Source organism: Haemophilus parainfluenzae T3T1 (genome assembly GCF_000210895.1).
Classification (GTDB): Bacteria; Pseudomonadota; Gammaproteobacteria; order Enterobacterales; family Pasteurellaceae; genus Haemophilus_D; species Haemophilus_D parainfluenzae_A.
Map to the genome: position 1 here is coordinate 1,576,038 of NC_015964.1, position 57,671 is coordinate 1,633,708.

A 57,671-nucleotide genomic window follows, 5' to 3' on the forward strand; every position below is an offset into this window, starting at 1 on the left:
AATTGGATTGCCAGAAGGGATGTTCCATGTTGATGGTTTAGAGTTATTTGGCCAAATTTCATATTTGAAAGCAGGTCTCTATTATTCTGATATGGTCACAGCAGTGAGTCCAACTTATGCGAAAGAAATCACTACACCAGACTTTGCTTATGGCTTGCAAGGCTTATTAACAGGCCTACGTGAAGCGGGTAAGTTGACAGGTATTTTAAATGGGGTGGATCAAGGAATTTGGCACCCAAGCTGTGATCCTTATATTAAGCATCACTATAAATTAAAATCCATCGCAGGTAAGAAGAAAAATAAAGCCGATTTACAAGCTTATTTCAATCTACCGCAACAGCCAGATGCACCAATATTTGTGATGGTAACACGCTTAACGGAACAAAAAGGCGTGGATTTATTGATTGCGACAGCAGATGAAATTGTGAAACAAGGCGGACAATTAGCGATTCTTGGTTCCGGTGCTAAACATTTGGAAGAGGGAATTTGCCAATTAGCACAACGTTACCCAGAAAATATTTCAGTAAAAATTGGCTATGACGAAGCACTTTCACATTTAATGGTTGCAGGTGGTGATGTCATTTTAGTACCAAGCCGTTTTGAACCTTGTGGATTAACTCAATTGTATGGCTTGCAATATGGTACTTTACCGCTTGTTCGTGCAACAGGAGGATTAGCCGATACTGTCACGAACAGTACAAGTGAAACCATTAAAGAGCGTACCGCAACAGGCTTTGTATTCCAAAAAGCCGAAGCAGATGATTTACGAAACGCTATCCAACATGCTTTTGCATTATGGCAAAAACAACGTGTTTGGGCGATGGTTCGTAATAACGCCATGGCACAGGACTTTAGTTGGAAAAATGCCGCCGCTCAATATGAGCAGCTTTATTTAAGCATTTTAAACCAATAATTCAATAGATTGACTCTCCCTTCAAAAATAATCGCCTTTGAAGGGGGATTTTTGTTGTTTTTTTTCTAAAAAAGCTTAAAATTTGCGCGGTTTTTTTATTGAGGTTTTACATTCTATGATCATGGACAATTTTGATTCGCCATTTCTCTACAATCGACCAAGTCTTGATGTTGAAGGCGTGAAAAAAGCAATTGTTTATAAATTAATTTTCTTAATTGGTCGTTCACCAAAAGAGGCGAGTCAACGCGACTGGTTAAATGCGACACTTCATGCAGTGCGTGATTTAGTGACTGAAGGCTGGATTACCACCGCTCGTCAATCTCGTGCAGAAGAAACTCGCCGTGTTTATTATCTTTCTATGGAATTCTTAATCGGCCGTACACTTTCTAATGCGATGATCGCAGAAGGTATTTATGATGTGGCACAAAAAGCCTTGGCTGAATTAAATGTTGATTTAGAAGAGATTATTGAAAAAGAAGTAGATCCTGGTTTAGGTAATGGTGGTTTAGGTCGTCTTGCTGCTTGTTTTATGGACTCACTTGCAACGTTAGCGATTCCAGCAATGGGTTACGGTATTCGTTATGAATACGGTATGTTCCGTCAAAAAATTGAAAATGGCCAACAAGTTGAGCGCCCTGATGATTGGTTAGAAAAAGGGGCACCTTGGGAATTTATGCGTCCATCAAAACGTTTCAGTATTGATTTTGGTGGTCATATTTATTTTGAAGGCAAAAAATGTATTTGGAATCCGGCTGAAAAAGTGACCGCACTTGCATACGACCAAATGATCCCTGGCTATAAAAATGATTCAGCATCAACTTTACGTTTATGGTCTGCTCATGGCGGAGAGTCGTTCAATTTAGAAGAGTTTAACCGTGGTGATCACTTAGCGGCGGTAGCAACCCGTTCAGCTAACCAAAATCTTTCTCGCGTACTTTATCCGGATGATTCTACCTGGAATGGTCGTGAATTACGTTTACGTCAAGAGTACTTCTTAGTATCAGCGTCTTTACAAGATATTCTTCGTCGTCATTTTAGAACACATGGCACGTTAGATAACTTAGCAGATAAAGTAGCGATCCACTTAAACGATACCCATCCAACATTAGCAATTCCTGAGTTAATGCGTATCTTAATCGATTTACATGGCTATTCATGGCAAAAGGCTTGGGATGTGACTCGTCGTATTTTCTCTTATACTTGCCATACTTTGATGTCTGAAGCATTAGAAACCTGGCCGGTAGAAATGATGGCGAAAATCTTACCGCGTCACTTACAAATGATTTTTGAAATCAATGATCATTTCCTTGAATATGTGAAAACGTATGTCACGACTGATATGGACTTTATCCGTCGTGTTTCACTTATCGAAGAAGGGTATCAACGTAAAGTGCGTATGGGATGGTTGTCCGTTGTTGGTTCTCATAAAGTGAACGGTGTTGCGGCAATTCACTCAGATCTTATGGTGACATCAACCTTTGCTGATTTTGCTCGTATCTATCCAGAACGTTTCACCAATGTAACAAACGGTGTGACACCGCGTCGTTGGCTTGCAGTAGCGAACCCGAAATTAGCGGCTTTATTTGATCAATATATTGGTTCTGAATGGCGTTGCGATCTAAGTCAAATTGAAAAACTTAAAGCGTTTGCAGATAAAGGTGAATTTAAGCGTGCTGTCGCAGATATCAAATACGATAACAAAGTGAAATTAGCACAATATGTGAAGAAAACACTTAACATCGATTTAGATCCACACGCATTATTTGACGTTCAAGTAAAACGTATTCACGAATACAAACGTCAAATGCTTAATGTGTTACACATTATCGCTCGTTACAACGAAATGTTGGCGCACCCAGAAAAAGATTGGCAGCCACGCGTATTTATTTTAGCGGGTAAAGCGGCTTCGGCTTACTATGCGGCAAAACAAACCATTCGTTTAATTAACGATGTCGCGAATGTCATCAATAACGATGAGCGCTTAAAAGGTCGTTTAAAAGTCGTATTTATCCCGAACTACAGCGTAAGTCTTGCACAATTAATCATTCCAGCAGCAGATATTTCTGAGCAAATCTCTCTTGCAGGAACAGAAGCATCAGGTACCAGTAACATGAAGTTTGCCTTAAATGGTGCGTTAACATTGGGTACGCTTGATGGTGCGAACGTTGAGATTTTAGATAACGTTGGTAAGGAGCATATCTTTATCTTTGGTAATACGGTTGAACAGGTTGAAGCATTACGTCGCGAAGGTTATCGTCCGTTTGATTATTATCAAAATGACGAGCAGTTACGTGAAGTCATTGACCAAATCATTCGTGGTGATTTCTCACCGGAAGAACCGAATCGTTATCACTCTCTCATTCAAGGTTTACAATACCACGATTATTATCAATCCTTTGCTGATTTCCGCAGTTATGTGGAAGCGCAAAAAGCGGTAGATAAAAAATATCAAGATCGTGATGCATGGATAGCAAGTACCATTCAAAATATGGTGAACATGGGCTTCTTCTCATCAGACCGTACGATTCTTGAATATGCGAAAAATATTTGGAAAATTGAACCGTTAAAACTCGAGAAGTAAGTTCTTTTCCACTCATAGAAAACCCTGTCGGATTATTTCCACAGGGTTTCTTTTTATGCTAAAATCCACCGTCAAATTTATTGTTCATTCAGATTAGGAAAAAGTATGAAAGTTTTAGAAGGTGCGGTAGCTGCGCCAAATGCTAAAATCGCAGTGGTGATTGCTCGTTTTAACAGTTTTATTAATGAAAGTTTATTAGAAGGCGCGGTAGATGCATTAAAACGTATCGGCCAAGTGAAAGATGAGAATATCACAATCGTTCGAGCACCAGGTGCGTATGAACTTCCATTAGTAGCACGTCGTTTAGCTGAAAGCAAAAAATTTGATGCAATCGTGGCATTGGGTACGGTAATCCGTGGTGGTACAGCTCACTTTGAATATGTAGCGGGTGAAGCAAGTAGCGGTTTAGGTCAAGTAGCAATGCAAGCTGAAATTCCAGTAGCATTCGGTGTTTTAACAACTGAAAACATTGAACAAGCTATCGAGCGCGCAGGTACTAAAGCGGGTAATAAAGGTGCAGAAGCAGCATTAACTGCACTTGAAATGGTGAACCTTTTACAACAAATTGATGCGGCATAATTCCAATGACAGAGAAAAAAGAACCTGTAAAAAAAGTATCGCCACGTCGTAGAGCGAGAGAATGTGCAGTCCAAGCTTTATATTCTTGGGCGCTCTCTGGTAACGCACCAGAACAAGTGGAACTCACTTTTGTGGTGGATCAAGATTTAAAAGGTGTGGATAAACCTTATTTTAGCCGCCTTTTCCGTCAAACTGTCGCGAATGTGGACTCTGTTGATTTTTCAATGAGCCATTATTTAGATCGCACATTGGATGAATTAGATCCGATTGAAAAAGCGATTTTACGTTTAGCGGTTTATGAACTTCAATTTGAGCCAGATGTACCGTATAAAGTGGCGATTAATGAGGCAATTGAAGTGGCGAAAGTGTTTGGTGCAGATGAAAGCCATAAATACATTAATGGTGTATTGGATAAAGTCGCTCCTGCATTAGGTCGCAAATAATTATTCAAATGTAGGGTAGACAAATGTCTGCCCTTTGTTTTTTGGTGCGTAGATAAAATGAGTACGGGTGAATTTGATCTTATAGGGCGATATTTCTCAATACAAAAAGGCACTCAACACTTTGTTGATTTTAGTATTGGGGATGATTGTGCGATCACTCATATTCCTGAAGGCTATCAGCTTGCCATTACCACCGATACAATGGTCGAGGGCACGCATTTTTTATCTTCCATTTCTCCCCAAGATTTAGCGTATAAAGCTATCGCGACAAATCTAAGTGATTTAGCTGCTATGGGCGCGAAACCCGCTTGGATTTCTCTTGCACTCACATTACCTAAAGTTAATGAAAACTGGCTAAGCCAATTTAGTCAAAGCTTGTTTGATACATTAAATCAATATGATGTGACTTTAATTGGTGGTGATACAACAAAAGGCCCACTTTCTGTAACTATTACGGCACAAGGTTTCGTACCAAAAGGAAAGGCTTTATTCCGACATAACGCGAAGGTTGGTGATTTAATTTATGTATCGGGCACGTTAGGTGATAGTGCGGCGGGTTTAAATTGGATCTTACAAGGTAAAAGTGCGGTCGATTTTGATACTGAATTTTTAGTAAAACGCCATTTTCATCCAACGCCACGCGTTGAATTAGGTCAAGCCTTAGTGGATGTCGCGCATTCATGCATTGATATTTCAGATGGTCTTGTTGCCGATTTAGGACATATTTTAACGAGAAGCCAATGTTCAGCAGAGATTGAGTTATCTACCTTGCCTTTATCCACACCACTCAAAAAAACATATCGCTTAGAAAAGGCTGAAGCGTTTGCATTAAGTGGCGGGGAAGATTATGAGCTTTGCTTTACGGTACCTGCAAATAAAAAGGCCGAGATTGAAAAGTTGTCCCAATTATTAAATGTACCTTGCACTTGTATCGGGAAAATCGTTCCGCAAAATAACAATCCGATTACTTTTTTTAAAGATGGACGTGTCATCAATTATCAAGCGCCCTCTGGTTTCGATCATTTTAAGGATAAATAATGAATAGTTCACCTCTTGATAGAATTAGCTTAAAAAATCCAGTTCATTTACTTGCATTAGGTTTCGGTTCAGGACTCATTCGTCCTGCACCGGGTACATGGGGAAGTTTAGCCGGAACGATTTTAGGTTCGGCATTATTAGCTTGTCTTGGACTAAAAATCTTCCTAATTTTGACCGCACTTTGCTTTGCGCTTGGTTGTTATCTATGTCAAAAAACCGCAGATGATATGGGAGTTCATGATCACGGTTCCATTGTTTGGGATGAATTTGTTGGGGTATTTATCGTGTTAGCTGCGATTCCAACTTTATCCTTGCCTTGGATTGTCATTGCCTTTGTATTGTTTCGTTTCTTCGATATTTTAAAACCTTATCCCATCCGTTATTTTGACCAAAAACTGGAAAGCGGTTTTGGGATTATGGTGGATGATGTTTTAGCGGCAGTCTATGCTGTTATCGTGATTGCGATATTACGTATCGTAGGCTTGCCATGCTAAATTTGATGATTATTCATCTTGTTGGCTTGCTTTCGCCTGGCCCTGATTTTTTCTATGTCAGTCGCGTTTCAGCGATGAGTTCTCGTCGAGAAGCCATTGGTGGCGTGATTGGGATTACCATTGGGGTATTAATCTGGGCGACGGCTGCTGTTTTAGGGCTCGCCATTATTTTTGCCACCATGCCAATTATTCAAGGCATTGTGATGATGCTTGGTGGAGCCTATTTAGTTTATCTCGGCATTAAAATGGCAAAAGTAAAAAACAATGCGGTTTTTGATGAAAAGCAGAATGCAAATGTGCCAAATCAATCAACCTTAACGAGCATTATGAAAGGCTTATTAGTCAATTTGTCTAATGCTAAAGTTGTGATTTATTTTAGCAGTGTGATGTCATTGGTTTTAGTGAATATTACCGAAACATCACAAATTTTGACCGCACTTGCCGTGATTACCGTAGAAACCTTTTTATATTTCTACATCATTTCAGTGCTTTTTTCACGTTCTGTTGCAAAACAGTTTTATAGCCAATATAGTCGTTATATTGATAATGCAGCAGGGCTGATTTTTATTTTCTTCGGAATATATTTAATTTATAGTGGCGTTCAACACGCTTTAATTTGATTAAAAAAGGACAAAACATGACATTAAAAATTGCGATCGCCGGTGCAGGCGGAAGAATGGGGCGTCAATTAATTCAAGCTGTACATAATGCAGAAGGAGCAGAATTAGGTGCAGCTTTTGAACGTAAAGGTTCCTCTTTAGTCGGTGCAGATGCTGGCGAGCTTGCGGGTATTGGTGCATTAGGTATCAAAGTCTCAGATGATTTAAATGCAGAAAAAGACAACTTTAATTTGCTGATTGATTTCACCCGTCCAGAAGGCACTCTTGAGCATATCGCATTTTGTGTCGCTAATAATAAAAAGATGGTAATTGGTACTACAGGTTTTGATGATGCAGGCAAAGCCGCAATTCAAGCTGCATCAGAAAAAATTGCCATTGTATTTGCATCCAACTTCAGCGTAGGGGTGAATTTGGTGTTTAAACTATTAGAAAAAGCTGCCAAAGTGATGGGCGATTATTGCGACATCGAAATCATTGAAGCACACCACCGCCACAAAGTGGATGCACCATCGGGTACGGCTCTTTCTATGGGCGAACATATTGCGAAAACCCTTGGTCGTGATTTGAAAACGCATGGCGTATTTTGTCGTGAAGGCATTACAGGCGAGCGCAAACGTGATGAAATTGGTTTCTCTACTATTCGAGCCTCAGATGTAGTGGGTGAACATAGTGTCTGGTTTGCAGATATTGGTGAGCGTGTTGAAATTGCTCATAAAGCATCAAGCCGTATGACTTTTGCCAATGGCGCAGTGCGCGCAGGTAAATGGTTAGAAAAACAATCTCACGGATTGTTTGATATGACTGATGTATTGGATTTGAATAATTTATAACGGTTGTCTTTGTTTTTTTAATACACTTACCATATAAAGGCACGCGCTTCTCAGCGGGTGCCTATTTTTTAAGTAACTAGCAGTAATACCAAATAGAGGATAAATAATGGCTTATCATGTTTCTTTAGTGAATACGGAAGATAATTCTCATAAATTAATCTTTAATAAAAATGATTTTAGAGATTTCCTCTTAAAAGAATTCAACATGCAGGAATCCTTAGATGAACATGGTCAGCTTGAATTCTATTATGATAAGGAAGATGAATCTTTTACTATTTTTTATACGGAAGGGATTGAGGGCGAATATTACATTAATACTACGGATGATGAACATATCGAGAAATTGATCGCCATTGCCAACAAACTAAATGATGGTACAAGAGTAAGAGGTGATGAAGGTGAAACATATCTCTCTTTAGAAGAGGTATATATTCACCCGGATGACATCCAAGTAACACATTTATCTTTGATGGATCGATTTAAACGATGGGTTCGGCGTAATACATGTCTCATTATATGGACGTGTATTAGCATTAGCCTATTGATGTATAAAATCATTACGCGTGGATAAGCAAGATAGTTTTAAGTAGCTTATATAAAACACAATGAGATCAAGGTAGTTAGGGGAAAGTATCTTAATAAATATGCTTATCACAGTTCCAATTCAATATCCGTTTCCACCCGACAACAACACAGCAAAATCTCATCGGGTTGAATAAAGGCAAGGGGCTCTTCAGCGTAGGAAACCTTGCCTTTTTTGATCTTCACGCGGCAAGAACCACAATAACCTGAACGACATTGATATTCATGGTGAATTTGATGTTGTTCTAAAAAGTTAAGCAGAGAAGTTTGGTTATCGAAATCTAAGGTGATTTGGCGCTGAATAAGATGGATTTTCATGAAACAAAATAAAACAAAATTTTACTCATTATAGAAGAAAGAGAAGTAAAACTCACGGCTCTTTTGTTGTAATATAGCGAGCTAATATTCATCATAAGGGAAGAGCATGAGAACCTTTCTAAAATTAACGTGGATTTCAACCGTACTTTTATTAACGGCTTGTAGCACCATTTCAAAAGAGCCGGTTAAGCATATTGATATGTATGTAAAGCCTTATTACGATGCCAGAGATGGGCGACTTGAACAGATTAATGTGAACAAAGATATTGATGCGTTATTACTGAAAAATACACAAAAAGATTTTGAAAGTGCGGTCAATATTATTGAGAAAAAAGTGGATTTTGTTTCTCCGATGACAATGTTTGCACTTTCTGCTCGTGCTTATGATTTTGGCCTACGAGATGAAGCGGTAAAATGGTTCTATCGTGGGCAGAACCGCTTAATCACCGCGTTATATGTGTTGGATTTAGATAAATTAACAGTATCGAATAATACGGCATTTGGGCAATTAGTGGGACAGCATGTTAATCCGTATGCGTTCTGTGATTTGAATAAGCAACACAAGGCGGCGCAAGATGCGATTGACTGGGCTAAAAATCATCCGTACCAGACGGTGTTTTTACCTCAATTACCAAGCAAACATCCAGATAGAAAACAGGCATTAAAAGAAGCAGAGGCAAAACTTGATGCGCGTTTACTTGAGCAAGACCGCTATTTTGCTAATCCTGAAAATAAAGTGAAATGGGAAAAAGAACGCCAAGATAACTGGGTGAATGAGCGATTTTGTTGGTGATTTTAAAAAAATTTAAAAATCTTAAGGTTGCTTAAGATTTCATTAAGATTTGTTGTGTTTAATAAGCATCAACAAGGCGGCAATGAGGATAATCCTTCGCTTTGAAACATGACTATTTATGCTTAATTTTATTTAGGAGAACATGATGAAAAAATTAGCTTTAGCAACCCTTTTAGCTTTATCTACTTCAGCAGCATTTGCTGGTTTTAATGGCAACACTGCACAAGGTGGTTTCCATGGTGGTGACCAAGGTCAACAACTTACTGTTCAACAAGCATTATCTGCGAAAGATAATTCTATGATTACCTTAGTCGGTAATATCACTCAACAAATTAAAGGTGATAAATATCTTTTTACCGATGGTACAGACCAAATCAAATTGGAAATTAAAAACCGCGTTTGGAATGGATTAAATGTGGGACCTCAGGATAAAATCCGCGTTTACGGTAAACTAGACAATGAAATGTTTGAAAAACCAGAGCTTGAAGTAATTAGCGTTGAAAAAGCGCAATAATCATATAATTTGAAGTGGTGGGCAAAGCCCGCCATTTTGTTTTGAGAAAAGTAAAAGTGCGGTCAATATTATGCGAGTTTTATTAGTAGAAGACGATCCTCTCATCGGCAATGGTCTGCAAATTGGTTTAACAAAATCAGGCTTTATTGTAGATTGGTTTACCGATGGGCAAAGTGGATTAAACGCCTTAATCGGCGCGCCTTATGATGCGGTGGTATTGGATTTAACCCTGCCTAAACTAGATGGTTTGGATGTGTTAAAACAATGGCGTTCAAATAATCAAGATGTGCCAGTGTTGATCTTAACTGCGCGTGATACATTGGATGAACGGATTAAAGGCATTCAACAAGGTGCGGATGATTATCTTTGTAAACCCTTTGCCTTGGCTGAAGTGGTGGTGCGATTACAAGCATTAATTCGTCGTCGTTATGGGCAAGTCAAACCGCAGATTGAGCATGGCAATGTCAAACTCGATCCTGCACAGCGTAAGGCTTGGTTGAATGAGGATGAAATTACATTAACTGGACGTGAATATAAATTACTCGAGCTTTTTATGCTGAATAAAGAACGGGTGCTTTCACGTGCGACCATTGAAGAAAAACTGTCAAATTGGGATGAAGAATTAAGTAGCGGTGCATTGGATGTACACATTTATAATTTACGTCAAAAATTAGGTAAACAATTTATTCGTACGGTACATGGCGTAGGCTATGCTTTAGGACAAGTTAATGAAAAATAAACGACTGAGTTTTCGTCTCTTAATCGGTTTAAGTGTGACCGCACTTTGCGTATGGTGCATTGCCACGGCTGTTGCCTGGACGGTTGTCAAAAAAGAAGTAAAAGATGTGTTTAATGCACAGCAGGTGCTTTTTGCCGAGCGTTTGGCAGCCTCTGATTTGAAAAATGTATTATTAGATGAAAATGCGAATTTTCCACGTGGTGGATTTAAACCGCAGAAACGTCATTACGATAATGATGCTTTAGCTTTCGCTATATTTTCTAACAAAGGCGAAAGATTATTAACCGATGGTGATAATGGCGACAAATTTATTTTCCAAAATAAGATTGGTTTTAGTAAAGAACATATTTTAGATGAAGACGATGAATGGTTGATTTATTGGCAACCTGTTGGTAATGGTGAATTGGTGATCGCCGTAGGTCAAGAGTTAGAATATCGCGAAGAGTTGGTCAATCAAATGGTCTTCAGCCAAACAGGGATTTGGTTTACTGGATTACCAATACTATTATTGGTCGCTTTTATTGTGATTTATCGTGCATTAAAACCAATTAATCGATTGAGTCGAAACGTACAAGCTCGCCGACCAGGTGATGTGTCGTTATTAGAAACTGATGATGTGCCAACAGAGATTCTACCGTTAGTCCAAAACTTAAATCAATTTTTCACACGTACCAGTGAGCAGTTGGAACGGGAGAGCCGTTTTGTTTCTGATGCAGCACATGAATTACGTAGTCCATTGGCGGCACTACGTATTCAAACGGAAGTTGCACAGCTGGCTGGCGATGATGCACAAACACGTGAAACGGCTTTAGCGCATTTAACCCAAGGTATCGACCGAGCAACTCAATTAATCGAACAGCTTCTTACGCTTTCCCGATTAGATAATCTTAAAGAATTAAATCGTCAGGAACCGATTCGTTGGTCAGAAATGATAACTTCACTTATCGGTGAGTTATATTTCAGTGCGCAGCAACGCCAAATCGAATTGCAGTTTGATCATCAAGGAGAACCCGCCGTTAAGCAAGGACAGCCATTATTACTTGCACAAATGCTACGAAATTTATTGGATAATGCCATTAAATACTGTCCGCAAGGTACTCAGGTACGTTTGATTTTGCAGCCGCGTAAGATTCTTATTGAAGATAATGGAGGTGGTGTTGCGCCAGAAGAATTAGCAAAATTAGGGCAGCGTTTTTATCGTCCTGCAGGACAAAATGAAAAGGGAAGTGGGCTTGGATTGTCTATTGTGGCAAGAATAGCGGAATTGCATCACTATCGTTTCCGATTAGAAAACATTGAATCTAACGGGCAAATTCAAGGTTTACGAGCTATCATTGAGTTATAAAAAAGGGCGTTTAATACGCCCTTATTTTTAAAACATTCCACCAATTAATTCTAATCGACCTTTTTCAACTTTAATTTCTTTGGCAAATTTCTTAATCAGCATTTGTTTCATATCACTTTCATCCAAGGTATAAACTGGCATACGACTTAATAGTGCTGCCACACCATCGCTTAATAGCGGCATGACATCTTGGAGTTGATCCATCACACTATTAGGTTCACCAGACCAGCGTAAAATCCGCAGATTTTTTAAATAAAGTGCCCCCTCTTCTGCGTTATATTCAGGAACAGCATCAAAGGTTAAATGCAATTTAGCTGGGTAAGTCTTACCGGATAAACGAATAAGCGTATCAGCCAAACCACTCATTTCAACACGATTACTTTCAGTTTGCCCGATTTGAGTCATTAAATCTTTCAGTGCGTAATCGACAGAAAATAATCCTGGAATACCGAGTTTGTCATTAATCGTCCCTTTTTCACTTAAATACCGGTTAATTTGTTGCTCGCTGATGCTAAAAGGGGATGCTTGTACAGATAGCGTGAAGAAACCTAATGTCAGAATGGTGAGCAATTTTTTCAAACACTGCATATTTTTCTCCTTGATTGAAAAAGAATGAAAATTTTGTAGAATGTATCGCTTATCTTTTCACGACACAATAAAAACTTTAATAAAAGAAAATATTCTTGCTATTAATTAAAACAGTCTAGTCCTATTAATTATTAGACAAATGTGTTAGCGTATGTGAAAAAATTAAGTCGTTTTATTATCTTTTACTTCCGTTCAAACCGATTGCATGAACGGACTTATTGGCCGTTTATCGGTTATTTGAACCTTTAACAAAGGAAAATCTATGAAAAAATTATTTTTAGTGGCTGTATTAAGTGCTTTGGTGAGTGCTTGTTCTGTTGGCGTTGGCGCCGGTGGAGGAAGTAATGGGGTTGGCGTAGGTGTCGGGCTAAGTACTGGTTTGGGATTCTAATTTTTAGATGGAAGCAAAGTGCGGTCAAAAAATCTTACGTTTTCCAGAAAATTAGCAGAAATCGCTTGATCTTTTGATTTAGAACACTATAATACACCGCATATTTCGGACGCGGGGTGGAGCAGCTTGGTAGCTCGTCGGGCTCATAACCCGAAGGCCGTCGGTTCAAATCCGGCCCCCGCAACCAATAACAAGTTCAGTAATAAGAACCCCAAATTTGGGGTTTTTTTGTACGAGAAATTTAGAAACTGGGCTTAGGTTCATTGATGAACCTAACCCTTTTTTTATGTCTGAATTTTAAGATTAGGAGCAAAAATTGGCAACATTAGAACAAAAATTGCAAGAAATGCTTCAAGGTGCAGTAGAAGACTTAGGCTGCGAACTTTGGGGGATTGAATGCCAACGTGCAGGTCGTTTCATGACCGTGCGTTTATTCATTGATAAAGAAGGTGGAGTAGGCGTTGATGATTGTGCTGATGTAAGTCGTCAAGTGAGCGCGATTTTAGATGTGGAAGATCCGATTGCGGATAAATATAACCTAGAAGTATCATCACCAGGTCTCGATCGTCCATTATTTACGCTTGAACAATTCCAACGTTATGTGGGTGAGGATATCGCCGTGCATTTACGTATTCCTGTTTTAGATCGTCGTAAATGGCAAGGTAAGTTGGAAAAAATTGAAAATGACATGTTGACACTTATTGTTGATGGTCAGGAGCAAGTTCTTATTTTTGGCAACATTCAAAAAGCCAATGTAATCGCAAAATTTTAAAGGAGAAAAAGGAAAATGAGTAAAGAGATTTTGTTAGCTGCTGAAGCAGTATCTAACGAGAAGTTATTACCACGTGAAAAGATTTTTGAAGCGTTAGAGAGTGCGATTGCACTTTCAACGAAGAAGAAATATGACTATGAAACCGATATTCGCGTGTCTATCAACCCTAAAACGGGTGAATTTGATACATTCCGTCGTTGGTTAGTGGTTGATGAAGTTAAAGTGCCAACAAAAGAAATGACATTAGAAGCGGCACAATTTGAAGATCCGAATGTTCAACTTGGTGATTATGTTGAAGACCAAATTGAGTCTATCGCATTTGACCGTATTGCAATGCAAACTGCTCGCCAAGTAATCAGCACTAAAATCCGTGAAGCAGAACGTGCAAAAGTAGTTGAGCAATTCCGTTCTGAAGAAGGTAAGATTGTTACGGGTACAGTGAAAAAAGTAAACCGTGAAAGCATTATTTTAGATTTAGGCAATAAAGCAGAAGCCGTGATTATGCGTGAAGATATGCTTCCACGTGAAAACTTCCGTCCTGGCGACCGTGTTCGTGGAGTGCTTTATAAAGTAAATCCAGAAAGCAAAACGGCACAACTATTTGTGACTCGTGCGAAACCTGAAATGCTAATCGAGTTATTCCGTATTGAAGTACCAGAAATCGGCGAAGAAATGCTTGAAATTCGTGGTGCGGCTCGTGATCCAGGTTCTCGTGCGAAAATTGCAGTGAAATCAAATGACAAACGTATCGATCCAGTTGGGGCGTGTGTGGGTATGCGTGGTGCACGCGTTCAAGCGATTACCAATGAGTTAGGTGGCGAACGTGTGGATATCGTACTTTGGGATGATAATCCAGCACAATATGTGATCAATGCGATGGCACCAGCTGATGTGACTTCAATCATTGTGGATGAAGATAATCACTCAATGGATATTGCGGTTAATGCTGACAACTTAGCACAAGCAATTGGTCGTAACGGTCAAAACGTACGTTTAGCGACACAATTAACCGGTTGGACATTAAATGTCATGACTACCGAACAATTAAATGAAAAACATCAAGCAGAAGATACCAAAGTATTAAATTTATTCATGGATAAATTGGGTCTTGATGAAGATTTTGCTCAAATCTTAGTGGATGAAGGTTTTACTTCATTAGAAGAAGTGGCTTATGTTCCAGTGAGCGAGCTAACTGCAATTGATGGTTTAGAAGATGAAGATCTTATCGAAGAGTTACAAGGTCGCGCAAAAGATGCCATTACTGCAGCTGCAGCAGCTGAAGAAGAAGCCTTGAAAAAAGCGAATATTGAAGATCGTTTATTAAATCTTGAGGGGATGAATCGTCACATTGCCTTTAAATTAGCTGAAAAACAAATTACTACGCTTGAAGAGCTTGCAGAGCAAGGTGTAGATGATTTAGCTGATATCGAAGAATTAACCGCAGAGCAAGCCGCTGACTTTATTATGGCTGCGCGTAATATTTGCTGGTTTAGCGAAGAGTAAGGAGTTTAATCATGACTGAAGATGTAAAAAATGCGGATGCGAATGCACCGAAAAAACTAAGTATTCAACGCAGAACAAAAACAACCGTAAGCAGTACAACAGCTGGCGGTAAAGCAAAAGCGGTACAAGTTGAAGTTCGTAAAAAACGTACTGTGCCAACAGATGCCGCTCGACAAGCAGCAGAGGCAGAAAAATTAAAAGCACAGCAAGAAGCAGAAAAGAAAGCGGCAGAAGAAAAAGCACGTTTAGCTGCTGAAAAAGCTGCAGCAGAAAAAGCGAAAGCTGAAAAAGCGAAGGTTGAAGCAGAAAAGGCAGCGAAACCAGCACCAAGTGCGGTTGAAAATAAACCTAAATCTGTTGATCCTGAAAAAGAAAAACGCAAAGCGGAAGAAGCAGAGCTTCGTCGCAAAGCGGAAGAACTTGCTCGCCAAAAAGCAGAAGAGCAAGCGCGTAAAGCAGCTGAAGACGCTAAACGTTATGCTGAAGCTGATACGTCAAGACATGATAGCGCATCAGAAGATTATACGGATTATAATTTAAGCTCTCGTTATGCTTTAGAAGCAGAAGACGAAGAAGAACGTCGTAACGAAAATCGCGGCCGTGGTAAAAATAAAGTAGCTAAAGCGAAAAAAGAACGCGATGACGTGAAAGGCACTAAAAATGAGCGCGAATCTAACCGTAAAAATCAAAAAGACGGTAAATTCGGTAAAGGTAAAAATGGTAAGAAAGGTGCCGCATTACAGCAAGCTTTCACAAAACCTGTTCAGGTTGTGAAACAGGATGTTGTTATTGGTGAAACGATTACTGTTGCAGAATTAGCGAATAAAATGGCAACCAAAGCGACTGAAATCATCAAAGCGATGATGAAGATGGGTGAAATGGTAACCATTAACCAAGTGCTTGACCAAGAAACAGCGCAATTAGTGGCTGAAGAATTAGGCCACAAAGTGATTCTTCGCAACGAAAATGAACTTGAAGAAGAAGTATTAGGTGATCGCGATGTTAATGCTGAAAAAGTAACTCGTGCACCGGTTGTGACCATTATGGGGCACGTTGACCATGGTAAAACTTCATTGCTTGACTACATTCGTAAAGCGAAAGTTGCAGCAGGTGAGGCGGGTGGTATTACGCAGCACATTGGTGCGTACCACGTAGAAATGGACGACGGTAAAATGATTACCTTCTTAGATACGCCGGGACACGCGGCATTTACCTCAATGCGTGCACGTGGTGCGAAAGCAACGGATATCGTCGTTCTTGTCGTGGCTGCAGATGATGGGGTGATGCCTCAAACCATTGAAGCGATTCAACACGCGAAAGCAGCGGGTGCGCCTTTAGTGGTTGCGGTGAACAAAATTGATAAACCTGAAGCTAATCCGGATCGCGTAGAGCAAGAATTACTTCAACACGAAGTGATTTCTGAAAAATTCGGTGGTGATGTGCAATTCGTGCCTGTGTCTGCGAAGAAAGGTATGGGTATCGATGATTTATTAGATGCTATCTTACTTCAATCGGAAGTACTTGAATTAACCGCAGTAAAAGACGGTATGGCGAGCGGTGTTGTGATTGAATCTTACCTTGATAAAGGTCGAGGTCCAGTTGCAACCATTCTTGTTCAATCTGGTACATTACGTAAAGGTGATATCGTACTCTGTGGTTTTGAATATGGCCGTGTTCGTGCAATGCGCGATGAAAACGGTAAAGAAATCGATGAAGCTGGTCCATCTATTCCTGTTGAAGTGTTAGGTCTTTCTGGCGTACCAGCAGCAGGTGATGAAGCAACCGTAGTGCGTGATGAGAAAAAAGCACGTGAAGTCGCATTACACCGTCAAGGTAAGTTCCGTGAAGTGAAACTTGCTCGTCAGCAAAAAGCGAAACTCGAAAATATGTTTAGCAATATGACTGAAGGTGATGTAGCTGAACTGAACATCATTGTGAAAGCAGACGTACAGGGTTCTGTAGAAGCGATTATTCAATCGTTACAAGATCTTTCTACTGATGAAGTGAAAGTGAAAGTAGTGGGGTCTGGTGTAGGTGGTATTTCTGAAACTGATGCAACCTTAGCGGCAGCCTCTAATGCAATTATTGTTGGCTTTAACGTACGTGCGGACGCTTCTGCTCGCCGTATTATCGAAGCAGAAAATATTGACCTTCGTTATTACTCGATCATTTATGAACTCTTAAATGATGTAAAAGCAGCGATGAGCGGTATGTTACAACCTGAATTCAAACAAGAAATCATTGGCTTGGCTGAAGTGCGTGATGTGTTCAAACATCCGAAATTCGGTGCAATCGCGGGTTGTATGGTGACCGAAGGTGTAGTAAAACGTAACAATCCAATCCGAGTATTACGTGATAACGTGGTAATCTTTGAAGGTGAATTGGAATCTCTCCGTCGCTTTAAAGATGACGTCTCTGAAGTCCGTAATGGTATGGAATGTGGTATCGGCGTAAAAAACTACAATGACGTAAAAGTTGGCGACCAAATCGAAGTGTTTGAAGTCGTTGAAATTAAACGTTCAATCTAATCGATAAAAAGAGCGGTCAAAATTCAACGTATTTTTGACCGCTTTTGTCATTGGAGCTAAAAATGGAATCAATGTTTGGTTGGGCGGCTATCAATGCTATTTTGGTTGCTTATGGCTTTGGGCAGAAGAAATGGAAATTTCTAATGATCCCCATTGCTGTAAAACTTTGTTTTTGGATTGCAAGCATTTATCATGCCCAGTTATCCTATGAAGAACGTGGGGCAGACTGGAGTCTAGTTGTTGTAGTGATGGATGTCATAATGAATGTTATCGCAGTACTCATTGGCGTGGGGATCGGTTTTATCCTTCGCCGAAATAAAACCAAATCAGAGAAATAATTTGTAACCTAATCAATGTAGGTAACACTTACTTAGTAAGAGAAATATTATGGCAAGAGAATTTAAACGCAGCGATCGTGTTGCACAAGAATTACAAAAAGAAATCGCCACCATTTTACAACGGGAAGTAAAAGATCCCCGTATTGGCATGGTAACCGTGTCAGATGTGGAAGTATCAAGCGATTTAGCTTATGCAAAAGTGTTTGTCACATTTTTGTTTGATCATGATGAAGTGGCGATTGAACAAGGCATGAAAGGGTTAGAAAAAGCGGCACCTTATATTCGTTCATTAGTAGGTAAAGCTATGCGCCTACGTATTGTGCCGGAAATTCGTTTCTTCTACGATCAATCCTTAGTTGAAGGGATGCGTATGTCTAATTTAGTGACAAACGTAGTACGTGAAGACGAGAAAAAACACGTTGAGGAAAATGACTAATGTCGAGACCTCGCAAGCGTGGACGTGATATTGATGGTGTATTTTTATTAGATAAGCCACAAGGCATGTCGTCTAATGACATTATGCAAAAAGTGAAACGCGTATTCCAAGCGAATAAAGCAGGACATACTGGTGCGCTCGATCCATTAGCAACCGGTATGCTGCCTATTTGTTTAGGCGAAGCGACAAAGTTTTCCCAATTCTTATTAGATGCCGATAAACGCTATGTGGTTACAGCAAAATTAGGTGAACGTACGGATACCTCTGATGCTGAGGGACAAGTGGTCGAAACGCGTCCAGTTAATGTGGAAACATCACAAATTTTGACCGCACTTGAACAATTCCGTGGTGATATTTTGCAAGTGCCAACCATGTTTTCTGCGTTAAAGTACAATGGGAAACCGTTATATGAGTATGCTCGCGCAGGCATTACAGTGGAACGTGAAGCACGTCCTATCACAATTTTTGAGCTAAACTTTATCGAGTATCAAGCACCTTTTCTAACCTTAGAAGTGCATTGTTCTAAAGGAACTTATATCCGTACATTAGTGGATGATTTAGGTGAGGTATTAGGTTGTGGCGCTCATGTGACTGTGTTACGTCGAACTGCGGTTGCGGATTATCCAACAGAAAAGATGATGACATGGGATGCATTGCAGGCGCTTGCAGAGCAAGGTGACCTTGCTCAACTTGATCAACATCTTTTACCAACAGATACAGCGGTCAGCAAATTACCTGCGTTACAGTTAAATGCTGAACAAAGTAAAGGTATTGGCTTTGGACAACGTGTCAAATTTGCTAATGAAGCAAAATTACATGGTCAAGTGCGGTTGTTCTCTGACGAGAATATCTTTTTAGGCGTAGCACTTATCGATGATAACAATGTGATTCGTCCGCAACGCTTGATTACACAATCTCTCTAATCATTTGCCTTTCTGTTTTAATTCCAGTAATCTCACCTGTAACCTTTTAATTGCAATCTATGTAAATAAGATATTACAGGTGAATTATGGATGCCCTTAACCATTTACGTCAGGAAATTGATGCGCTCGATCGCGAACTGATTCAACTTTTTGCTAAACGCCTCGAATTGGTGACTCAAGTCGGCGAAGTAAAGCACGAAAAAGGTTTGCCGATTTATGCACCAGATCGTGAATTAGCGATGTTACAAGCACGCCGAGAAGAAGCGGCTAAAGCAGGAATCTCTCCACAACTCATTGAAGATGTGCTCCGTCGTTTCATGCGTGAATCGTATTCCAATGAAAATCAATTTGGTTTTAAAACCCTGAACCCAGCCATTAATAAAATTGTTATTGTCGGTGGTTACGGAAAAATGGGGCAGTTATTTGCCCGCTATTTGCGTGCTTCTGGTTATCCCATTTCTATTCTAGATTGTGATGATTGGGGTGTGGCAGAACGCATTTTAACGAATGCAGATGTTGTTATTATCTCAGTACCGATTGATCACACGTTAGAAACCATAGAACGTTTAAAACCCTATTTAACGGAAAATATGATACTAGCAGATCTCACTTCCGTGAAACGTGCTCCATTAGCTAAAATGTTAGACGTGCATAAAGGGGCGGTAGTTGGATTGCATCCAATGTTTGGCCCTGATATTGCGAGCATGGCAAAACAAGTGGTTGTACGTTGTGATGGGCGTTTTAGTGAACGTTATGAATGGTTGCTAGAGCAAATTCAAATCTGGGGTGCAAAAATTTATCAAATTGATGCAGCAGAGCATGATCACAATATGACGTACATTCAAGCATTACGTCACTTTTCCACTTTTGCGAATGGTCTGCATCTTTCTAAACAGCCCGTCAATTTAAGCCATTTATTGTCGCTATCTTCTCCGATTTATCGTTTGGAATTAGCCATGATTGGTCGTCTCTTTGCCCAAGATGCAGCACTTTATGCCGATATTATTATGGATAAGCCAGAAAATTTAGACGTGATTGAAAGTTTGAAACAAACGTATGAAGAGGCGTTACGATTCTTTGAAAAAGGCGATCGCCAAGGGTTTATTGATGCTTTCCATCAAGTGAGAGAATGGTTTGGGGAATATTCAGACCAATTCATGCAAGAGAGCCGTCAGTTATTGCAACAAGCGCATGATTTACGACATGTATAAAACAAAAAGTGCGGTTGATTTTCATCGCACTTTTGTTTTGTGATTTATTGTCTTGCTAAGCGTAAATTTTGTGGAATTGCCTCAAAGTTAGAACGGAATGGATTAATATCCAATCCACCACGGCGCGTATAACGTGCATAGACGGTGAGTTTTTCTGGTTTGGCGTAATGCATCAAGTCACAGAAAATACGCTCGACACACTGCTCGTGAAACTCATTATGTTGACGGAAAGACACAATGTAGCGGAGAAGTTTTTCGCGATCGATTTGTTTACCCACATAATGAATTTGCACGGTTCCCCAATCCGGCTGACTGGTGATAAGACAGTTAGATTTCAATAAATGGCTCACTAAGGTTTCTTCTACCACGTTATCGGACGTGCAATTTTGCAAAATGTCTGCATCAAATTCGTAGCTGTGGATTTCGATATCCTGCTCGTCAATGCAATCGCCGATTAACGTATCAATACGTTGTCCTTGATAGTGGGATAATGGATGTAAACGAACTTTAACCTCGCCTTGAGCGCAAGTACTTAGGTCTTCACGCATTGTGTGTTCTACACTAGCAAAATCAGCAAATTTGCTTTGGTTAAAGCTGTTTAAATAGAGTTTAAAGCTTTTTGATTCAATTAAATTTTCACTGCGATAATCAATTTCTACATCAGCAACGGCTACTTGTGGCAAACCTTTTGGATTTAACCAAGAAATTTCGTAGGCAGTCCAAATATCCGCCCCTTGGGTAAATGGCTGCTGTTCGGTTATACCTAAGCCATCACGATTGAGTTTACGAGGCACGGGTTGTAACAAAGTGCGGTCATAATTTGCTGCATATTCTGTTGCTTGACCGAGTTTTAAAGATTGAAGACTTTTATCTTGATAGTTCATTTGTTTTCCTAAATGACGAAAGCGTTATAAAAAATTCCACGACACATTCGAGACTAATCGACATTGGTCGCATTTAAAGTAAATCACATCAAATAGTGGCACGTTTAATGCCCAATCTCCACCACATTGCGGGCAACAGCGTTGTTGTTCCGATTTTAAAGAATGGCCACCGACACGGTATAAATAATAATAGGTCGGTATGCCGCTTTCTTTTTCAATTTTGGCAGCAAGGTAGCGTCCATGTTTAGTAAGCGTGCTATTAACCTCGGCGATTTCGCTTAATGATTCTTTTTCTAAAGCCGAACCATTCATTTGCAACTGATCGCAAGCCTGCCAATTTTCCTGCCATTTAATCAAATCTTGGCTTAAGTGCGGTTGATTTTTTAGCTGTTTATAGAGCGGAATTGGGGAGAAATCATCCCCGCTATGTAATGGCGAGCAAGATTGTAAATGCGTGGTGTAGAGCATCTGCCATACAGGTCGGTTACATTCAGCTGTACTGTCAGCATTTAAATCATCAGCAATAATTTGAAAACCTTGAAAATTTAGACCGCACTTTTCAGCATTTTCCATCGCCAGATTCACAGTTTGGTTATTGTTCTCGGGCAAAAGGCTATCTTGCTCAGGACAAATAACGCGCATTGCAAAACCTTGTTCGCTGTCTTCCTCCATCAAATAAAGCGGGATTTCACGGCCGATAATTTGTCCGTTATAACGCCATTGGTCGATGACGGCATTGAGCAAACGGCTTTGTTGCCCAATATCATTTTCTAAGGCGGTCAATTTAAAAAAAGGTTCGATCAGATACATAATTACAGATTGTGTAAGATTTCTTCGATTTGTTTTAAACCGTTTAAGCGGGTTTCACTTAAGCGAGAGGCAATACCAAGCTCATCAAAAAATTGGCGAATATTAAATTGTTGTAATTGCTCTCGAGTTTTACCGTTGATGTGTTGTAACAATAACCATAACAGACCATTCATAATGCGTGCCTCGCTGTAAGCTTGAAATTGAAACGTATCATCATTTTGTGGAATAGCCTTAAACCAAAGTCCCGCTTCACAGCCTTGAATTGATTGCATTTGAGCCAATTCATCTGGAGAAGGTTGAGAAAGATGTTTACCGGCTTGAATAATGAAACGGTAACGATCTTCCCAATTTTTTGCCTGTTTAATGTTTTCTAGCATGCTAATAACTCTAAGGATTTATCTAATGCCGCAAAAAAAGCATCCACATCTTGCGGGCTGTTATAAGGCGCAAAAGAAAGTCGTAATGTAGTGCGCTCACCAAGGCGGGCTAAATAAGGTTGTGCACAATGTTCACCCACACGCAACGCAATTTTCTGTTCACTTAATAGGGTAGCAAGATCCGAAGCTGCAATCCCATCAAAAACAAAACATACAATAGAACTTGGTTGCGGTGAATTAAATAAACGACAATTCGGATAGTTTTTTAACCGCACTTTACTTTGTTCGGCAAGCTTAACGGCATGCGCCTCGACTGCTTGAAAATCCCATTTTTTGAGCCAATCTAACACCGCACCAAAGCCAATCACGCCCGCAATATTTGGTGTGCCGGCTTCTAATCGATAAGGCAAATCGGCAAAGGTAATACATTCATGGGAGACGCGCTCAATCATTTTTCCACCGTAAAAAAGCGGTTGTAATAGGGAAAGCGAGCTTAATTTTCCGCTTAATACGCCAATGCCGTTTGGTCCATAGATTTTGTGTGCAGAAAAGGCAATAAAATCCGCATCTAATGCCTGTAAATCAATCTGTATATGACTAACAGCCTGAGCAGCATCCACTAAAACGAGAGCATTGCTATGTTGGCGGATTAGTCGAATTAAATGTTGGATATGTTGTTCCGTTCCTGTTACGTTGGAAACAAAATTGAGTGCCACTAATTTGGTTTTCTCATTTAAGTCTTTAATTAAGGCATTTTCATCAATTAGCCAATTATCCGAAATTGGCAGCACTTTAATTTTCGCACCGCATTTTTTCGCTGTTTCGTGCCAAGTAACAAAATTAGCATGATGGTCCGCTTGGCTAATTAAAATCTCGTCATCTGCATGCAATGAGGGGAGTAAACCGTTAGCAACCAAATTAATGCTATGAGTTGTTCCAGAAGTCCAAATTACCGCTTTTTCATCTTCCGCATTAATGAAGGTTTTAACTAAGTGACGAGCATTTTCGTATTGTGCTGTTTGCTCCGCTTCATACTGACTACGATGCACAGACCCTGCTGATTGATAAAAAGTACTCGTTGCATCAATGAGTGCTTGAGGTTTTAATGCCGTAGCTGCATTATCCAAATAGACCACGGCATTTGGCGATGTAAAATAAGGGAATTCATTTTTAAATGATTGATAATCAAAAGCCATGGTTATCTCCGTGTTTGAGTGTTTTTTTCTGTTTACGCCATTCATAAGGGGCAACAGGGTTGGGATCTCGCCATAAGCCGATTTTTTGTTGTTGGGCAAAATCTTGTGCCTGGAAGTAGATTGGATTTTTAGCATATTGCGGATAAACCCAAGCCATGCCGTTTTTCACTATTTCTAAGTTGATGTTTTGTTCTTGTAGATAAACCGTTGCCAAAATACGTTGGTAGCGATCATAACCAGAAACCGACAGCGTCACATTTTGTTTGAAAACAAGCTGTGAAAGATATTGTTTGGCTTTCTTTCCAAATGGTTGGCCTTTTTCTGGAGCATCAATTTCTTGTAATCGCACTTTTAATTGTTTTTTAGTGGGTAAGAGGCAAGTTAAGGTATCGCCATCGCTTACACCAACAACCCAGCACGCCATTTGGCGTTCAGCCGATATTGAAAATGGCGTCCAAAGTGCGGTTAAAATTAGGGTAAAAAATAAGAAGAATTTTCTAATCATTTGGAATTTCTTTGATCTACATCGCAAAATTTCGCTAAAATGGATGGGTAATTTTAACAAAAAAGCGTAAAATAATTTTTAATTATTATTAAAAAAGTTGATAGAGGAAATATGTTACTCCAAAAAGGCGTTCAACTCGCTCGTTCGCTCATCATTTTATACATTATGTTACTACTCGGCAATTTGATTTCTTACTATATTCCAGTGGGGATTCCAGGCAGTATTTGGGGGTTATTATTACTTTTTTTAGGTTTAACAACCCATGTGATTCATCTGGAATGGATTTATTTCGGTTCGAGCTTACTGATTCGCTATATGGCGGTGCTTTTTGTACCGGTGAGCGTGGGTATTATCAAGTATTATGATTTACTCGTTGCGCAATGGAAAATTTTACTCATTCCAAATATTCTTAGTACCTTTTTAACACTTTTTGTGATTGCATTTATAGGAAACTATTTATTTTATAAACAATCTTTTACCCATAAACGTAAAAAAGTATTGGAAAGACGCAATCTTCAAGCTGACTAAGGTTTTATTATGCAGTATGCAATTTATCTTTATACCATTTTAACGATTTTCGGGTTTTGGCTCGCATTACAAATCAGTAAACGTTGGAAATCGATGATTTTCAATACTTTTGTGCTTACAGTATCAATTCTTGTGCTGATTTTAGTGGTTAGCGATATTCCTTATGACGATTATATGGCGGGCAATGCGCCGATTAATAATTTATTAGGATTGAGTATTGTCGCACTGGCATTACCGTTATATGAACAAATTCGTCAAATTGCGAAACAATGGAAAATTATCCTTTCAGTAGTCGCATTGGCCTCAATATTCTCAATGTTTACCGGGGCTATTTTTGCCATTATTTTAGGGGCAAGCCCTGAAATGGTCGCGACGGTATTACCAAAATCAATTACTACGCCAATTGCAATGGAAGTGGCTTCACATTTAGGCGGCATTCCTGCCGTGACAGCGGTAGGTGTGGTCGTCGCCGGTTTACAAGGGTCTGTTTTTGGTTATCTCATCTTGAAAAAAGTTGGGATTAAACAACAAGAAGCGGTCGGTTTATCTGTTGGTGCGGTTTCTCACGCATTAGGTACGGTAAGTTGTATGGAAGCCGATCCGAAAGCGGGGAGTTATAGTTCGATTTCTTTGGTACTTTGCGGTATTATGAGCTCCATTTTAGCCCCCTTAGTATTCCATGTTATTCGTCTATTTTTATGAGAACCCAATTAGCTGATTTTTGGACTGAACGTTTCCTTCCTGATCCGCCTCGCGAAAAAGATCACCGACCACCATTTCGTCGTGATCGCGGGCGGATTTTACATTCTGCCGCTTTCCGTTGTTTGCAAGCCAAAACACAGATTCATGCGGTGGGCGAAAATGATTTTTATCGCACTCGTTTAACCCATTCCCTTGAAGTGGCACAAATCGGTAGCAGCCTTGTTTCCCAATTAAAATTTGCGGAAAGTTATGTTGCTATTTCAGACCAGCTTCATATTGAAAAAAGTGAATTACAGAAACAACTCAAACCTTTATTACCAAGCAATGATTTAATTGAAAGCTTGTGCTTTGCGCATGATATTGGTCATCCACCGTTTGGCCATGGTGGGGAAGTGGCGCTCAATTATATGATGCGTAACCACGGTGGTTTTGAAGGTAATGCGCAGACATTTCGTATCATTACTAAACTTGAGCCTTATACTGAAACGGCAGGGATGAATTTAACGCGTCGTGCTATTTTAGGCGTAGTGAAATATCCGAATATTTTAGACTTATCTTCACCACAATATGCTCAGTTGCCGCAAGCTGAAAACGCTGATCCGCGTTATGTCAAAATTAGCGATTGGAAACCAGGAAAAGGGTTATTCCGTGATGACGTCACAATGTTTACTTGGCTGTTGCAAAATCTTTCTGAAAATGACCGCACTTTATTTGGCTCATTTCAAAAAGCGCGGTCAAATCCCGCCGAGTTTTTAAAAACACAATTTAAATCTTTAGATTGCAGTATTATGGAATTGGCAGACGATATTGCCTATGGCGTACATGATTTAGAAGATGCGATTGTGACCGGTGTCGTAAATCAACATCAGTGGCAAGAAGCATTGGCTGAACTTAAAACGATTCCTTCAGATTGGCTAGCAAAAAATATAGAGCAAGTCAGCCAACGATTATTCTCCAACCATCATTTCGAGCGTAAAAATGCCATTGGTGCATTAGTGAATTTCTTTATTACTCATGTGCGTTGGAAAGTCACCGGCAATTTTGATGAACCTTTGTTACGTTATAACGCAGAACTACCGCAAGATGTGATTGCGGCATTAAATGTATTTAAAAAGTTTGTGTGGAAATATGTGATTCGCCATGTTGAAACACAACGTATTGAATATAAAGGCCAACGCATTCTCACGGAAATGTTTCAGATTTTTGAGTCTGACCCCGAACGTTTATTGCCAACGAATACCGCTAATCGTTGGAGAAATGCACCAGAGCAGGGTAAAAAACGCATTATTTGTGACTATATCGCAGGCATGTCAGATGCTTATGCCTTAAAGGTTTATCATCAACTCTAAAGTGCGGTTATTTTTATTGATATTTTGAATTTATAGGACAATTTTGTGGCATTAATTAGTTTAACTAACGCTTATCTTTCTTTTAGTGATCATCCCTTACTTGATCACGCAGAGCTTCATATTGAACCGAATGAGCGCGTGTGTTTGGTGGGGCGTAATGGTGCGGGTAAATCAACCTTATTAAAAATTATTGCACAGCAAGTCACGATGGATGACGGCAAAGTGCAGTATGAAAAAGATTTAGTAGTTTCTCGTTTAGAACAAGACCCGCCTCGCCACGCCGAAGGCAATGTTTTCGATTATGTAGCGGAAGGGATTGAGCATTTAGCGGATTTGTTAAAGGAATATCATCATATTTCACAAGAGTTGACACAAAATTACAGTGAGCAAATTCTTAATCAACTGGCTCAGGTGCAAGCTAAATTAGAGCATGCCAATGGTTGGCAGTTTGAAAATAAAATCAATGAAGTTCTGCAAAAGCTCGAGTTAAATCCCGATACTAAATTAGCCGATTTATCGGGTGGTTGGTTGCGTAAAGCCGCTCTTGCTCGTGCGTTGGTGTGTAATCCTGATGTTTTGTTATTAGATGAACCGACTAACCACTTGGATGTGGATGCAATCGAATGGTTAGAAAACTTCTTATTAGAATTTACTGGAAGCATTGTGTTTATTTCTCATGACCGTTCTTTTATCCGCAAAATGGCGACTCGTATTGTGGATTTAGACCGCGGTAAATTAGTGTCTTATCCTGGTGATTATGATTTATACCTCACCACGAAAGAAGAAAACTTACGTGTCGAAGCGTTGCAGAATGAGCTTTTTGATAAACGTTTAGCACAAGAAGAGGTTTGGATTCGTCAGGGTATTAAAGCTCGTCGTACGCGTAATGAAGGCCGTGTGCGAGCTTTAAAAGCGATGCGTGAAGAACGTCGCCAACGTCGTGAGGTGATGGGTACGGCCAAGTTACAATTAGATAACTCGAGTCGTTCAGGCAAAATCGTGTTTGAAATGGAAAATGTGAGTTATGAAATTGAAGGCAAACAGCTGCTTAAAGATTTCAGCACGACCATTTTACGTGGCGATAAAATTGCATTGGTTGGCCCAAATGGCTGCGGAAAAACCACCTTTATTAAACTTTTATTAGGTGAAATCAAGCCAACCAGTGGTCGCATTCATTGTGGTACAAAATTAGATATCGCTTATTTTGACCAATATCGTGCAGATCTTGATCCAGAAAAAACAGTGATGGATAACGTTGCTGATGGCAAGCAGGATATTGAAGTCAATGGTGTAAAACGTCATGTGTTGGGCTATTTACAGGATTTCTTATTTCCACCAAAACGCGCCATGACACCCGTAAAAGCGCTTTCAGGTGGTGAACGTAACCGTTTGTTATTGGCTAAATTATTACTGAAACCGAATAACTTGCTGATTCTCGATGAACCAACCAATGACTTGGATGTAGAAACCTTAGAATTATTGGAAGAAATCCTCACGGATTATCAAGGCACCTTATTGATTGTCAGCCATGATCGTCAGTTTATTGATAATGTCGCGACGGAGTGTTATTTCTTTGAAGGCGATGGCGTATTGAATAAATACGTGGGTGGTTTCTTTGATGCGAAAGGACAACAAGCTAATTACTTTGCGATGAAAGCAGAGCAAGAGACTCAAAAATCCAAAAAAGAAGCACCAAAAGTACAAGAAAGTGCGGCTAAAAATGACGTTGTTTCTCAAAAGCCGAAATCCGTTAAACTTTCTTATAAAGAACAACGTGAGTTAGAACAGCTACCACAATTATTGGAAGAATTGGAAGAGAAAATCACCGCACTTCAAGCTGAAATTGGTGACCCCCACTTTTTCCAACAAGCCCATGATGTAACGGATACGAAGCTTAAGGAATTAGCGGATACGGAAGCGGAACTTGAAACAGCATTCCTTCGTTGGGAAGAGCTTGAAGAGAAAAAGACTCAAGCTGAAGCAAAATAGGGTATAGGTAAAAAAGAAACCGAGCGAAATAGCTCGGTTTTTTATTACATGTAATTAACGTCTATAGTGATTTCTCAGCGGTTAAATCTTCTGCAATTTCCTCTGCTTGCTTAATCACATAGCTCACGGCTTCTTCTTGTTTATCCGGTGGGTATTTATAACGCTGTAAAGCTCGTTTCACGAGAATACGCATTTTGGCGCGTACGCCTTCTTTGTATTGCCAGTCGATGGTAACTGAGCGTCTTAAAGTATCGGTAATTTCTTTGGCAAGTTTACTCAATACTTCATCGCCCATCAGTTCACGGGCGCTTTGGTTTTGGGCGAGGGCTTCGTAGAAGGCGAGCTCTTCTTTTTTTAGCCCCAGCTTTTCACCTAAAGCTAAGCGTTCTTGGAAGTCTTGGCTCATTTTGAAGAGCTCATCCAAAATTTCTACCACGCTTAAATTGTGGTTGTGATATTGATTTAAGGCTTCTTTTAAGCGCTGCTCGAAGTCTTTTTGCAAGGTGAGGTTTGCGCCTGATTTGGCTTTGATTTCGCTTGCTAAATAACGCTCTACCGCGCTAACCCATAAATTCTTAGTCGGGCTGTTTTTAATAGTCTGCAAAAACTCTTCAGAAAGTAAATTGATTTGCGGTTGCGGTTTTTCCAACAGGTCAAATAAATCAATCACGCCTTCGGAATAGACGGCTTGATTGACCAGTTTTTTCAACAAAATCTGTCTTTCATTAGAACCCGTACCGTTTTGATCACGCTTCGTGAGAATAGCGCGTACTGCATCATAAAAAGCAATTTCTTGGTTGTATGGCTCAACTTCAGCCAATGCGCCGCATAGCATATAGCCTTTTTTCACTAATCCTGCCGCTTTCAAAAAGGCTTTTTTACGTGGCTCGGTTTCTTTTTTATTAAACCAATGTTGCTCGTGCGCTTTGCCCTCAAACGGTAATCGATCGAGGCCCAAAATATGGTTGGCGGCAAAACGAATCTCCACCAAAAGATCCTTTGGATCATCTTTTTCTAAGGCCGTCTGAACATCAAAAGTTTTTCCTTCAACCGGCGTTGCAAACAGGCTGCGGACAAACTCTAGATGCTCTTTCATTTTAAAGAACACATCAATCACGTTATCAGTCAGCTTGCCCTTGCCTTGCGAATTGGTGTATTGCTGGGTCGCTTCTTTGAGTTTTTCAGCAATACCAACATAATCCACAATCAAGCCGCCATTTTCTCGGCTTTTATTGCGGAATACACGGTTAACCCGAGCAATTGCCTGCATCAGGTTATGCCCCTGCATCGGCTTGTCGATATACATCGTATTACAACAAGGCGCATCAAAGCCCGTCAGCCACATATCGCGCACAATCACTACTTTCAGCGGATCGTTCGGGTCTTTAAAGCGGCGTTCCAGCGTTTGTTTTTCCTGTTTACTGTAAACGTGTTTCTGCATTTCCGGCGCATCGGAAGCCGAACCCGTCATCACAATTTTAATCGCCCCTTCGTTAATATTGTCCGAATGCCATTCAGGGTGCAGTTTGATGATTTCATTGTATAAATCCACGCAAATCTGACGGCTGGAAACCACCATCATCGCTTTGCTGTCGACGACTTCATTGCGTTTGGCAAAATGCTGCACAAAATCCGCGGCTAAATCAGCCAGACGGGCTTGCGAACCCAGCAATTTTTCCTGCAAACGCAGGGCAGGGGATTGCTCCTCTTCCAGCAAATCATCAATTTCTTTGAATAGCTCATCATGTTCTTTTTCGTTTAAGCGGATTTGGCGCGCTTCATACACAATCGGCACGGTTGCGCCATCTTCCACCGCATCTTGCAAGTCATAAATCGACACATAGCGCCCGAACACATCTTGCGTATCCTTATCTTCTAGGCTAATCGGCGTGCCGGTAAAACCGATAAACGAAGCATTAGGCAGCGCATCGCGCAAATGGCGGGCGTAGCCTGCCTGGAATTTGCCTTTATGCAATTTTTGCGTAAAGCCATATTGGCTGCGGTGTGCCTCATCGCTGATTACAATAATATTGCTGCGCTCATTTAAAACAGGGAAGCGACTTTCTTCCTCATTTAGGGCGAATTTTTGAATCGTCGTAAAAAACACGCCGCCGACTTCATTTTGCGCGAGCAGTTGGCGCAGTTGATCGCGGTCTTCCACTTGTTGCGGCGTTTGTTTGATTAAATCTTTGCCTGAAGAAAAGGTTTGGAAAAGCTGACCGTCTAAATCATTGCGGTCTGTCACCACCACAATCGTCGGATTTTTCAATTCAGGCTGCGTAAGCAGTTTGCCGGCATAAAACAACATGGAAATCGACTTACCCGAACCCTGCGTATGCCACATCACGCCAATGCGGCGGTCGCCTTTTTCCGAAGTCGCAAAAAGTGTGGAATCGACCGCTTCATTTACGCCGTAATATTGATGGTACGCCGCGATTTTTTTAATGGTTTTTCCGCTGGAATTCCGTTCAAATAAGACAAAATAGCGGATATAGTCCAATAAATCTTCAGGTTTCAGCAAGCCATTGAGCAGGCTTTGCAATTCATCATCAAAATATAAGCGCGCGCTTTTATTTTTTTCATCGACCACTTTCCATGGCGTAAAGCGTTGGAAATCTGCCGAAAGCGAGCCCAAACGTGCGGCAATGCCGTCTGAAATAATCAAGGCTTTGTTGTAAACAAACAGCTCGGCTATTTCATCTTTATAGGTTTCAAACTGATTAAACGCCTGCAACAAATCCGCCGATTCACGCAGCGGATTTTTGAGTTCAAATACCACCAAGGGCAGGCCATTGACAAAGCCGATAATATCAGGAATCCGTTTGCCCCCTTTACGGCTGCGGATTTCCAACTGATTGACGGCAACAAAACAGTTGTTCCCCACATGCTCAAAATCCACCAAGCTCGCCATCTCGATTTTTTGCTCACCGTTTAGCGTATATTCCACCCGCACGCCATCACGCAACAGTTTATAAAACGCCTGATTACGCACCACCAAGTTGCCAATATCGCTTTTCGTTGCCGATTTGACCACAGAATCAACCGCACTTTCAGGCAGCTGCGGATTAAACTTACGCACCGCTTCACGCAGTTGCTCAACAAAGACCACACCGCTCAAATCGCCACGGGCAAATTCGCCTTCATGAACAGGCAAGTCTTTACCATAGCGATATTCCCAGCCGAGGGATTGCAGGTGTTTAAGGGTGAGTTGTTCGATGTCGTTTTCGTTGAGCATAATAAGCTCCTTAGTGTATTGGTTTTAAATATCCTCTTTACAAAAGAGGAAAATAGTATCGGGCTTAATTTGGATTTATATGTTTTTCATTGGCAAATTTTTCTGCAAATTCGACCGCTTGTAGTCAACAAACCTTCCAAATAATCTCTCTCTTTAGCAAAGAGGGGATAGGAGAGATTTGGCAGAAGTGAAATTAACCTCTATATTAATCATCCCTATTTTCTAAATAGTATTCTCTGCTTAATTTTATAATTTCTAAAGAGTCACTAGATAAATTCTTCCAAAAATCTAAGCTTCTTAATGAGTTGTATATTAGATCTAAGTGAGTAAATTCCTGATTGTCATTGTTTTCAGGATATTTTAATGATTCATACCAATTATCTATAGTGATTTGATTAGTATCTAAAAAATTCTTTATTATTGAATTTGGAGATACTGTGTAACTTTCAATCTTTTTAATGAATGGAGAATCTTCATTTAGATGTTCTTTTAGTTTTTGGATTAAAATTGTAAATTTATGCGTTCTATGTTTATATTCATTGTCACAAAATAATATAGTACCCTTAAGCATTAATTCAATTCCATGATAAAAGTTAAAAAGAATAGGTATTCCAATACTATGATCAGCCCACTTTGTTTCTTCATTATATTTATCTGGAGATATTTCCTCATCTGATGAAACTACCCATGGATTTCCAGTTACTACTAATTGTTCAGATGTAACATTTGCCATTCTTAGAAATCTTTGACCCATTGTCCAATAAGAAATTGCTCTATCTTTTGAGTACATAATTAAACTCCTCCATTCAATAATTTAGGCAATAATAAATCTCTTGTTTCTTTTAATGAGATTGAGTTAGCGGTGTTATATCTTATTAAATTCATAATTGATTTAACTTGCTTGTCGAAATAATAAATTACTCTTTCATCTGGAACGATAGCTTTTTGAGCTTTCACTATATCTGTCTTTAAATTAGTAAATACGCTGCCATTTCCTTGTGCAACTAAATCATTTCTGATATTTAAAAAGAAAAAATAGAGATATTCCTGAGTCAAGCTCTTAATATCAGAAAAATATAACCACCCATCGTGAATACAAGCATCTAGTTCTAGAAATCTTGGTAAGCCAGGAGTTGCACTGTTAGATAAGATCAAACTTCCTTTATTTAATAAGACAGTTTTAGATAAACCTTCAGATTTAATATATTCTTTAGTTGAAAATAAAAAGGGATTATCTTCTGCTGTAGCATCGGATATTTTTACCCAATTTAATCCTTTATCTGATATAAAATCTTTAATCGGTCTAGGAGATCCCCCTCGTTTAATTGTCATTAATGAGCCGAGTTCTTTAACCTCCCACCCCTTCAGCACCTCAACCCCATCAACTTCCACCATCTCACACGGAAACGCTTTGGCGATTTCGACTAATTCGGCGTAGCGGTCAGGCTGTGTTTGTGAAAGTGCGGTTAATTCTTCGGGTGTTTTTCCGCTGATTGCCTGCATGGCTGCCAATTCGGCTTGTTCAAGGCTAAGGCCGTCTGAAAGTGCTTGGACTTTGGCACGCACGGGATCGAAATCAACAAACCAGCTTTTAAACAGGGCTTGGGCGATTTGTTCCAAGGTTTGGTTGATTTGGGTATTGAGTTGGATTTTGTCTTCTATCCCATTAAGAATAGAAACAATTTTATTTTGTTCTTCTATTGATGGTATTTTAACTATGTGATTTCTTAGAATATCAGTTTTAAGGTTTATAAAAACGGTTCCTGTTCCTTGTTTAACTAAGTTATTTCTTTCATTGAGTAATAACCAATATGCGAATTCTTTTGTGATATTCTTAAAATTTCTTAATAACATCCAACCGTCGTGGATACAAGCGTTTATAGCCATAAATTTAGGTAATCCAGGTGTTGCACTATTAGAAAGAATTAAATCTCCTTCAAATACTTCAACACTTTTTTTAACCCCAGATAATTTAATTCTCTCTGCTGTATCTTCTATAAATCGTGAATTTGATTTGGTTGCATCTGCAATTTTAACCCAAGGCATACCTTCGCCATCAGTTATATATTCATGAATTGGACGTGGTGATGCTCCGCGAGAAATATCGCATAATTCTGAAAATTTATATTCTTTCCAATCACTCATACCCCAATCCCCCTAAATTTTTTTTAATTTCCGCTTCTAACTCTGCACTTTTCGCAAATTGTTCCTTCAAAAGATCGGTCAGATTTTGCATTTTTTCTGCAAATGGTACGCCGTCGTCTTCTTGTTCTGCGGTGCCGACATAACGTCCCGGTGTTAGGACGTATTCTTTACTAGCAATTTCTTCTAAGCTTGCAGATTTACAGAAAGCGGCTTGGTCTTCATAGCCGTCGGATTGTTGCCAGGCGTGCAGAGTATCGGCAATCTTGGCGATGTCGTCAGCGGTGAAATCACGCAATACGCGGTCTTTCATGTAGCCGATTTGGCGGGCATCGATAAACAACACTTCGCCTTTGCGTGCCTTGTTGCGGTTTAAAAACCAAATACAGGCGGGGATTTGGGTGTTGGTAAAGAGCTGGCCGGGTAGGGCGACCATACATTCGACCAAGTCGGCATTGATGATGGCTTTGCGGATTTCGCCTTCGTTGTTGGTTTGGCTGCTCATGGAGCCGTTGGCCAGCAATAATGCCATTTTGCCGTTGGGCGAGAGGTGGTAAATCATGTGTTGCAGCCAAGCAAAGTTGGCGTTGCCTTTGGGCGGGGTGCCGTATGCCCAGCGCGGGTCATCGGCCAGGGATTCGCTCCACCAATCGCTGATGTTGAATGGCGGGTTTGCCATGATGAAATCCATCTTTTTGTCGATGTGTTGCGGCTGGGTGAAGCTGTCGGCGTTGTGTTTGCCGAAGTCGTAATCAATGCCGCGGATGGCCATGTTCATGGCAGCGAGTTTCCAGGTGGTTGGGTTGAATTCTTGCCCGTAGATGGAAACGTTGTTGATGTTGCCTTGGTGGGCGGTGATAAAGCGTTCGGTTTGCACGAAAAAGCCGCCGCTGCCCATAGCCGGGTCATAGACGCGGCCGGAGTATGGCTCGAGCATTTCGACAATCAGGGAAACAATGGATTTCGGTGTGAAATATTGCCCGCCGCGTTTGCCTTCGGCTTGGGCAAAGCGACCGAGGAAGTATTCGTAAACGTGGCCGAGAATGTCTTTTGCGCCTAAATGAACGGGCTCGCCGTTGTAAGTCGGACGGGTAAAGTGGGTATCGGAGAAGAGGATAATCAGTCCGCGCAGGGTGTCTTCGTTTACGGCATAGCCGCTGATGCGTTGGAGTACGCCTTTGAGTTTTTCGTTGTCTTTTTCAATGGCATCAAAGGCATCGTCAATCAGTTTGGCCACGCCGGAGAATTTTCCGCCCCAAGGCAGCTCTGCGCCGATGTTTAAGATGGAAACGGCTTTAATCTCGTCCCAACGTGCTTGCTGCGGCACCCAGAACACATTGTCGGCGGTGTAGTAGTCGCGGTTTTCCAGTTCGGCAGCTAAGGCTTCTTGATATTCTTCGTCCGTATCGTAAAAAGTGCGGTCAAGATAGAGTGGATTTTCGGGGTCGCTCAGCTCAGCCTGAATTTTTTCTTGCTGATGGGTGAAGCTGTCGGAGATGTATTTCAGGAAAATGAGGCCGAGTACGATGTGTTTGTAATTGGCTGCATCAAGCTGCTGGCGCAGTTTATCGGCAGATGACCAAAGTTTTTCATCTAGATCGTTTAGGAAGGCTTGTTGTAAAGCGGGATTATCAAGCGCATTTTTAGTGGTTTCTTGCTGTTGCATAAAATGGATCCTAGTAAAATATTTGAATAAATTTTGTCTATTCTATAGAGAATTTTTATTCTTTACAAACAATTGTTTAGCGAGAAGATGTTATAATTTTAGCGTATAAAAAAAGCAGCGCTTGCGCACTGCTTTCGGTCTATTTTGTTAGATTAAATTACTGATAAAAATCACCAAAATAATCACAGGAACCACAAATTTGACATAGTTAAACCAGATTGTGGTGAAAAGTGAATTTGGCGTTGGTGATAGCTCTTTTTTTGCATCGTCTTTTAACACAAAACCAACGAAAATCGCACAACCAAGTGCGGTCAACATAAAGAGAATATTGCCGCTGACGAAATCGAAGGCATCGAAAATGCTTTTACCGAAAATGGTGAAATCTTTCCAAAGGTTATCACCTAGAATAGAGGGCACGTTACCTAATAAGAAAATCCCCATCAAGGTAACAAAAATCGCTTTTCCACGGCGCATTCTGAGTTTTTCTTGTAATGCGGTGATGATGACTTCGTAAATCGTAATTGATGTGGTTAATGCCGCAATAAGCAATAAGCCGAAGAATACGATAGCAAAGAATTTACCCGCCCATAAATGCGAGAATACAATTGGTAAACTTTGGAAAACCAAAGTTGGGCCAGCGTTAGGTTCAATGCCGAATGTGAATAATGATGGGAAGATCATAAAACCACATAACACAGCGATAATGGTATTGGTGAAACCCGTAATAACGGCTGTGTGAATAAGGTTTTCTTCCTTGTTCAAATAGCTGGAGAGGGTAATCAATACACCGAAACCAAGGCTTAATGCGAAGAACACTTGACCTAATACGAAAATGAATAATTTAGGTGTAATTTTGCTGAAATCAGGTTTTAAGTAGAAAGTCACACCTTCCATTGCACCCGGTAAGGTAAGATTACGAATTACCATACCAATTAGGAAGATGAATAGTAATGGCATTAAGTATTTTACGGAGCGTTCAATCCCGCCGATGATACCTTTTGCCAAAATAATGTAATTCACCGCCACGAACAGGAAGGTGTAAAGCATGATTTCCCATGGGCTGTTGCTGATGTGTAAATCGTAGAAATCTTTGGCCACTTCTTTTGTAATTGGGGCGCTAATATCAAGGGTGTTATTCATCAGACTAATGATATAAGACATCACCCAACCACCTAATACCATATAATAAGCCATGATACCAAATGCGCCAAGAAGCCCCATGTAACCAAGAATCTTCCAATATTTGGAGATGTTTTTACCTTTATCTTGGATTTTGTCGCCAAAGGCATCAATGGAATTCACACGCAAACGGCGACCGATGACGTTTTCCACTAAAATCATCGGGATACCAATCACAATCATCGCAATACAAAAGAGAAGTACGTAGGCACCACCGCCATTTTCACCCACTAAATAAGGAAAGCGCCACGTTGCCCCAAAGCCAACTGTCGCCCCCGCAACGGTGAGCACATAAGTTAGTCGGCTAGACCACGTTTGGCGAGATTGATTGTTTGTTGTCATAATATATTCCGTTTAATTGTATTCGTTTAATAATCTGTTTTTTCTTTGTATTCGCAGAGATCTTCAATTAAGCAAGCTCCGCAGCGAGGTTTGCGGGCAATGCAGGTATAACGCCCGTGCAAAATCAGCCAGTGGTGCACATCCACTTTAAATTCTTTTGGCACAACTTTGAGCAGTTTTTCTTCCACTTTCACCACATCTTTGCCCGGAGCAAAGTTTGTACGGTTGCATACGCGAAAAATATGCGTATCCACTGCAATAGTCGGGTGGCCGAAAGCGGTATTTAACACGACATTCGCCGTTTTTCTGCCGACACCCGCAAGGGCTTCTAAAGCTTCTCGGCTTTCAGGTACTTCGCCGTTGTGTTTTTCAACTAAATCACGGCAGGTTTTAATGATATTTTCCGCTTTGCTGTTATAAAGCCCGATGGTTTTAATGTATTCTTTTAACCCCTCTAAGCCGAGATCTAAAATAGCTTGTGGGGTATTTGCCACAGGGAATAATTTTGCCGTCGCTTTATTCACGCCTTTATCGGTGGCTTGGGCTGACAAAATCACAGCAATGAGTAATTCGAAAGGCGAATTATACTCTAATTCCGTGGTGGGATGCGGGTTTTGCTCCCGAAGTCGAGTGAGGATTTCAATTCGTTTAGCTTGGTTCATTTTTTCATATCAATTCGGTTTTTAATCGCCAGTAGAATGCCTAATCCAATAAACGCACCTGGCGGAAGAATAAAGAGTAAAAAGCTGCTGTCAGCGTGATAAATATGTAATGTCAGGAATTTTGCCCCTTGGCCGAATAAGTTTTCAATGCCTTCAAAAAAGGTACCTTGGCCTAAGATTTCACGTAATGCACCTAATACGGTGATACTTAATGCCATACCTAATCCCATAGAAAAACCATCCCAGGCAGCATGTGCTACGCTATTTTTAGAGGCAAAGGCCTCGGCTCGACCGATGACGATACAGTTGGTCACGATTAAAGGAATAAAAATCCCGAGTGCTTGATAGAGTGTATAGGTATAAGCATTCATCAATAGTTGCACCACGGTTACGGTGGTGGCAATAATCATCACATAAATCGGAATACGGATTTCATGAGGAATTTGCTTACGAAAGAGTGAAACAACGGTGTTTGTACAGGTTAAAACCAACATAGTCGCCAAACCTAAACCTAATGCATTTGTTGCAGTACTTGAAACAGCCAACAGCGGACAAAGCCCCAATAATTGCACGAGGGTAGAGTTGTTTTTCCATACGCCTTGAATAAAGATTTCTTTCCAAACAGAAGGCGTTTGCGTTATTTCTTCTGAATTTTCAACCGCACTTTGCTCATCAAGTGCGGTCGTTTTTTCGGTTAAATCAGTCATAATAAATATCCTATTGCGCGTATTTTTTTGCCATTTCATTAAGCAATGCTTCATTTTCAAGCATCACGAGAGCAGAGCGTTTTACTTGATTAACAATCGCGCGCGGCGTAATGGTTGCGCCAGAGAATTGATCAAATTTACCGCCATCTTTTTTGACTGCCCAATCTTTTAGGCTTTCGGGTACGATAATCTGGTTCGTAAAACTTAAAATCCAGTCAGAAATGCGAAGTTCGATTTTATCGCCCAATCCTGGGGTTTCATGATGTTCGATGACACGCACACCTAAAACTTCACCTTTTGGTGTAATCCCTACTAATAAACGGATATTCCCTGAATAACCATCTGGTGCTGTCGTTTCATAAGCATAGGCTGTTGGCACATGATCTTTGATCGCAAAATAGACTTTTTGAATACCTTTGAGTTTATCTTGCTCTGGCGTCTCAACGCTTTCAAGCAAGCTATTATTAAAATAATTTTGTGGGATGACTTGGAGCAATAACGCTTTTTGTTGTTCAGCCATGGCTTCATCAATTCTATCTTTTGTTAGCATATAAATGCCCGCAGAAATAGCTGTACAAAGCAATGCGATGAAACCTAATAAAAGACCAAAACGGGAGGTGACTTTAAAAATACCCATTATTTACTCCCTTTTGCAAAGTGGCCAGCTACACGAGGGCGGGTATAGTGATCGATAAGCGGCACACAAATATTACTTAATAAAATCGCAAATGCCACGCCGTCAGGGTAGTTTCCAAAGTAACGAATGAGGTAAACCAATAATCCGACCAAGGAACCAAATACAAGCTTACCGCGAGGTGTAATAGAGGCTGTGACAGGGTCAGTCGCAATAAAGAATGCACCAAACATCATCGCGCCGCTAAAGAGCTGGCTAATCATACTTAAATGATGATAACCTGACATCGCAGTAATAGTCGCTAAGGTCACAAAGGTTACGAGCATTGAAACGGGAATTTGCCAGTGAATTTTTTTCTTTAAGATTAATACAATCCCACCAAGCATAAAGGCAAGATTAACCTGCCACCAACCTTCAGCAAAGTCAGTCCCGTTTTGTAATAAAATTGGTAATTTTACAAAATCATGGAATACGCTTTCATCGCCTTGATGCAAGTTATAGAAGATTTTGGCGCTGTCTAATGGCGTCGCTTGTGTAATTCCATCAATGGAATGGACAAGTTGACTCAAACTAAATCCATCAGTGGTTAAGCCTGTGAAAATTAAAGAAAGAGAATCCTCAAATGTTGGGGGTTCATTCAATAATGAAATAGGCGGCATCCAACTTGTCATTTGTAGAGGGAAAGAAATCAATAGCACCACATAACCCACCATAGCTGGATTAAATGGGTTTTGTCCCAAGCCACCATAAACATGTTTACCTAGAATAACAGCGGAAAGCGTACCGATTAAAATCACCCAATAAGGTGCATAAGGCGGAATTGCCATCGCTAAAATTAAGGCAGTAAGCACCACACTAAAATCTGAAATATAGACCAGGTTTGGCTTATTGCGCAATTTGGTCACAATAAACTCAAGCAATAATGCGAAAGAAATAGCCAAAGCGGATTGCACCAAAACACCCATTCCAAAATAATAAATCTGTGTGAGCAGAGCAGGCAGCATGGCTGCAATCACCCATAACATAATACGGGCGGTTAATTTGCCTGAATGAGTATGAGGCGAACTCACCATTTTCCTAAACATAATCTTTTCCTGCGTTATTCAGTTTCTTTGGCAGCTTCAGCAGCCGCTTTTTTTGCTTTAGCTCTTGCTATGGCTGCTGCGATAGCGGCTTTTTTCGGATCTAGTGCGGTTGAGTTTTCATCCGTTTTTTCGACCGCACTTTCAGTTGCATTTGTTGCAACCGTTTCAGCTTGAGCAGCAGCTTTCTTGGCTTTGGCTCTTGCAATGGCAGCGGCTACAGCCGCTTTTTTCGGATCAAGTGCGGTTGGGTTTTCATCCGTTTTTTCGACCGCACTTTCAGTTTCATTTGTTGCAACTGTTTCACCTTGAGTAGCAGCTTTCTTAGCTTTGGCTCTTGCTATGGCTGCTGCGATAGCGGCTTTTTTTGGATCAAGTGCGGTTGAGTTTTCATCTGTTTTTTCGACCGTGCTTTCAGTTTCATGTGTTGTAACAGTTTCATTATTAGCGGCGACTTTCTTAGCTTTGGCTCTTGCAATGGCTGCAGCTACTGCGGCTTTTTTCGGATCAAGTGCGGTTGGATTTTCATCCGTTTTTTTGACCGCACTTTCAGTTTCATTTGTCGCAACTGTTTCACCTTGAGCAGCAGCTTTCTTGGCTTTCGCTCTTGCTAGAGCTGCAGCAACTGCTGCTTTCTTCGCCTCTTTTTCATCAACTTGTGACGTTGTTACATCCGTCACAGTGCCTGTATCTGCTTGTGCTTGTTGTTTAGCTAGGCGACGGGCTTTACGCTGCTCCATGAGTTCATGGTTATCCGGTAAGATTTCCCCTTTCTCAGATACAATAGTTTTCGTTTCTTTATTTGCTGCTGAACCCGCTTGTTTTGCTTTCAAGCGTTCTAACGCTGCTTTAACTGGGTCTTCACCTTTTTGTTTTGCAAGTTCTTCTCGACGAGCTTCTGCCGCACGTTGTGAACGCGCTTTACGTTCTTGCTCTTCACGTTCCATTCGAGCTTGTTTTGCTTCAAAACGGATTTTAGCCTCTTCGGCTTTTTTCGCTTTTTCTTTAATTTCCCAAATCTTGGCTTTTTCTTGTCGGAAATATTGAATAAGCGGAATATGGCTTGGACAAACATAAGCACACACGCCACATTCAATACAATCTTTTAAGCAATATTCTTCTGATTTTTGGTGATCCTCACTGCGAGCATACCAATAAAGTTGCTGTGGCATTAAATTGACAGGGCAAGCATCAGAACAAGCAGAGCAGCGGATACAAGATTGTTCAGGTTCTGGTTCACCATATTCAAAATGATCGGGTGCTAATAAACAGTTAATTAATTTTGTGACGGGTGCGTTAAGATCAGAAAGTTGTAATCCCATCATCGGTCCGCCTGCGAAAACAGGGAAGCGCTCATCATATTGATAGCCAACTTGCGCCAAGATGTGGTCAACCGGTGTACCTAATCGTACCCAGTAGTTACCTTTCTCTGAAATTTTATCACCCGTAAGCGTAACGATACGCTCAATTAACGGTTCGTCATTAATGACCGCTCTTTTCACCGCAAAAGCTGTACCGACATTATGCATCAATACGCCAATATCGTAAGAACGTCCGCCACTTGGCACTTCCATGCCGGTAAGCAAATAAATCAGTTGTTTGGCAGCACCTGATGGATATTTAGTCGGAATAACGCGCAATTCAATGTCATTTGCGCCATGCAGCGATTGTTGAATAGCTTGAATCGCTTCAGGTTTATTATCTTCAACCGCAATCACCACTTTTTCAGGGCGTAAGATATAACGTAAGATGCGAATCCCTTCGATCATTTCATCCGTGTAATCACGCATTAAGCGGTCATCACAGGTAATATAGGGTTCACATTCTGCGCCGTTAATAATTAAGAGTTTAACTTTCTTTTCAGCCGATTGAATTTTGGCCGCAGTCGGGAATACCGCACCACCTAAGCCTGCAACGCCTGCTTGATAAATACGCTCAATGAGTTGTTCGACAGGTTGTGTGAAAAACTCTTCAAGTGGAAATTGCTCACGCCATTTATCCAAGCCATCCGCTTGAATATGAATCATGTCCTCGGTTAAACCAGAAGGATGGGGCGCAACATGTTTTCCGATAAATTTTACCGTACCAGAAGTCGACGCATGAACAGGCAAGGTTCTTAAGCCATCACCTTGTGTTAAAGGCTGGCCTTTAAGCACATAATCACCTTCTTTAACTAATACATTTCCTGCAGTGCCGGCATGCTGTTTAATCGGCACATAAAAATCATGAGCAAGTTCTGATTGCTGAATAGGGGATTGGTTTGATTGAGATTTCATTTCAGGTGGATGAATACCGCCTTTAAAATCCCAAATCTTACCTGAGTTAAATCTCGTTAATACATTAGCCATGTGATTCCGACTCCCCAACCACTAATTTTTTCTCGATTTCTGTAGTATTTACAACCGGAATGACTAATTTAGGATCAAACTTCCAGTTCCAATTATCAATATCTTTTTTCACTTTAATCATGGAAATACAATCGGTCGGACAAGGTGCTACGCAAAGTTCACATCCAGTACAGAGATCAGGAATAATAGTATGCATGGCTTTGTTTGTACCGATAATGGCATCAACAGGGCAGGCTTGAATACATTTAGTACAGCCAATACACATATTCTCATCAATAAAGGCAACCATTTCTTCTGGTTCAGCGACATCATCCATTGCGGGTACATCAACCCCCATGATTTCGGCAATTTTTACCACTGTTGGACGACCACCAGGTACACATTTTGTGATAACGTCACCATTCGCAATTGCTTCAGCATAAGGCTTGCAACCAGGATAGCCGCATTGCCCACATTGGCTTTGCGGTAAGATGGCATCAATTTTTTCAACGATAGGATCAGCTTCGACTTTTAATTTAATCGAAGCAACGCCTAAAATCGCACCAAAAATTAAAGCGAGAACGGTTACTGAAATTAAGATAAACATTATTTTTTAGTGTTATTCCAAAATAAGCCGAGAAAAATCACTGTCACAGTAATAAACATTAAGAGATAAATCATTTTACTAACCCGGCGAAGCCCATAAAGGCGAGAGACATTAAACCGGCCGTAATTAACGCAATAGACGAGCCACGAAACGTAATGGGTACATCTGCAGCAACAAGACGTTCACGTAAGGCTGCAAATAAAACTAAAACTAAACCGAAACCTAAAGAAGCACCAAAACCATAAATGACAGATTCTGTTAGATTGTGTGCCAAATTAACGTTTAATAATGCCACACCGAGTACGGCACAGTTTGTGGTAATCAGCGGTAAGAAAATCCCTAATAAGCGATAAAGTGATGGGCTTGTTTTATTGATCACCATTTCGGTAAATTGAACCACAACGGCAATCACCAAAATGAAAACTAAAGTGCGCAAGAATGTGGCGTTTAGCGGCATTAAAATATAATTATCGACTAAATAAGAACACAGTGATGCTACGGTTAATACGAATGTCGTAGCAAGCCCCATACCAATCGCCGTTTCAATCTTTTTGGATACGCCCATAAATGGACAAAGACCTAAGAATTTGACCAAAACAAAGTTATTGATTAATGCGGTGCTGATAATGAGTAGAATGTAATGTGTCATTGCGTCTAAATTTATTTTACATAAGTGGCGTATTATCTCTATTTATCGCACTGAGAACAATAAAAAATTTGGGTTAGTGCGGTCAGTTTTTCCTTTGTTTTTTATTTGGTAATGGATTCTTTCTGACTATGTTGGAAATAGCGATATAGCTGCGGTAGCAATTGAGAAATCAGGTTAAGCTGCTGATATGGTAAGGCAAAAGCCATATCTGCTTTAGTTTGATTGTCATCCAACTGAATTTCTTTTAGGCTTTGCTCAATATTACCTTGTAATTTGGCAAAAACTTCAGGACGAAGCTTTTCAATATTTTCCAGCGTATATAAAACCTTTTTCGCGATAGGATAAAAGTCCGCTAAAAATTCTGTGGTTTGCTGCAACTGCGTCATTTTATAGCGATATGCCCCTAAAGCAGAAATATAACTCAATAGAGAATAATTCATTTTTAATAAGTCAAAACCTTCCTGTAAATAAGCTTGATATTTCTTCGGCTCATTATTCATATTGGAAAGCGTTGTACTCAATGCAGCTGCATATTGATGGGCATTACGGCGTGCAATACGGTATTTCAAATCGTCGCTTTTACCAAATTGTAGTTGGCTGATGATGTGCAATAAATATTGTGCATCACTTTGAATCGCTTGGCGGCTCACTTTATCGAGTTGCAGATATTTCCAATCCGGCCATAAATAAGAAACCGCAAACCACGCAATGGCTGAACCTAATACGGTATCAATGAGGCGAGGGAAGAGTGCCGCTTGAGTATCAAATCCCATCACATCGAAACTGATCAACACCTGCAGCGTAATAAAGAACGTGGAGAAGCTGTAATTATTGCTTCGGAAGAAGAAAAAGAGCGTACTGGTCACCACCATTAAGCCAAGTTTCATCTCTAATGTAGGGTTGAGGTAAGGCAATAAGGAGCCAATAACTACCCCTAAAATCGTACCTACAATACGCTGACGTAACCGTACTTTCGTCGCCGAATAGTTTGGCTGACACACAAATACTGCTGTAAGCAAAATCCAATACCCCAAATTAAATTGGAAAAATTCAACAATGGAGCAACATAAAAATACCACAATAGACAAACGCACAGCATGACGGAAAAGTGGTGATTCAAAGGTAAAATTACTTCCGATAACAGACAGAATATTTTTTAGGCCTGTAATTTGCTCAGTATGGATTTGTGCCGTTTGATCATTTTCACTGGTTTCTTGCTCAAGCTGACGTAGCTGCCAGTTAATGCTTTTCAGATTATCAATAAGCGTTTGAAGGGCGAGTAACACATTGTTTTGTTCAGCGTGTTCTTTGCTATAAAGCTCAAGAGATTGAATTGTGCCCATTAATGCTTTTTCTACGCGAATATTATAGTGATAAGGCGTATTTTGACGCAGACAAGCCGTAATATCGTGACAGGCTTGTGCTTGTAATTCGAGCAAGCGCTGAATACGGAAAATTAAATCGGTATTTTTGAGCTGTTCCGCAATTTGTCGATAATCAAAATGTGTAGAATTTGCACGCTCATGAATGTCTTGCGCGGCAAAATAATAGCGAATCATACGTTGTGTACGAGCATGTCGATGTTGTCCACGAATACGATAGAAAAGAGCTGTTCTTGCTTGGTTAAAGGCATCCACCACATTGGTGTTTTTCATCGCAAAATTAAGATGTTTTTTCTCAATTTCATCAATTTCATCAGGATCAAAAAATTCGGATTTGGCATCTAAATAATTACCAAGTGCACAAAACGCTTTTGCCACGCTTTCTTGTACTGGACGGTTTGGGAAAAAGAGATAGACGATGATGGTCACAATGCTGTAGAGCAAGGTGCCCAATAAAATCATTACAGGATTGATAAACCAACTCGCAGAATTATCTGGTGTATAAGTGAGGGTGGTATAAATGGCTACCACCAACGTACCAAATGCAATGGTGCGATAACGTTCACCCACGGCACCAACCATCGTAAATAAAAAGGTGATGATGGTCATCAGCAATACGTATTGAATGGGTTTACCAATATTGAGTTGAACGATGAAGGTTGAAATGGCAAAGGCAATTAAAGTGTAAAAAATATTTTTTAATCGTCCGGTAAGACGATTATCTAAATCCACTAAACCGCCTGCAATAATCCCTAAAATCAAGGGCATAGATTGCGTAGAAATATCAAAAAACCAGATGCCAAACGCTGCAATATTCACTGCAATAAAAATAGGTATTGAAGCGATTACTTTTGCATTAAGCCATTGGTTCATGTTGATATCCTTGCTTATTGTGTGACTAAAAATTGGATGATAAAAAAGTGAGCGGGAAAGCTCACTTCTTTATCAAAGTGCGGTTAAAAAACGATTATTTTTGTTTTTTCGCCCAGTTTAAGAAACGAGTTTGAGTCTCTTTATCTGCTTGTTGGAACCAGTATTGTAATTGTTGTTCAGCAACGTTTTCACCTTGTACAACCACTTTGCCTTTCGCAGCTTTTCCTGACGCAGCAGGCATCATTCCAACTGCAGGCGCAGCTAAAGCTGAAACTGCCGCTGGCGCATTTGAAGCATTATATTCAGCTAAATCGTTAACAATATTAGCTGCTGGGAATAAACCTTCTTGTTTTAAAGTATCGATTTTAGCATCAATCACATTACCTGATTTCGTTTTAACAGTAATTTGTGGTTGAGCATTGAATTTTTCACCATCTTCTTTGGAGCGAATTTTTTCTGCAGATACCACAACATCATCAGCAGGACTTTGGAAAGTCACAATAATTGGGTTAGATTCAAAAAGCGCTTGGCTAGAGCCTGAGCCTACGATTTCACCTAAACGCACAACAACTTGTTGTGTTTGGTTTGCATCAGCATTAAATGATTTTTTTTCTTTTAGAAGAGATTTGCTGGCTTTTTGGCCGTTGATTGCAAGAAATTCAAGGTTTGATGAAGTGGTTACCATGCCTGCTAAGCTACTCGTACTCACTGCAAGCGCGACAACACCTAAAGCAAACTTACATAATTTCATAATTACTCCTTTTATTTTTTGAATGAAATTAGATGGTTGTAATGCTATGCTAATTTTTAAAAAATGGGAATAGGAAAGTGCGGTTAATTTTTAAAAAGTTTTTGTAACAAAGGAGCAAATCATGGCAAAACGATTTGTCGTATATGGTCGAGTTCAAGGTGTCGGGTTTCGCTATTTTACGTGGAAAGAAGCAGAGAAAATTGGTATTAAAGGCACGGTAAGAAATTGTACAGACGGAAGTGTCGAAATCATTGCGGAAGGCAATGATGACCAACTGCAACACTTTTATGATTGGTTAAACGTCGGGCCAAGAACCGCAAGTGTTGAACGGGTCTTAGTCGATAATATTGAAGATAAACGGTATTCTGACTTTTCGATTATTCATCGCTAAAATTGACCGCACTTTACAGTGTGAATTGATGCTCGTAGAATACGCCGCTTGTTTACAAATAGGAAAAATCATGCGTAATCAAACAAAACTTCATCTTCAACAATTACAACTTGCTATGCAAAAACTTGATTTATGGCAAGCCGTTCCTCCTTCACAAGACGCCTTTTTAAGTGAAGAGCCTTTTGCTATTGATACCATGTCACCAGAAGAATGGTTGCAATGGATTTTTATTCCAAGAATGTTTGCCTTACTTGAAAGTGGCGCTGAGTTACCCTCAAAAATTGCGGTGTCACCTTATTTAGAGGAAGCGTTTAAAGAAGCAGAAGAAGATTTTTTAGTTGAATTATTAACACCGTTACGTGAATTAGAAGCCTTATTACAAAATCAATAAATGTTAGAAATTTTATATCAAGATGAATATCTTGTGGCAGTCAATAAACCAGCAGGCATGTTGGTGCATCGTAGTTGGCTTGATACTCATGAAACGCAATTTGTAATGCAAACCTTGCGCGATCAAATCGGGCAGCATGTTTTTCCTATTCATCGATTAGATCGCCCTACATCAGGTGTATTACTATTTGCCTTAAATAGTGAAATAGCAAATTTAATGTGTCAGCAATTTGAACAGAAAACGGTGCAAAAATCTTATTTAGCGATTGTGCGAGGTTATTTGCAAGGCGAAGGACGGATTGATTATCCCCTTAAAATCCAATTAGATAAGATTGCGGATAAATTTGCGCAAGAAGATAAAGCCCCTCAAGAGGCGGTGACGGATTATGAAGGCTTAAACATTGTGGAAATGCCTTATGCGGTAGGGCGTTATCAAACCACAAGATATTCATTAGTGAAGCTAATTCCCCAAACGGGAAGAAAACATCAGTTACGACGTCACATGAAACATATTTTTCATCCTATTTTAGGTGATACACAATATGGTGATTTACATCAAAATCGTGCTTTAACAGAATATTCTGGCTGTCAGCGTTTATTTTTACACGCAGATACACTTATTTTTGAGCATCCTATTCATTTAATCAAAATAGAAATTAAGGCTGGTTTAGATGAACAATGGGAGCACGTGATGAAATTATTTAATTGGTCAATTTAACGAGAAGAAATCATGTTAGATATTAATTTAACCCATGAACAACAACAAAAAGCAGTAGAACAAATTCAGGAATTAATGGCACAAGGAATGAGTAGCGGCGAAGCAATTCAAATTGTGGCAAAAGCATTACGTGAAATTCATCAAAAAGATGATAAAGAGACTTCTGATAATAAATAAGTAAAAATTTTGTGATCAATGTATCATTTTTAAAGTTTCGCTGTTGCATAAAAAAATAAAATGTTTGAATATATTTCCAATTGAGGTGATAAGGCATGAGTCTTATTGTTTTTAAGTATTAAGGGCGAAGCCTATAGAGGTCTACTATGGAAATTGGTGTAGTAAAATGGTTTAACAACGCAAAAGGATTTGGATTTATTTCTGCAGAAGGCGTGGATACAGACATTTTTGCACATTATTCAGCGATTGAAATGGATGGTTACCGTTCATTAAAAGCAGGTCAACGTGTGCAGTTTGAAGTGATTCACGGCGACAAAGGATCTCACGCCACAAAAATTATTCCGATTGCGGAATAGGCGAAACGCTAAAACGTTTCAAAATCTTCTCTATTTAGCATAATCAAAAGCCAAGGTTTCGACCTTGGCTTTTTTTCATTTTATTTATTGAGCAAATTTTTCAAACCGGCTTTCATCGCCGTCATTTGGCTTTCATATAATGCTTTGCTTTCACGTTCATCAATCATATAAGTGATGGTTTCAGAAAGTGTCATTTTCATTTTTCTTGAATATTTAGACAAACGAAGCCAAACACCATATTCTAAATCAATAGATTTTTTCTTCGTTGATTGTTTTTCAGCATTAAAAAAGCGTTTACGTCTTGCACGAATAGCCTGATCAAGCTTAATAGGTAAATCAAGAGAAAGGTGATTTTTAATCCATTCCTCGATTTTTTCAGGATAATTCTGACATTCTATTAATTCTTGAACTTTGCTTTCTTCTAAGCTTTTTTCTTCGTAACGGGTAATTTTTTCTCCTTCGCGATGTTTACGAATGAGATAAATCCATTTCCAGTTTGCTTCTTGGTTTTCTAATTTTTGGTATTTCATCGTTTTATTATGCTTTTTAGTGACGTGGTAACCTTATAAATATACGCTGTTTAAATAAATTTTTCCAGTAGATTTTTATAACGGATTTTCACTCAGTGTGAAGTGTGCGATAATATCGCCAATTTAATTAAAGCGAGATATGTCGTGACTTCTACATCTTCGGAACAAGCCTTAAATTGGCAAGCCTTACAACCAGAATTATCGATTACTGAACTTTCAGCTGAAAAGGCTGATTTTTGGTCATTACAAAAACACGCCACAAAAGCGATTTCTTTATTTTTAAAACAACCTCGTCGTTCTTTGTTAGTTTTAAAAGCAGATGATCAAGCAGAATATGCCGATTTATTAGCAGAACTTATTCGCCAAGAACAGCCAAAAGAGCGGTCAGTTTTTGGGGTGAATTATGTGGTTGAGCAGGGAGATTCTTTTTCTTTCCCTCGCATTTATACCGAGCCTGCTCAATCTCTTGCTGATAATTTTGCCGCACAAGGTGATGTTCTGAAGGCATTACATGCCGATCAATTTAGTCTTTTTGGTAGTGTGCGCGTTCATCCAAGTTCACAAGATATTTTGCTTACGCCAGGTTTAGTGCATCAAGCCAATGGGGGCGTTTTGATTCTAAGTGCAGCAACGATGCTAAGCCAATTTGATTTATGGCAACGCTTAAAACATATTTTACAAACGCAAACTTTTGATTGGTATTCAGCCCATCCATTTAAAACCCTGCCTTGTGATATTCCAAGTTATCCACTTAATTTAAAAGTGGTGATTTTAGGCAATCGCACTGAAATTGCGACCTTAGGTGAGTTAGAAGAAGATCTTTACAGCTTGGCGGATTACGCGGAAATTGAAAGCTATTATTCTGTTGCACAACCGAAAGCACAAGAAAATTGGGCTAATTATGTGTTGGCATTAGCCTCAAAATATGAACTTGATTTAGATTTAACGGCATTAAATAAACTTTATCAGTTATTAGTACGTGAGAGCGAAGATCGCTTTTTAATTAACATTTCCCCGTTAAAAATAACAGAAATGTTGCTTAATGCCGCGACGTTGTCACAAAAACAAACCTTAAGTGCGGTTGATTTTGAGCAAGCTTTTAAACAAAAGAACGAACAGCATGGTTTCTTACGTGAACGTACTTATGCGGATATTCTCAACGAACAGATTTATGTGGAAACCAACGGTGAAATTGTTGGGCAGATTAATGGCTTGTCTGTGATTGAATATCCAGGCACACCGGTTTGTTTCGGTGAACCTTCTCGTATCAGTTGCTTAGTGCAGTTTGGTGATGGTGAAGTTGTGGATGTGGAGCGTAAAAACGAATTAGCGGGTAACCTTCACGGAAAAGGCATGATGATTTCTGAAGCGTGCTTGGCAAGTATCTTAGAGTTGCCATCACAGTTACCATTTTCTGCGTCTTTAGTGTTTGAACAATCTTATGGTGAAATTGATGGTGACAGTGCATCTCTAGCTATTTTTTCCTTATTAGTCAGTGCGTTATCTGATTTGCCGTTACCACAAAATATTGCGATTACCGGTACCATTGACCAATTTGGTTTGGTGCACGCAGTAGGCGGAGTGAATGACAAAATTGAAGGCTTTTTCACCATTTGTCAACGTCGCGGTTTGACGGGTAAACAAGGGGTGATTATTCCCGCGACAACAATTCAACAACTAAGCTTATCTGATGAAGTGGTTGAAGCGGTGAAAAATGAGCAGTTCTTTATTTATCAAGTCGAGGATATTTATCAAACAGCCAAGATTCTATTTGACCGCGATTTATTAGAAGAGAAAGAAGAATATGCCAAAGGCAAAGAGCCTATTGCACGTTTAATTCAAAATCGAATTGCTTTCCGTTCGGAAACGCCGAAAAAAAGCTGGTTAGATTTCTTTAAATCTTAATTTCTTAAAAGCGAACCTTGTGTTCGCTTTTCTTTTATCTTAATTTTACTGACTGATCCGACAAGTTGAGCTAACAAGTGTTCGCTGTTTACATTTCTTATAAATCCCCATAGAATCTACACTTATTGTTTGTAACCAAGCAAAACTATATATACAAGGAAATAAAAAATGGAAAACACCTGTACACCCAACATCAAAAGCAGCTACACTTATGAAGATTTATTAGCTTCTGGTCGTGGTGAATTATTTGGTAAAGAAGGCCCGCAACTTCCAGCACCAACGATGTTGATGATGGATCGTATTGTAAAAATGACCGAAGACGGCGGTGCGTTTGGTAAAGGGTATATTGAAGCAGAATTAGATATTCATCCAGATTTACCTTTTTTCGGTTGCCACTTTATTGGTGACCCAGTCATGCCTGGCTGTTTAGGTTTAGATGCGATGTGGCAATTAGTCGGTTTCTTCCTTGGCTGGGTTGGCGGTAAAGGTAAAGGCCGTGCATTAGGCGTAGGTGAAGTGAAATTTACTGGACAAATCTTACCATCCGCGAAAAAAGTGGTTTATCGCATTAATATGAAACGTGTGATTAATCGCAAATTAGTAATGGGAATGGCTGACGGTGAAGTGGAAGTGGATGGTCGCGTTATCTACACCGCAACTGATTTAAAAGTTGGCTTATTCCAAGATACATCAAGCTTCTAATTCAAATAAACACAACATCATATAAAAATAATAGCCCGATTCATTCGGGCTTTTTTTCTATTCTTCGTCAATAATATCGACAAATTCAGCATTCAGTAATTTAGCCAAATCTTGAGGTGCTAATTCAACGCTTAATCCACGTTTCCCGCCTGAAACAAAAATCGTATCAAAATTAAGTGCGGTCGAATTTATCACTGTTTTTACCCGTTTTTTTTGACCTAATGGACTAATGCCTCCAACTAAATATCCCGTACTTTTTTGTGCGGCATCTTTATCGGCCATTTCAACTTTTTTCACACCAATGGCTTTTGCTGCTTTCTTTAAACTCAACATATTTGCCGTGGAAAGCACAAAACACGCTAATTTTTTCTGATCACCATTTTCAGCGACTAAAAGTGTTTTAAAGGATTGGTGTGGATCAAGCCCAAGTTTTTCAGCGGCTTCATCGCCAAAATGCGTATTGTTAGGGTCATGATCATAAGTATGGAGAGTAAAAGGAATTTTATTTTTCTTTAGTAAATCAATTGCCGGTGTCATCTGATTTCCTTATGTATTTATTAGTCTTTTTTCTGTAGAATGAATCGGTTCAGAACATTTTACAGCGGAGAGAAAAATGGACGCAAGCCTAAATATTGCTATTGCAGCAGAATTTGATCTATGTGAAAAAATTGCCGAAGCACTTGAACAAAGTGAGCTAGATGTTGGCAAGATTTCTATCGTAGAAATTTATCCTTTTGAAGAAGAGCAAGCGGTGCGTTTTCGCAATAAAGCCGTTGCTCAATTAGCCACTGATGAGATTGAGTGGGACAGCGTTAATTATCTTTTCTTCGCAGGCCAAATTGACCAAGCGCCTCTATTAGCACAAGCAGCAGAAAGTGGCTGTGTGGTGATTGATTTAAAAGGAATTTGCTCAGCATTGTCTGATGTTCCTGTTGTGGTCCCTACAATCAATGAAGAAAATCTGACTGAATTAAGACAACGTAACATTGTGAGTTTACCCGATCCGCAAGTGAGTCAATTAGCCTTATCTCTACTACCAATCATTCAACAAACGAATTTAACTCAAGTCTTTGCAACATCACTTTTACCAGCTTCTTATACTAATGGTGAAACCGTAAATAAACTTGCGGGACAAACTGCTCGTTTACTGAACGGCATGCCATTAGAAGAAGGTGAAACCCGTTTTGCCTTTGATGTGTTTCCACAACAAGCGGCTAATTTAAATCTGCAATTACAAAAAATCTTCCCGCAGTTAGACAATGTCATTTTCCATCAAATTCAAGTGCCTGTATTCTACGGCATGGCACAAAAAGTGACCGCACTTTCAGATTATGAATTTGATTTCCAACCACAACAAAGCGAATTGATTGAATTACACGATAGCCTTGTTACCCCCGTGATTAACGGTGAAAACGAAAATGGTGAAGATAGCGTAAAATTGCATATCAGCCAACAAAGTGCGGTTGAAAATGGCGTCGAATTTTGGACAGTTGCCGATGAGCAACGTTTCAATATCGCCTTATTAGGTGTTAAATTACTTGAATCGATTTATCACCAAGGTTATTAATTAAGTTAAGGGAAAAACCATGCAGCAATCTTTACTTGAACGTCTTTTTTCCATTAAAGAAAAGGGCAGTACCACCAAAACCGAAATTATCGCTGGTATCACCACCTTCTTTACCATGGTGTACATCGTGTTTGTGAACCCATCCGTATTAGGTGATGCGGGAATGGATAAACAAGTTGTTTTCGTGACGACTTGTTTAATCGCCGCGCTAGGCACCATTGCGATGGGATTATTCAGTAATTTACCTATCGCTCTTGCGCCAGCCATGGGGTTAAATGCGTTTTTTGCCTATGTAGTCGTTGGCAAGCTTGGTTATTCTTGGGAAGTGGGCATGGGTACCATTTTCTGGGGCTCGATTGGTTTATTTGTTCTCACCTTATTCCAAATCCGTTATTGGTTAATGGCTTCGATTCCGCTTTCACTGCGCGTGGGAATTGGTGCGGGTATCGGTTTTTTTATTGCCTTAATTGGTTTTAAAAATATGGGATTGGTTGTAGCGAACCCTGCAACCTTAGTGGCATTAGGTAATTTACATGATCCGAAGATTCTGCTTGGCGTATTAGGTTTCTTCATTATCGTAGTTTTAGCTGCTCGTAATATTTTCTCTGGCGTCTTAATTTCTATCGCGGTAGTAACTGGATTAGCGCTTTTAATTGATGACCAAGTTACCTTCCACGGCATTGTTTCTATGCCACCAAGCTTAGGTGCGGTTGTAGGAAAAGTCGATATTGCTGGTGCTTTAGATACGGCTTTGCTCGGCATTATTTTCTCTTTCCTTTTAGTCAACTTATTTGACTCGTCAGGCACCTTATTAGGCGTGACTGATAAAGCGGGCTTTAGCGATGAAAAAGGTCGTTTCCCCAAAATGAAACAAGCCCTTTATGTGGATAGCGTAAGTGCCGTTGTTGGTTCTTATATTGGAACATCGGCTATCAGTACCTATATTGAAAGTGGTGCAGGGATTTCTGTCGGTGGTAGAACAGGTTTAACAGCAGTAACAGTCGGTGTTTTATTCTTACTTACCATTTTCTTCTCGCCACTTGCTAGTGTCGTACCGGCTTATGCAACCGCAGGGGCATTAGTCTATGTAGGGATTTTAATGGCATCCAGCCTTATTCGTGTACACTGGGATGATTTAACTGAAGCAACGCCTGCTTTTATCACTGCTGCGATGATGCCATTTACTTATTCAATTACTGAAGGTATCGCATTTGGTTTTATTAGCTATTGCGTCATGAAGGCCTGTACAGGTAGAATACGCGAGATCAATGCCCCTGTGTGGGTAGTGTCTTTATTATTTGTAGCCAAGTTCGTTTGGGTTGGCTGATTTCATAAAGGCGTAATTTATTACGCCTTCATTTTTATAGCATTGTAACAAGGAGTACATCATGCAAAATATTCTTTTTATCGTCAATGATTCCACATATAGCGGAGAAAAAACCTTCAACGCTGTTCGTTTCGCCATCAATATGAAAGAAGAGCACAGTAAGGATGTAAATATTAAATTATTCTGCTTTTCTGATGCGATTTTATGCGGTATCGCTGGGCAAAACCCAAATGAAGGTTTCAATATCCAACAACTTATCGACATTTTAGCGGCACAAGGTGCTGAAATTAAATTATGCACCAGCTGCGTAAAAGCACGTGGTTTATTAGATGCTAAATTAATTGACGGCGTGACCCTTGGTACTTTAGATGATGTCTCAGAATGGACATTATGGGCGGATAAAGTTTTAACGTTCTAAAATAATAAGATAAAGATTAAAGTGCGGTGAAATTTCACCGCATTTTTTATGGAAATCCCTCAGCTAAATCCCTACAATAGGGACACTCTAATGTTTACAGAAAAATAAAAAATGAGCCAAAAATCAACCGCACTTAATGCCATTTCATTACCCTTAAATCAAGTCAATTTAATTGAAGCCTCTGCAGGTACTGGGAAAACCTATACCATCGGTTCTATCTATCTTCGATTACTTTTGCAGGCGGGTGAGAATCGTTTTTCTCGTCCGTTAAATGTGGAAGAAATTTTGGTGGTAACCTTTACTGAAATGGCGACGGAAGATTTAAAGCGTAAAATTCGGGAACGTTTAACAGCGGCAATTTCGGTTTTTTCTGAATATTATGAGACAAAAGATAAGGCGATTTTTACTGGGGAACATCAATTTTTAGCGGAATTGTTGCCTTATTTAAAGGATATTCCGACCGCACTTCGTCGCTTGAAGCTGGCTGAACAAAATTTAGATTTAGCCTCCATTTATACCATTCACGGTTTTTGTCGCCGAATGTTAATGCAACATGCTTTTAATTCAGGTGTGCATTTCAATTTAAAACTTCTCAAAGATCAGTCTGATTTACTCAAACAATTTGCAAATGAATTTTGGCGGGAGCATTTTTATTCCCAACCTTTCGAGATTGCTAATTTTATCTCGAAAGAGTTAGGTTCGCCTGATGATGTGCTAAGTATTTTAGAATCGGATTTAAACAAAGATGTATCGGTAGCGACGGACAACCAACAAAGCTTGTCGTTGTCAATTGATGAATTTTTACAGAAAAGTGTGGGAGAGCGATTAAAAGCTATTGGAGCTTTAAAAGTTTTTTGGTTAAAAAATGTAGATAAAATTTCCTCCATTATCATGGAGGAAATAACAAAAGATTATCCAAAAGATCAGCTCACATCTCTCAGTCGTAGAAGCTACCAAAAAGAACGTCTTAAAACATGGATTGAACAGATTAATGAATGGGCAAATAATCCACTAGACTATGAAATTCATGAAACATTAAGGAAGTATTTTTTACAATCTTCGATTGAACAAAAATACGAAAAGCCGACAGAAAAAACGAAAAATAAAAAAGCGGCTATACCGTTTTATGCACCGATTTTTGAAGAACTCGAAGAACTGGTTGCAAAACATCAATCAAGTGATTTATTAAAAAAAATCATTCTTTATCACTATCGTCAAGGTATTCAAAAGAAACTTCTTGAATACAAAGCGAATCATCCTGAAAAATCCTTTGATGATTTATTACGCTTATTGAAAGAAGCATTACATGGTGAGGGCGGTGAACAGTTAGCGGAGTTAATTCGTTTTCAATATCCTTTTGCCATGATTGACGAATTCCAAGATACAGATGCGTTACAGTATCAAATTTTCTCGAAAATTTATCACAATGAAACCGCGTCTGGTAATGTTGGCTTTATGATGATCGGGGACCCAAAACAGGCGATTTATCGCTTCCGTGGTGCCGATATTTTTACATATTTAAAAGCAGCAAAAGAAGCCAATGAACGTTTTAACTTAGGCATAAATTATCGTTCTTCTCAACCTTTAGTGGACGGGGTAAATCGATTATTTGATTTTAAAAATGATCCCTTTATTTATGAAAATATAGAATTTTTAAATGTAGGCGCAGCCAAGAAAAATCTTGTTTTTCAGTTAAATAATCAGCCTGAACCGGCCTTCCGTTTTTACATTAATGATAAAGACGAATCCACCCAGCAAGATTATGCGAAAGCTTGCGCGACATCGATTCAGCAATGGTTAAAAAGTGCGGCTGAAAATCCGATTGTTTTTCCGAATGAAAGCAAAGCGGAAAATCAAACATTGCGAGCAGAAAATATTGCCGTTTTGGTGCGTGGTTATACCGAAGCGGATCTCGTGAAGAAAGAATTGCAAGCACTCGGTATCGCTTCGGTTTACCTTTCGGATAGGGGAAATGTCTTTGAGAGTAACACAGCAAAAGAACTAGCCTTGATTTTGCAAGCTTGTTTAAGCGTGACGGAACGCCCAATTTTAAATGCAATTGCGACCGCACTTTTCGGCTTAAATGCAGCTGAAATTCACCAAATTCACCAGGATGAAATTCAGTGGCAACGT

59 protein-coding genes and 1 tRNA gene (2 of these 60 cut by a window edge) are annotated in these 57,671 nt (G+C 39.8%); 37 read left to right on the top strand and 23 right to left on the bottom strand.

Annotated features, from left to right (window positions below; genetic code table 11):
• From glgA to PARA_RS07915, 9 genes are all read left to right on the top strand, one after another.
• Positions 1 to 913, top strand: the 3' portion of a protein-coding gene (glgA, locus tag PARA_RS07875) for a glycogen synthase GlgA (RefSeq protein WP_014065304.1). Its footprint begins 527 nt before the window's first position; only the last 913 of its 1,440 coding nucleotides appear in the window; its start codon lies off the left edge, out of view; its stop codon occupies positions 911 to 913.
• Positions 914 to 1,028: 115 nt separating this feature from the next.
• On the top strand, positions 1,029 to 3,494 hold the full coding sequence (locus tag PARA_RS07880; protein WP_014065305.1) for a glycogen/starch/alpha-glucan phosphorylase: 2,466 nt from the start codon (positions 1,029 to 1,031) through the stop codon (positions 3,492 to 3,494).
• A 105-nt stretch (positions 3,495 to 3,599) separates the two neighbouring features.
• Positions 3,600 to 4,073, top strand: coding sequence for a 6,7-dimethyl-8-ribityllumazine synthase (ribE, locus tag PARA_RS07885; protein WP_005695997.1), 474 nt, complete (start codon positions 3,600 to 3,602; stop codon positions 4,071 to 4,073).
• Between the two features lie 5 nt (positions 4,074 to 4,078).
• Positions 4,079 to 4,516 (top strand): transcription antitermination factor NusB, encoded by a 438-nt coding sequence (nusB, locus tag PARA_RS07890; RefSeq protein WP_014065306.1) that lies wholly within the window; start codon positions 4,079 to 4,081, stop codon positions 4,514 to 4,516.
• 57 nt (positions 4,517 to 4,573) lie between these two features.
• Positions 4,574 to 5,554, top strand: a complete 981-nt coding sequence (gene thiL, locus PARA_RS07895; protein ID WP_014065307.1) for a thiamine-phosphate kinase — start codon at positions 4,574 to 4,576, stop codon at positions 5,552 to 5,554.
• Positions 5,554 to 6,048, top strand: a complete 495-nt coding sequence (locus tag PARA_RS07900; protein WP_014065308.1) for a phosphatidylglycerophosphatase A — start codon at positions 5,554 to 5,556, stop codon at positions 6,046 to 6,048. Before thiL ends, PARA_RS07900 begins: the two co-directional genes overlap by 1 nt.
• Positions 6,042 to 6,668 (top strand): LysE family transporter, encoded by a 627-nt coding sequence (locus tag PARA_RS07905; RefSeq protein WP_005696005.1) that lies wholly within the window; start codon positions 6,042 to 6,044, stop codon positions 6,666 to 6,668. Before PARA_RS07900 ends, PARA_RS07905 begins: the two co-directional genes overlap by 7 nt.
• Before the next feature lie 17 nt (positions 6,669 to 6,685).
• Positions 6,686 to 7,498, top strand: a complete 813-nt coding sequence (gene dapB / locus PARA_RS07910) for a 4-hydroxy-tetrahydrodipicolinate reductase (RefSeq protein WP_014065309.1) — start codon at positions 6,686 to 6,688, stop codon at positions 7,496 to 7,498.
• A gap of 106 nt (positions 7,499 to 7,604) precedes the next feature.
• Positions 7,605 to 8,069, top strand: coding sequence for a hypothetical protein (locus PARA_RS07915; protein ID WP_014065310.1), 465 nt, complete (start codon positions 7,605 to 7,607; stop codon positions 8,067 to 8,069).
• An 80-nt stretch (positions 8,070 to 8,149) separates the two neighbouring features.
• Here PARA_RS07915 and yfaE read toward each other — a convergent pair whose 3' ends face one another.
• Positions 8,150 to 8,398: a class I ribonucleotide reductase maintenance protein YfaE gene (gene yfaE, locus PARA_RS07920; protein WP_014065311.1), complete on the bottom strand. Its 249-nt coding sequence runs from the start codon at positions 8,396 to 8,398 to the stop codon at positions 8,150 to 8,152.
• 106 nt (positions 8,399 to 8,504) lie between these two features.
• Here yfaE and PARA_RS07925 point away from each other — a divergent pair, with 106 nt between their 5' ends.
• The 4 genes from PARA_RS07925 (at position 8,505) to qseC (ending at position 11,789) form a co-directional block, all read left to right on the top strand.
• Complete coding sequence (locus tag PARA_RS07925; RefSeq protein WP_014065312.1) at positions 8,505 to 9,191, top strand: hypothetical protein; 687 nt, start codon at positions 8,505 to 8,507, stop codon at positions 9,189 to 9,191.
• 145 nt (positions 9,192 to 9,336) lie between these two features.
• Positions 9,337 to 9,705: a NirD/YgiW/YdeI family stress tolerance protein gene (locus tag PARA_RS07930; RefSeq protein WP_014065313.1), complete on the top strand. Its 369-nt coding sequence runs from the start codon at positions 9,337 to 9,339 to the stop codon at positions 9,703 to 9,705.
• A gap of 70 nt (positions 9,706 to 9,775) precedes the next feature.
• Entirely contained in the window at positions 9,776 to 10,444 is a 669-nt protein-coding gene (locus PARA_RS07935) for a response regulator (RefSeq protein ID WP_014065314.1), read from the top strand.
• A complete protein-coding gene (qseC, locus tag PARA_RS07940; protein WP_014065315.1) occupies positions 10,434 to 11,789 on the top strand; it encodes a quorum sensing histidine kinase QseC in 1,356 nt (451 codons plus the stop codon). Before PARA_RS07935 ends, qseC begins: the two co-directional genes overlap by 11 nt.
• Positions 11,790 to 11,816: 27 nt before the next feature.
• Here qseC and PARA_RS07945 read toward each other — a convergent pair whose 3' ends face one another.
• Entirely contained in the window at positions 11,817 to 12,377 is a 561-nt protein-coding gene (locus PARA_RS07945; RefSeq protein WP_014065316.1) for a DUF1439 domain-containing protein, read from the bottom strand.
• Between the two features lie 262 nt (positions 12,378 to 12,639).
• Between PARA_RS07945 and PARA_RS10500 the strand changes: the two genes are divergently transcribed.
• The 9 genes from PARA_RS10500 (at position 12,640) to tyrA (ending at position 20,479) form a co-directional block, all read left to right on the top strand.
• Positions 12,640 to 12,768 (top strand): hypothetical protein, encoded by a 129-nt coding sequence (locus PARA_RS10500; RefSeq protein WP_014065317.1) that lies wholly within the window; start codon positions 12,640 to 12,642, stop codon positions 12,766 to 12,768.
• A gap of 110 nt (positions 12,769 to 12,878) precedes the next feature.
• Positions 12,879 to 12,955: transfer RNA gene (locus PARA_RS07950), tRNA-Met, on the top strand.
• A 129-nt stretch (positions 12,956 to 13,084) separates the two neighbouring features.
• Positions 13,085 to 13,540 carry a ribosome maturation factor RimP gene (gene rimP, locus PARA_RS07955; protein ID WP_005696017.1) on the top strand — a complete coding sequence of 152 codons (456 nt, stop codon included), beginning with the start codon at positions 13,085 to 13,087 and terminating at the stop codon, positions 13,538 to 13,540.
• A gap of 15 nt (positions 13,541 to 13,555) precedes the next feature.
• Positions 13,556 to 15,043, top strand: coding sequence for a transcription termination factor NusA (gene nusA / locus PARA_RS07960; RefSeq protein WP_014065318.1), 1,488 nt, complete (start codon positions 13,556 to 13,558; stop codon positions 15,041 to 15,043).
• A gap of 11 nt (positions 15,044 to 15,054) precedes the next feature.
• On the top strand, positions 15,055 to 17,571 hold the full coding sequence (gene infB / locus PARA_RS07965) for a translation initiation factor IF-2 (protein WP_014065319.1): 2,517 nt from the start codon (positions 15,055 to 15,057) through the stop codon (positions 17,569 to 17,571).
• A 62-nt stretch (positions 17,572 to 17,633) separates the two neighbouring features.
• The gene (locus tag PARA_RS07970; protein ID WP_014065320.1) at positions 17,634 to 17,909 is read left to right on the top strand and encodes a hypothetical protein; all 276 of its coding nucleotides are present in this window, start codon (positions 17,634 to 17,636) and stop codon (positions 17,907 to 17,909) included.
• Positions 17,910 to 17,958: 49 nt separating this feature from the next.
• Positions 17,959 to 18,345, top strand: a complete 387-nt coding sequence (gene rbfA, locus PARA_RS07975; RefSeq protein WP_014065321.1) for a 30S ribosome-binding factor RbfA — start codon at positions 17,959 to 17,961, stop codon at positions 18,343 to 18,345.
• Positions 18,345 to 19,268 (top strand): tRNA pseudouridine(55) synthase TruB, encoded by a 924-nt coding sequence (truB, locus tag PARA_RS07980; protein ID WP_014065322.1) that lies wholly within the window; start codon positions 18,345 to 18,347, stop codon positions 19,266 to 19,268. The genes rbfA and truB overlap by 1 nt, the downstream gene beginning before the upstream one ends.
• Before the next feature lie 86 nt (positions 19,269 to 19,354).
• Positions 19,355 to 20,479, top strand: a complete 1,125-nt coding sequence (tyrA, locus tag PARA_RS07985; protein WP_014065323.1) for a bifunctional chorismate mutase/prephenate dehydrogenase — start codon at positions 19,355 to 19,357, stop codon at positions 20,477 to 20,479.
• 44 nt (positions 20,480 to 20,523) lie between these two features.
• On the opposite strand, the gene queF is transcribed toward tyrA, so the two are convergent.
• Genes queF through PARA_RS08010 form a run of 5 tightly spaced genes read right to left on the bottom strand, consistent with a single transcriptional unit; the run spans position 20,524 to position 24,251 of the window.
• Positions 20,524 to 21,363 (bottom strand): NADPH-dependent 7-cyano-7-deazaguanine reductase QueF, encoded by an 840-nt coding sequence (gene queF / locus PARA_RS07990; protein ID WP_014065324.1) that lies wholly within the window; start codon positions 21,361 to 21,363, stop codon positions 20,524 to 20,526.
• Positions 21,364 to 21,387: 24 nt separating this feature from the next.
• Positions 21,388 to 22,173, bottom strand: coding sequence for a Zn-ribbon-containing protein (locus PARA_RS07995; protein WP_014065325.1), 786 nt, complete (start codon positions 22,171 to 22,173; stop codon positions 21,388 to 21,390).
• 2 nt (positions 22,174 to 22,175) lie between these two features.
• A complete protein-coding gene (locus tag PARA_RS08000; protein WP_014065326.1) occupies positions 22,176 to 22,550 on the bottom strand; it encodes a SufE family protein in 375 nt (124 codons plus the stop codon).
• Positions 22,544 to 23,746, bottom strand: coding sequence for a cysteine desulfurase (locus PARA_RS08005; RefSeq protein ID WP_014065327.1), 1,203 nt, complete (start codon positions 23,744 to 23,746; stop codon positions 22,544 to 22,546). The genes PARA_RS08000 and PARA_RS08005 overlap by 7 nt, the downstream gene beginning before the upstream one ends.
• Positions 23,736 to 24,251: a thermonuclease family protein gene (locus PARA_RS08010; RefSeq protein WP_014065328.1), complete on the bottom strand. Its 516-nt coding sequence runs from the start codon at positions 24,249 to 24,251 to the stop codon at positions 23,736 to 23,738. Before PARA_RS08010 ends, PARA_RS08005 begins: the two co-directional genes overlap by 11 nt.
• 111 nt (positions 24,252 to 24,362) lie before the next feature.
• On the opposite strand from PARA_RS08010, the gene PARA_RS08015 reads away from it, so the two are divergent.
• Genes PARA_RS08015 through PARA_RS08030 form a run of 4 tightly spaced genes read left to right on the top strand, consistent with a single transcriptional unit; the run spans position 24,363 to position 28,819 of the window.
• Positions 24,363 to 24,779: a CidA/LrgA family protein gene (locus tag PARA_RS08015; RefSeq protein ID WP_014065329.1), complete on the top strand. Its 417-nt coding sequence runs from the start codon at positions 24,363 to 24,365 to the stop codon at positions 24,777 to 24,779.
• A gap of 6 nt (positions 24,780 to 24,785) precedes the next feature.
• Positions 24,786 to 25,481 (top strand): CidB/LrgB family autolysis modulator, encoded by a 696-nt coding sequence (locus tag PARA_RS08020; protein ID WP_041918265.1) that lies wholly within the window; start codon positions 24,786 to 24,788, stop codon positions 25,479 to 25,481.
• Positions 25,478 to 26,830 carry an anti-phage deoxyguanosine triphosphatase gene (locus tag PARA_RS08025; protein ID WP_014065331.1) on the top strand — a complete coding sequence of 451 codons (1,353 nt, stop codon included), beginning with the start codon at positions 25,478 to 25,480 and terminating at the stop codon, positions 26,828 to 26,830. The genes PARA_RS08020 and PARA_RS08025 overlap by 4 nt, the downstream gene beginning before the upstream one ends.
• A 45-nt stretch (positions 26,831 to 26,875) precedes the next feature.
• The gene (locus tag PARA_RS08030; protein ID WP_014065332.1) at positions 26,876 to 28,819 is read left to right on the top strand and encodes an ABC transporter ATP-binding protein; all 1,944 of its coding nucleotides are present in this window, start codon (positions 26,876 to 26,878) and stop codon (positions 28,817 to 28,819) included.
• A gap of 61 nt (positions 28,820 to 28,880) precedes the next feature.
• Here the strand turns inward: PARA_RS08030 and PARA_RS08035 are convergent, their stop codons facing one another.
• The 14 genes from PARA_RS08035 to PARA_RS08100 form a co-directional block, all read right to left on the bottom strand.
• Positions 28,881 to 32,054, bottom strand: coding sequence for a type I restriction endonuclease subunit R (locus PARA_RS08035; protein ID WP_014065333.1), 3,174 nt, complete (start codon positions 32,052 to 32,054; stop codon positions 28,881 to 28,883).
• A 205-nt stretch (positions 32,055 to 32,259) separates the two neighbouring features.
• The gene (locus tag PARA_RS08040; protein WP_014065334.1) at positions 32,260 to 32,844 is read right to left on the bottom strand and encodes a hypothetical protein; all 585 of its coding nucleotides are present in this window, start codon (positions 32,842 to 32,844) and stop codon (positions 32,260 to 32,262) included.
• A gap of 2 nt (positions 32,845 to 32,846) precedes the next feature.
• Positions 32,847 to 34,199 (bottom strand): restriction endonuclease subunit S, encoded by a 1,353-nt coding sequence (locus PARA_RS08045; RefSeq protein WP_014065335.1) that lies wholly within the window; start codon positions 34,197 to 34,199, stop codon positions 32,847 to 32,849.
• Positions 34,192 to 35,862, bottom strand: a complete 1,671-nt coding sequence (locus PARA_RS08050; protein ID WP_014065336.1) for a type I restriction-modification system subunit M — start codon at positions 35,860 to 35,862, stop codon at positions 34,192 to 34,194. The genes PARA_RS08045 and PARA_RS08050 overlap by 8 nt, the downstream gene beginning before the upstream one ends.
• 147 nt (positions 35,863 to 36,009) lie before the next feature.
• Positions 36,010 to 37,383, bottom strand: a complete 1,374-nt coding sequence (locus tag PARA_RS08055) for a sodium-dependent transporter (protein ID WP_014065337.1) — start codon at positions 37,381 to 37,383, stop codon at positions 36,010 to 36,012.
• Positions 37,384 to 37,409: 26 nt separating this feature from the next.
• Positions 37,410 to 38,045 (bottom strand): endonuclease III, encoded by a 636-nt coding sequence (nth, locus tag PARA_RS08060; protein WP_014065338.1) that lies wholly within the window; start codon positions 38,043 to 38,045, stop codon positions 37,410 to 37,412.
• Complete coding sequence (locus tag PARA_RS08065; RefSeq protein ID WP_014065339.1) at positions 38,042 to 38,752, bottom strand: electron transport complex subunit E; 711 nt, start codon at positions 38,750 to 38,752, stop codon at positions 38,042 to 38,044. Before PARA_RS08065 ends, nth begins: the two co-directional genes overlap by 4 nt.
• Before the next feature lie 10 nt (positions 38,753 to 38,762).
• Positions 38,763 to 39,389 carry an electron transport complex subunit RsxG gene (rsxG, locus tag PARA_RS08070; protein ID WP_014065340.1) on the bottom strand — a complete coding sequence of 209 codons (627 nt, stop codon included), beginning with the start codon at positions 39,387 to 39,389 and terminating at the stop codon, positions 38,763 to 38,765.
• Positions 39,389 to 40,471 carry an electron transport complex subunit RsxD gene (rsxD, locus tag PARA_RS08075; RefSeq protein WP_014065341.1) on the bottom strand — a complete coding sequence of 361 codons (1,083 nt, stop codon included), beginning with the start codon at positions 40,469 to 40,471 and terminating at the stop codon, positions 39,389 to 39,391. Before rsxD ends, rsxG begins: the two co-directional genes overlap by 1 nt.
• Positions 40,472 to 40,485: 14 nt before the next feature.
• Positions 40,486 to 42,816 (bottom strand): electron transport complex subunit RsxC, encoded by a 2,331-nt coding sequence (rsxC, locus tag PARA_RS08080; protein WP_014065342.1) that lies wholly within the window; start codon positions 42,814 to 42,816, stop codon positions 40,486 to 40,488.
• Positions 42,809 to 43,402 (bottom strand): electron transport complex subunit RsxB, encoded by a 594-nt coding sequence (gene rsxB, locus PARA_RS08085; protein ID WP_014065343.1) that lies wholly within the window; start codon positions 43,400 to 43,402, stop codon positions 42,809 to 42,811. Before rsxB ends, rsxC begins: the two co-directional genes overlap by 8 nt.
• Positions 43,403 to 43,472: 70 nt before the next feature.
• Positions 43,473 to 44,051, bottom strand: coding sequence for an electron transport complex subunit RsxA (gene rsxA / locus PARA_RS08090; RefSeq protein WP_005696042.1), 579 nt, complete (start codon positions 44,049 to 44,051; stop codon positions 43,473 to 43,475).
• A gap of 101 nt (positions 44,052 to 44,152) precedes the next feature.
• Positions 44,153 to 46,306: a YccS family putative transporter gene (gene yccS / locus PARA_RS08095; protein ID WP_014065344.1), complete on the bottom strand. Its 2,154-nt coding sequence runs from the start codon at positions 46,304 to 46,306 to the stop codon at positions 44,153 to 44,155.
• A gap of 94 nt (positions 46,307 to 46,400) precedes the next feature.
• Positions 46,401 to 47,057, bottom strand: a complete 657-nt coding sequence (locus tag PARA_RS08100; protein WP_014065345.1) for a curli polymerization inhibitor CsgI-related protein — start codon at positions 47,055 to 47,057, stop codon at positions 46,401 to 46,403.
• Positions 47,058 to 47,178: 121 nt separating this feature from the next.
• Between PARA_RS08100 and PARA_RS08105 the strand changes: the two genes are divergently transcribed.
• From PARA_RS08105 to cspD, 5 genes are all read left to right on the top strand, one after another.
• The gene (locus PARA_RS08105) at positions 47,179 to 47,448 is read left to right on the top strand and encodes an acylphosphatase (protein ID WP_014065346.1); all 270 of its coding nucleotides are present in this window, start codon (positions 47,179 to 47,181) and stop codon (positions 47,446 to 47,448) included.
• 70 nt (positions 47,449 to 47,518) lie between these two features.
• Positions 47,519 to 47,839, top strand: a complete 321-nt coding sequence (locus tag PARA_RS08110) for a YqcC family protein (protein WP_005696046.1) — start codon at positions 47,519 to 47,521, stop codon at positions 47,837 to 47,839.
• Positions 47,840 to 48,556, top strand: a complete 717-nt coding sequence (gene truC / locus PARA_RS08115) for a tRNA pseudouridine(65) synthase TruC (protein ID WP_014065347.1) — start codon at positions 47,840 to 47,842, stop codon at positions 48,554 to 48,556.
• Between the two features lie 12 nt (positions 48,557 to 48,568).
• Complete coding sequence (locus PARA_RS10345) at positions 48,569 to 48,733, top strand: YoaH family protein (protein WP_014065348.1); 165 nt, start codon at positions 48,569 to 48,571, stop codon at positions 48,731 to 48,733.
• A gap of 146 nt (positions 48,734 to 48,879) precedes the next feature.
• A complete protein-coding gene (gene cspD, locus PARA_RS08120) occupies positions 48,880 to 49,089 on the top strand; it encodes a cold shock domain-containing protein CspD (RefSeq protein WP_005696050.1) in 210 nt (69 codons plus the stop codon).
• An 80-nt stretch (positions 49,090 to 49,169) separates the two neighbouring features.
• Here the strand turns inward: cspD and matP are convergent, their stop codons facing one another.
• A complete protein-coding gene (matP, locus tag PARA_RS08125) occupies positions 49,170 to 49,619 on the bottom strand; it encodes a macrodomain Ter protein MatP (protein ID WP_005696051.1) in 450 nt (149 codons plus the stop codon).
• A 114-nt stretch (positions 49,620 to 49,733) separates the two neighbouring features.
• Here matP and PARA_RS08130 point away from each other — a divergent pair, with 114 nt between their 5' ends.
• Positions 49,734 to 51,524, top strand: coding sequence for an AAA family ATPase (locus tag PARA_RS08130; RefSeq protein WP_419760872.1), 1,791 nt, complete (start codon positions 49,734 to 49,736; stop codon positions 51,522 to 51,524).
• A 168-nt stretch (positions 51,525 to 51,692) separates the two neighbouring features.
• Complete coding sequence (gene fabA, locus PARA_RS08135) at positions 51,693 to 52,226, top strand: bifunctional 3-hydroxydecanoyl-ACP dehydratase/trans-2-decenoyl-ACP isomerase (RefSeq protein WP_014065350.1); 534 nt, start codon at positions 51,693 to 51,695, stop codon at positions 52,224 to 52,226.
• Between the two features lie 57 nt (positions 52,227 to 52,283).
• Here fabA and ybaK read toward each other — a convergent pair whose 3' ends face one another.
• A complete protein-coding gene (ybaK, locus tag PARA_RS08140; protein ID WP_014065351.1) occupies positions 52,284 to 52,763 on the bottom strand; it encodes a Cys-tRNA(Pro) deacylase in 480 nt (159 codons plus the stop codon).
• A 76-nt stretch (positions 52,764 to 52,839) separates the two neighbouring features.
• Between ybaK and PARA_RS08145 the strand changes: the two genes are divergently transcribed.
• From PARA_RS08145 to recB, 4 genes are all read left to right on the top strand, one after another.
• Positions 52,840 to 53,793: an oxidoreductase gene (locus PARA_RS08145; protein WP_014065352.1), complete on the top strand. Its 954-nt coding sequence runs from the start codon at positions 52,840 to 52,842 to the stop codon at positions 53,791 to 53,793.
• A 19-nt stretch (positions 53,794 to 53,812) separates the two neighbouring features.
• Entirely contained in the window at positions 53,813 to 55,120 is a 1,308-nt protein-coding gene (locus tag PARA_RS08150) for an NCS2 family permease (protein ID WP_014065353.1), read from the top strand.
• A gap of 61 nt (positions 55,121 to 55,181) precedes the next feature.
• Positions 55,182 to 55,538 carry a DsrE/DsrF/TusD sulfur relay family protein gene (locus PARA_RS08155; RefSeq protein ID WP_005696059.1) on the top strand — a complete coding sequence of 119 codons (357 nt, stop codon included), beginning with the start codon at positions 55,182 to 55,184 and terminating at the stop codon, positions 55,536 to 55,538.
• 111 nt (positions 55,539 to 55,649) lie between these two features.
• Positions 55,650 to 57,671, top strand: the 5' portion of a protein-coding gene (gene recB / locus PARA_RS08160; protein WP_014065354.1) for an exodeoxyribonuclease V subunit beta. The gene runs 1,659 nt beyond the window's last position; 2,022 of the gene's 3,681 nt are visible here — the first part of the coding sequence; it begins with the start codon at positions 55,650 to 55,652; its stop codon lies off the right edge, out of view.

Bases quoted from the DNA above. Each gene is read 5' to 3' on its own strand.
- PARA_RS07880 (WP_014065305.1), top strand. From the start codon at position 1,029: ATGATCATGGACAATTTTGATTCGCCATTTCTCTACAATCGACCAAGT.
- ribE (WP_005695997.1), top strand. From the start codon at position 3,600: ATGAAAGTTTTAGAAGGTGCGGTAGCTGCGCCAAATGCTAAAATCGCA.
- nusB (WP_014065306.1), top strand. From the start codon at position 4,079: ATGACAGAGAAAAAAGAACCTGTAAAAAAAGTATCGCCACGTCGTAGA.
- thiL (WP_014065307.1), top strand. From the start codon at position 4,574: ATGAGTACGGGTGAATTTGATCTTATAGGGCGATATTTCTCAATACAA.
- PARA_RS07900 (WP_014065308.1), top strand. From the start codon at position 5,554: ATGAATAGTTCACCTCTTGATAGAATTAGCTTAAAAAATCCAGTTCAT.
- PARA_RS07905 (WP_005696005.1), top strand. From the start codon at position 6,042: ATGCTAAATTTGATGATTATTCATCTTGTTGGCTTGCTTTCGCCTGGC.
- dapB (WP_014065309.1), top strand. From the start codon at position 6,686: ATGACATTAAAAATTGCGATCGCCGGTGCAGGCGGAAGAATGGGGCGT.
- PARA_RS07915 (WP_014065310.1), top strand. From the start codon at position 7,605: ATGGCTTATCATGTTTCTTTAGTGAATACGGAAGATAATTCTCATAAA.
- yfaE (WP_014065311.1), bottom strand. From the start codon at position 8,398: ATGAAAATCCATCTTATTCAGCGCCAAATCACCTTAGATTTCGATAAC.
- PARA_RS07925 (WP_014065312.1), top strand. From the start codon at position 8,505: ATGAGAACCTTTCTAAAATTAACGTGGATTTCAACCGTACTTTTATTA.
- PARA_RS07930 (WP_014065313.1), top strand. From the start codon at position 9,337: ATGAAAAAATTAGCTTTAGCAACCCTTTTAGCTTTATCTACTTCAGCA.
- PARA_RS07935 (WP_014065314.1), top strand. From the start codon at position 9,776: ATGCGAGTTTTATTAGTAGAAGACGATCCTCTCATCGGCAATGGTCTG.
- qseC (WP_014065315.1), top strand. From the start codon at position 10,434: ATGAAAAATAAACGACTGAGTTTTCGTCTCTTAATCGGTTTAAGTGTG.
- PARA_RS07945 (WP_014065316.1), bottom strand. From the start codon at position 12,377: ATGCAGTGTTTGAAAAAATTGCTCACCATTCTGACATTAGGTTTCTTC.
- PARA_RS10500 (WP_014065317.1), top strand. From the start codon at position 12,640: ATGAAAAAATTATTTTTAGTGGCTGTATTAAGTGCTTTGGTGAGTGCT.
- nusA (WP_014065318.1), top strand. From the start codon at position 13,556: ATGAGTAAAGAGATTTTGTTAGCTGCTGAAGCAGTATCTAACGAGAAG.
- infB (WP_014065319.1), top strand. From the start codon at position 15,055: ATGACTGAAGATGTAAAAAATGCGGATGCGAATGCACCGAAAAAACTA.
- PARA_RS07970 (WP_014065320.1), top strand. From the start codon at position 17,634: ATGGAATCAATGTTTGGTTGGGCGGCTATCAATGCTATTTTGGTTGCT.
- rbfA (WP_014065321.1), top strand. From the start codon at position 17,959: ATGGCAAGAGAATTTAAACGCAGCGATCGTGTTGCACAAGAATTACAA.
- truB (WP_014065322.1), top strand. From the start codon at position 18,345: ATGTCGAGACCTCGCAAGCGTGGACGTGATATTGATGGTGTATTTTTA.
- tyrA (WP_014065323.1), top strand. From the start codon at position 19,355: ATGGATGCCCTTAACCATTTACGTCAGGAAATTGATGCGCTCGATCGC.
- queF (WP_014065324.1), bottom strand. From the start codon at position 21,363: ATGAACTATCAAGATAAAAGTCTTCAATCTTTAAAACTCGGTCAAGCA.
- PARA_RS07995 (WP_014065325.1), bottom strand. From the start codon at position 22,173: ATGTATCTGATCGAACCTTTTTTTAAATTGACCGCCTTAGAAAATGAT.
- PARA_RS08000 (WP_014065326.1), bottom strand. From the start codon at position 22,550: ATGCTAGAAAACATTAAACAGGCAAAAAATTGGGAAGATCGTTACCGT.
- PARA_RS08005 (WP_014065327.1), bottom strand. From the start codon at position 23,746: ATGGCTTTTGATTATCAATCATTTAAAAATGAATTCCCTTATTTTACA.
- PARA_RS08010 (WP_014065328.1), bottom strand. From the start codon at position 24,251: ATGATTAGAAAATTCTTCTTATTTTTTACCCTAATTTTAACCGCACTT.
- PARA_RS08015 (WP_014065329.1), top strand. From the start codon at position 24,363: ATGTTACTCCAAAAAGGCGTTCAACTCGCTCGTTCGCTCATCATTTTA.
- PARA_RS08025 (WP_014065331.1), top strand. From the start codon at position 25,478: ATGAGAACCCAATTAGCTGATTTTTGGACTGAACGTTTCCTTCCTGAT.
- PARA_RS08035 (WP_014065333.1), bottom strand. From the start codon at position 32,054: ATGCTCAACGAAAACGACATCGAACAACTCACCCTTAAACACCTGCAA.
- PARA_RS08040 (WP_014065334.1), bottom strand. From the start codon at position 32,844: ATGTACTCAAAAGATAGAGCAATTTCTTATTGGACAATGGGTCAAAGA.
- PARA_RS08045 (WP_014065335.1), bottom strand. From the start codon at position 34,199: ATGAGTGATTGGAAAGAATATAAATTTTCAGAATTATGCGATATTTCT.
- PARA_RS08050 (WP_014065336.1), bottom strand. From the start codon at position 35,862: ATGCAACAGCAAGAAACCACTAAAAATGCGCTTGATAATCCCGCTTTA.
- PARA_RS08055 (WP_014065337.1), bottom strand. From the start codon at position 37,383: ATGACAACAAACAATCAATCTCGCCAAACGTGGTCTAGCCGACTAACT.
- nth (WP_014065338.1), bottom strand. From the start codon at position 38,045: ATGAACCAAGCTAAACGAATTGAAATCCTCACTCGACTTCGGGAGCAA.
- PARA_RS08065 (WP_014065339.1), bottom strand. From the start codon at position 38,752: ATGACTGATTTAACCGAAAAAACGACCGCACTTGATGAGCAAAGTGCG.
- rsxG (WP_014065340.1), bottom strand. From the start codon at position 39,389: ATGGGTATTTTTAAAGTCACCTCCCGTTTTGGTCTTTTATTAGGTTTC.
- rsxD (WP_014065341.1), bottom strand. From the start codon at position 40,471: ATGTTTAGGAAAATGGTGAGTTCGCCTCATACTCATTCAGGCAAATTA.
- rsxC (WP_014065342.1), bottom strand. From the start codon at position 42,816: ATGGCTAATGTATTAACGAGATTTAACTCAGGTAAGATTTGGGATTTT.
- rsxB (WP_014065343.1), bottom strand. From the start codon at position 43,402: ATGTTTATCTTAATTTCAGTAACCGTTCTCGCTTTAATTTTTGGTGCG.
- rsxA (WP_005696042.1), bottom strand. From the start codon at position 44,051: ATGACACATTACATTCTACTCATTATCAGCACCGCATTAATCAATAAC.
- yccS (WP_014065344.1), bottom strand. From the start codon at position 46,306: ATGAACCAATGGCTTAATGCAAAAGTAATCGCTTCAATACCTATTTTT.
- PARA_RS08100 (WP_014065345.1), bottom strand. From the start codon at position 47,057: ATGAAATTATGTAAGTTTGCTTTAGGTGTTGTCGCGCTTGCAGTGAGT.
- PARA_RS08105 (WP_014065346.1), top strand. From the start codon at position 47,179: ATGGCAAAACGATTTGTCGTATATGGTCGAGTTCAAGGTGTCGGGTTT.
- PARA_RS08110 (WP_005696046.1), top strand. From the start codon at position 47,519: ATGCGTAATCAAACAAAACTTCATCTTCAACAATTACAACTTGCTATG.
- truC (WP_014065347.1), top strand. From the start codon at position 47,840: ATGTTAGAAATTTTATATCAAGATGAATATCTTGTGGCAGTCAATAAA.
- PARA_RS10345 (WP_014065348.1), top strand. From the start codon at position 48,569: ATGTTAGATATTAATTTAACCCATGAACAACAACAAAAAGCAGTAGAA.
- cspD (WP_005696050.1), top strand. From the start codon at position 48,880: ATGGAAATTGGTGTAGTAAAATGGTTTAACAACGCAAAAGGATTTGGA.
- matP (WP_005696051.1), bottom strand. From the start codon at position 49,619: ATGAAATACCAAAAATTAGAAAACCAAGAAGCAAACTGGAAATGGATT.
- fabA (WP_014065350.1), top strand. From the start codon at position 51,693: ATGGAAAACACCTGTACACCCAACATCAAAAGCAGCTACACTTATGAA.
- ybaK (WP_014065351.1), bottom strand. From the start codon at position 52,763: ATGACACCGGCAATTGATTTACTAAAGAAAAATAAAATTCCTTTTACT.
- PARA_RS08145 (WP_014065352.1), top strand. From the start codon at position 52,840: ATGGACGCAAGCCTAAATATTGCTATTGCAGCAGAATTTGATCTATGT.
- PARA_RS08150 (WP_014065353.1), top strand. From the start codon at position 53,813: ATGCAGCAATCTTTACTTGAACGTCTTTTTTCCATTAAAGAAAAGGGC.
- PARA_RS08155 (WP_005696059.1), top strand. From the start codon at position 55,182: ATGCAAAATATTCTTTTTATCGTCAATGATTCCACATATAGCGGAGAA.